The sequence below is a fragment of the Nocardia nova NBRC 15556 genome (assembly GCF_001613005.1).
Lineage (GTDB): Bacteria > Actinomycetota > Actinomycetes > Mycobacteriales > Mycobacteriaceae > Nocardia > Nocardia nova.
In genome coordinates this window covers 1-51,459 of sequence record NZ_BDBN01000028.1, presented here as the reverse complement: position 1 = coordinate 51,459, position 51,459 = coordinate 1, and the positions used below count along the sequence as shown (strand labels likewise).

Genomic DNA, 51,459 nt, shown 5'->3' with positions numbered 1-51,459 from the left:
GTGCTCCGCAAGCTCACCACCGACACCGAGCGTCCGTACGCGGTCGTGCTCGGCGGTTCCAAGGTGTCGGACAAGCTCGCCGTGATCGAGGCGCTGGCCCCCAAGGTCGATACCCTCGTCATCGGTGGCGGTATGTGCTTCACCTTCCTTGCCGCCCAAGGTCTTTCGGTCGGCTCCTCGCTGCTTCAGGAGGAGATGATCGATACCTGCAAGGAGCTGCTGGAGCGTTTCGCCGACGTCATCCACCTGCCGGTGGACATCGTGGCCGCGGACAAGTTCGCCGCGGACGCGGAGTCGAAGACGGTGGCCGCAAACGAAATTCCCGAGGGCTGGATGGGCCTGGACATCGGGCCCGAGTCGGCCAAGCGCTTCGCCGCGCTGCTGACCGAGGCCCGGACGGTGTTCTGGAACGGCCCGATGGGTGTGTTCGAATTCGACGCCTTCGCCGCGGGGACGCGCGCGGTGGCCGAGGCGCTGGTGAGTGCGACCGGTAAGGGCGCGTTCACCGTGGTCGGCGGCGGCGATTCGGCCGCGGCCGTGCGCACGCTCGGCCTGCCGGAGGACGGGTTCTCCCACATCTCCACCGGCGGCGGCGCCTCGCTGGAATACCTGGAGGGCAAACAGCTTCCGGGTATCAGCGTGCTCGAGGACGGGGAGGGCTGATCATGGCACGCAAACCGTTGATCGCCGGCAACTGGAAGATGAACCTCAATCACCTCGAGGCCATCGCCCTGGTGCAGAAGATCGCGTTCGCCCTGCCGGACAAGTACTTCGACAAGGTCGATGTCACGGTCATCCCGCCGTTCACCGACATCCGCAGCATCCAAACCCTCATCGAGGGCGACCGGCTGCGGATCACCTTCGGTGCCCAGGATGTGTCGGTGCACGAATCCGGTGCCTACACCGGTGAGATCAGTGCGGCGATGCTGGCGAAGCTGTCGTGCAGCTACGTCGTGGTCGGCCACTCGGAGCGGCGGCAGTACCACAACGAGGACGACGCCACGGTGCTGGCGAAGGCCAAGAAGGTGCTGCAGTACGACATGACGCCGATCGTCTGCATCGGCGAAGGGCTGGGCGTGCGCGAGGCGCAGACCCATGTGCAGTACAACCTCGAGCAGTTGCGAGGTTCGCTCAAGGGACTGACGCCGGAGCAGATCGCGAAGGTCGTCATCGCCTACGAGCCGGTCTGGGCGATCGGTACCGGTCGCGTCGCCACCCCGGCCGACGCGCAGGAGGTGTGCGGTGCGCTGCGCGCCGAACTGGCGGAGCTGGCCGGCCAGGAGGTCGCGGCGGGTGTGCGCATCCTCTACGGCGGGTCGGTGAACGCCAAGAACGTCGGCGAGCTCATCGCGGCCGCCGATATCGACGGCGCGCTCGTCGGTGGCGCCTCGCTCAAGGGCGACGAATTCGCGACCCTGTCGGCGATCGCCGCGGGCGGTCCGCTGCCCTGATCGCCACGGGCGGGTAATCGCCTGCAGCACAAAATGATTCGGCCCCGGTTTCCGCGTACTGTGGAACCGGGGCCGACGTCGTGGAGTAACCGGATCAGGGTTTGCGCGCCACCGCACCGAGCATCGACACCGCCTCCGGCCGGGGATGGGCACGCCGGGATTCGGTGGGCCAGTGGATGACCGATCCGATCCCGGGTTCGACGAGTTCGAGGCCGGTGAAGAATCGGCTGAACTCGGCTGTCGAGCGCAGCCGGAACGGGATACCGCTGCGCTTGTTGGCTTGTTCGCTGTCGGCGAGGTCTTCTTCGGAGAGGTGATCGCTGGTGGCATGCGACACGACCAGATAGCTGCCCGGCGCCAGCGCGTCGACCCACTGGCGCACCATGTCGTAGGGACGGTCCTCGTCGGTGAAGAAATGCACGACAGCAAGCATCATCAGCGCCACCGGTTGCGACAGATCCAAGGTGGCGAGCAGCTCCGGATGTGTGAGGATGCGCTCGCGGTCGCGCGCGTCGGCTTCCAGATAGGCGGTTGCCCCCTCGGGGGCGCTGTCTAGCAGGCTGCGGGCGTGCAGGGCGACGATCGGATCGTTGTCGACGTAGACGATGCGGGATTCGGGCGCGGCGGCCTGCGCGATCTCGTGCACGTTTCCGGCTGTCGGCAGGCCGGCCCCGAGGTCCAGGAATTGCCGGATACCGACCTCGGCCGAGAGATAACCGACCACTCGGTGCAGGAATGCCCGATTCTCCAGTGCGGAGATCTGCACGCTGGGAAAAGCCTCGGCGACCGCTTCCGCGGAGGCGCGGTCGGCCTCGAAGTTGTCCTTACCGCCGAGCCAGTAGTCGTAACGCCGGGCCGGATGCGGGGTGGTGACATCGATACCGGGTGGCGCCACGGGATCCGTATGCGGGCCGTGTGATCCGGTCACTGGTTCCATGACACCTCTTCCTTCTGTCGGCGGCGACGAACCATTATCGACTACTGTCATCCTGTCAGCTCGGATGGCGAACCGGCGCGGCCCCCGCCGTGCGGTCGGGGAGGTCGAAGATGTCAGTGCAATTCAGTCCGTACGATTTCGGCATTCACGACGATCCGTATCCGCTCTACGCGCGGTTGCGCGAGCAGGCACCGGTGTTCCGCAACTCCGACGACGACTTCTGGGCGCTGTCGCGCTACGCCGATGTGCTTGCCGCACTGCGTGATTCGGACCGCTTCTCGAGCGCCAACGGGCTGCGGATGGAGCCGGCCTTCTGGGGCCCGCAGGCCGAGCAGTTCTTCTCCTTCGTGGCGATGGACCCGCCGAAACACACTCGCATGCGCGGCCTGGTCACGCGCGCGTTCACCGCGCACCGGGTACAGGCGCTGGCGCCGCGGCTGCGCGAGATCGCCACCGGCCTGCTGGAGCCGCTGCTCGAACGCGGCAGTTTCGACCTGATGACCGAGTTCGCGGGCCCGTATCCGACCGAGGTCATCTCCGAACTGGTCGGCGTGCCGAGCGCGGATCGCGATCTGGTGCGCAAACTCGGCATGGAGATCATGTACACCGAGGAGGAGTCGACCGATCTGCGGCCGGAGGCGATGCAGGCGATCGGCGCCCTGGTCGGCTACTACTCCGAGCTGACCATCGAACGCAGTAAGCACCGCACCGACGATCTGCTGTCCGGTCTGCTCGACGCCGCCGACGGGGACGACCGGCTCACCCCGGAGGAAATCGTGGGCGTGCTGATCCTGCTGATCGGCGCGGGGATCGAGACGACCATGCTCACGCTGGGCAATATCTGGTACGCCGGATGGGCGCATCCGGACCAGCGGGCCGCGGCGCTCGGGCGCGTCGACGACTGGATCGCCGAGGGCATGCGCTACGACCCGGCGACCCAGTCGCAGTTGCGCACGACCACCGAGGCCGTCGAACTGCACGGCGTCACGATTCCGGCGGGTGCGCGGATGCTGTTGCTGACCGGTTCGGCGAACCGCGATCCCGAGGTCTTCGACCGGCCCGATGTCTTCGATCTCGATCGCGACACCTCCGATGCGCTGGTCTTCGGCAGCGGCCGCCACCACTGCCTCGGCTCGAATCTGGGCCTGCTGGAGTTGCGGACCGCGCTCGGGGAGATCACCGCCCGCATCGCCGACTACGACATCGACCCGTCCGGGCTGCGCCGCATCCACTCCTCGAACAATCGCGGTTTCGCCGCGCTGCCGACAACGGTCACACTGCGCTGATCATCCGCGGCCGCTAATCCTCGTGGCGCGGGCCGGATTTCAGTAACCGATGCGCCGCGGCCTCGATCGCCGCTTCGCTCAGCAGCACCAGTTCGGCGGCGGGTCCGAGCGGAACGAAACTGTCGGCGCTGGTGACGCGGGCGAGGCGGCCGTCGAAACCGCCGTCGAGCAGTGCGGTGCACACCGATTCCGAGACACCGCCGCTGCGGCGGGTCTCGTCGGCGACGAGAACGGCGCCGGTAGCGCGGGCATGGTGCAGCAGATCGTCGACGGGAAGTGGTGTGAGCCAGCGCAAATCGAGCACCCGCGCGCGAATGCCGTTGTCCGCCAGACGCTGTGCGACACGCAGGCTCATCGGCACACCGTTGGAGAAGGTGATGATCGTGAGATCCGTTCCGTCGCCGTGGATTCGGGCCCGGCCGAGCGATACCGGATCGTCATCGGGGGTGGCGAGCCAGCCCCCGTCGCCGGGGCGGTGCAGGTCGCGGGTGTGGTACAGGGCGATCGGTTCGAGGTAGAGACACACCCGGCCCTCGTTGCGAGCGGCCTCGACGCACCGGCGCAACATCGCGGCGGCGTCGTCGGCCCGGGCTGGCGCCGCGACCACCACGCCGGGGATATCACGCAGCGCCGCAACGGAATTGTCGTTGTGGAAGTGCCCGCCGAAACCGCGCTGATAGGCGAACGAGGCGATCCGCACCACCATCGGGTTGTGGTACTGCCCTGCGGAGAAGTACGGCAGGGTCGCCGCCTCACCCCGGATCTGATCCAGCGCATTGTGCACGTAGGCGAGATACTGGATCTCCGGAATCGGTACGAATCCGGCGAGTCCGGCGCCCAGCGCGGTACCGAGCACGCTCTGCTCGTCCAGCAGGCTGTCGAACACCCGCCGCGCCCCGAACTGCCGCTGCAGCCCCTTGGTCACGCCGTAGACGCCCCCCTTGCGGCCGACGTCCTCCCCGAAAACCAGCACATCGGGGTCGTGGTCGAGCAACGACGCCAGCGTGTGGTTGATCGCCTGCGCCAGCGTCATCGGCCCGGTGCGGTCGGCGGTTTGCTCCGAGGCCCCGGCATGCGAGCGCGGCGCCGGGCTCGTCTCACCGTCCGTCGAGGCGCCGGTGGAATCCGCGGGTACCGCGGGGGAGCCACCGAAGTCGGTGCGGTGTGCCGGTTCGGCGGCCGGCGCGGACTCGGTCCGGGACGCCGGATGCTCGAAAGTATCTGTCCGCGTAGCGCTCTCGGACTGCTGCGGCGAGGCCGTGGTGGCAGCGGCCGGCATGCGGTCTCCGGCGCGGGGGCCCGGCTTCGGATTCGGCGAAGGCTGTCGGGCACGCCCGAATTCCAGGGGCGCCCGGATCGCCTCGGCCGAGTCCAGATGCGGTTCTTCGGCCACCTGCGCCGCCGTCGCCGCCACGCGGGCGCCGATCGCGTCGTAGTGGGCGAGAACTTCTTCGGCGGTGGCGGCACCGATCTCGACGAGCAACCGGGCCGTCGCGGCGACCGGATCGCGGCGGCGGTCGGCCTCGATGTCCTCGGGCCGGCGGTACGCCGACTCCACGTCGGATCCGGCGTGCCCGAGCAGCCGCACCGCGCGCAGCCGCAACAGTGCGGGACGCCGCCGGGCACGCACGGATTCCGCGGCCGCCGACGCCACCGACAGGGCCTGCCGGAGATCGGATCCGTCGGCGTCGAAATACCGCAGCCCCGGTCGCGATCCGAAGGCCGCTTCGATCCAGTCCGGGGGAGTGGGCACGCTGATACCGAGCCCGTTGTCCTCGCAGACGAACAGCAGCGGCATCGGTATACCCTGGTGCGCGGTATGGATCGCGGCGTTGATCGCACCGGTCGCGGTGGAGTGATTGGCCGAGGCGTCGCCGAATGTGCACAGCACCACCGCATCTCGCGGCCACGGCGTGTCCCGGCCCAGCCGGCGGGCCCGATCGAGCGCGAAGGCCAGACCCATCGCGCGGGGGAGATGGGAGGCGATGGTCGAGGTCTGCGGTATCACCGACGCGGGCGCATTGCCGAACACCTTGTGCCGCCCGCCCGAGATCGGATCGGCGGCCGCCGCGACGACTCCCAGCAGCACGTCACGGATCGGGTCCAGTCCCGGGATCTGCCGGCAGCGGTGCACGAAGAACGCACCGGACCGGTAGTGCAACAGCGCCGGATCGGTGCTGCGCAATGCCTGCGCCAGCACCACATTGCCCTCGTGCCCGCTGGACCCGATGCTGTAGTACCCGCGCTTGCTCGCGCCGAGCCGCCGTGCCGCGAAATCCAGATGCCGGCTCGTGGCCTGAGCGTCGAACAAGTCCAGACACGTCCCGACGGTGATCGGACTGCCGCTGCCGATCGGATCGGTGGCGGCGCGTCGCGATCCCGGCCGCACCTCCGCCAGGGATACACGCAACCAGTCGTCGAGAAGCTCTTCCGGGCCCGCAGTCACCCCTCCATCATGTCGCGTGCGACCGCCCGCGCACCGGATTGGGTGTGCGGGCGGTCGAAGCGAACCCGCCGGCCTACCCCGAGCGAGTCGATCGGAGCGTGGGCCGGGCCGGCAGGGGAGAGAAGCGCGGTGTCCTACCGCTGTTCGGCCGGCCGGTGGGGACGTTCGGTGTGTCCCGTGTGGCCCGCGAGCAGCTTGGCGAACGGCGTCACCTCGCCGACGTGGTTACCCGACTGCCGGGTCCGGGCCGGTTCGGGGAGGAACCCGTCCACGCCGGTCGGTACCGCGACCACCAGGGTGGCGAATTCGGCCGCGGCGCGGTGGATCCGCTCACCCAGTCCGGCCGAACCGAAATCCTCGGTCGCGGCGAACACGCCGGTCGGAACGACGACCGCGCGCAGGTAGGTGAACAACGGCCGCATCGCATGCTCGAGCACCAGCGCGTGCCGGGCGGTTCCCGCCGTGGCTGCGATGAGCACCGGCATGGCGTTGAGCGCCTCGGTGTCGAGCACGTCGACGAACATCTTGAACAGCCCGGAGTAGCTCGCGGCGAACACCGGGGTGACGGCGATGAGGCCGTCGGCCGCGGACACCTTCTCCCGCGCCGCCGCCACCGCGGGCGTCGGCAGGCCGCCGGAGACCATCGTGGCGGCGAGATCGCTTGCCAGATCCCGTAATTCGATGACCTCGATGGTCACGGCCTCACCGCGGGCGCCGACGGCCGAGGCCACCGCATCGGCGAGTTGATCGGCGAGCAGGCGGGTGCTCGACGGCTGCGACAACCCGGCGGTGAGTACGACAACGGTGTGCGACATGGGTTTTCGTCCCTCGTTCGATGCGGTCGGATGAATACGCGGTGGAATGAATCAGGCCTGCTCGGCCGCGGCCAGCAGCCGCTCACGCGCCGGCTCCACCAGATGATGCGGCGCCTCCGGACCGGCGGCCACCAGCGACGCGTGGGTCGGCGGATCGCTGGGAACGTGCGCGGGACGGCGCAATTCGAATTCCTTGCGCAGCACCGGCACCACCTCGCGGCCCAGGATCTCGACCTGTTCCAGGGCGACGTCGATGGGCAGGCCGGCGTGGTCGATCAGGAACAGCTGGCGCTGGTAGTCACCGGCGTAGTCGGCGAAACCGAGGGTGCGCTCGATGACCTGCTCGGGAGTGCCGACGGTCAGCGGCGTCATCTCGCTGAAATCCTCCAGCGACGGACCGTGCCCGTAGACCGGCGCGTTGTCGAAGTACGGCCGGAAGAACTTCTTGGCCTCCGCTTCGGTCTCGGCCATGAACACCTGCCCGCCCAGACCGACGATCGCCTGGTCGGCCGAGCCGTGACCGTAGTGCTCGAACCGCTGCCGGTACAGCCGCACCATCTCCTCGGTGTGTTCCTTGTTCCAGAAGATGTTGTTGTGGAAGAAGCCGTCGCCGTAATAGGCGGCCTGCTCGGCGATCTCCGGCGAACGGATCGAGCCGTGCCACACGAACGGCGGCGTGCCGTCCAGCGGTGCGGGAGTCGCGGTGAATCCCTGCAGCGGCGTGCGGAACTGGCCCTGCCAGTCGACCACCGGTTCGCGCCACAGCCGGCGCAGCAGGTGGTAGTTCTCGATCGCGAGCTCGACGCCCTTGCGGATGTCCTTGCCGAACCACGGGTAGACCGGCCCGGTGTTGCCGCGGCCCATCATCAGGTCGACCCGGCCGCCCGACAGATGTTGCAGCATCGCGTAGTCCTCGGCGATCTTCACCGGGTCGTTGGTGGTGATGAGCGTGGTCGAGGTCGACAACTGCAATTTCTCGGTGCGCGCCGCGACCCAGCCGAGCATGGTGGTCGGCGAGGACGGCACGAACGGCGGATTGTGGTGCTCGCCGGTGGCGAACACGTCCAGCCCGACCTCCTCGGCCTTCAGGGCCAGTCGCATCATCGCGTCGATGCGCTCGCCCTCCGTGGGCGCGATGCCGGTGGTCGGATCGACGGTGACGTCGCCGACGGTGAAGATGCCGAACTGCATGGCCGCCTCCTGAGATCTGATCAAAAGTTCAATCACCTGAACGAGGGCAGATGTCCCAGTATTCCTTGACATGTCCACTACTCGAGAAACGTCCGGTGCGCAGCACTTTGTCTCACTGATTCAATCAGTGATTGAAACCTGTTCTGTGTCGTGGTTCACTAACGGCATGGGCGAGAAGGTGTCAGCCGGGACCCGGGCCAAACTGCTGGCGGCAGCGGAGCGGTTACTGCTGACCGAGCGCTACGAGGACGTCTCGGTGCGGTCGATCTGCGTGGCCGCGGGCGCCAACCCGGCCGCGGTGCACTACCACTTCGGCTCCAAGGAGGCGCTGATCGCCGCGCTCATCGAGGATCGGCTCGGACCGCTGTGGGCCGAGGGGCTGGCCGCGGCCACCGCCACCGAGCCGAGCTCGGTCCCGGCGGTGGTCGACGCGGTGCTCGCGCCGTTCGTCGAGCTCGCCGCCGACCCGATGGGCCGGTTGCATCTGCGGCTGCTGGCCGGATTGATCCTGCGCCGGCGGCCGATGTCCTGGCAGCACCAGTGGTTCCGGATGGAGTCGTGGTCACAGCTGCTGCCGGAGCTGACCTCCGGTGAGGCACGCCGCCGCTGGCAGCTGGCCTTCGACCTGATCATCATGCGCTTCGGCAGCACCGAGGACTACGACATCGCGCCGTCCGCGGTGGCGACGCTGCGCGAATTCGTCATCGCCGGGTTGAGCGCACCGCCGCCCGCTACCGATACCCCGCATCCCGCCGTGCCCGCCTCCACCGCTTCGCATACCGCCGTACAGGAGTAGTAGTGAACGATATTTTCGAACCCGTCGATCTGGGCCCGATCACCCTGCGCAACCGGGTGATCAAGGCCGCCACCTTCGAGGGCCGGACCCCCGACGCGCTGGTCACCGACGAACTGATCGAGTTCCATCGGGAGATCGCGGCCGGCGGCGTGGGGATGAGCACCATCGCCTACTGTGCCGTCGCCCCGGGCGGGCGCACCGACCGCCACCAGATCTGGATGCGCCCCGAGGCGCTACCGGGACTGCGGCGGCTCACCGACGCCATCCACGCCGAAGGAGCCAAGGTCAGCGCGCAGATCGGCCATGCGGGCCCGGTCGCCAACGCGGCCTCGAACCGGGCACCGGCGCTGGCGCCGACGCGGTTGTGGTCGCCGTTGAGCATGAAGATGATGCGGTCGCCCTCGGTGGCCGAGATCCAGGATGTGGTGGCCGCGCACGTGCGGGCGGTGTTGCTGGCCGAGGAGGCCGGATTCGATGCCGTGGAACTGCATTTCGGCCACAACTATCTGGTCAGCTCGTTCCTCAGTCCGCTGCTGAACCGCCGGAAGGATGCCTACGGCGGGCCCTTGGAACATCGCGCCCGGATGGCCCGTGAGATCGCGCTCGCGGTGCGCGATGCCGTCGGCGGCCGGCTGGCGATTCTGGCCAAGCTGAATATGGAAGACGGTGTGCGCGGCGGATTTTCGCTGGCCGAGTCACTCCAGGTGGCCTCCTGGCTGGAATCCGACGGCGGACTCGACGCCCTCGAACTGACCGCGGGTAGTTCGCTGCTCAACCCGATGCTGCTGTTCCACGGCGATGCGCCACGGCAGGCTTTCGCCAAGACGCTGCCCGGCCCGACCCGGCTGGGCTTCAAGGTCGTCGGCAAGGCGTTCCTGCGTGAGTACCCATATCACGGCACCTACCTGCTCGAACGGGCCCGCCAGTTCCGCCGCGAGCTGTCGATGCCGCTGGTGCTGCTGGGCGGCATCACCGATATCGACGATATGCGGCGGGCCCGGCGTGAGGGCTTCGAATTCATGGCGATGGGCCGCGCCCTGCTCCGCGAGCCGGATCTGCTGCAGCGCATCGGCTCCGACGCCGAGACGCGTTCGGCCTGCATCCACTGCAACGAATGCATGCCCACCATCTACACCGGCACCCGGTGCGTGCTGCGGCTGGACGGCCCGCCCATTCCCGCATCCTGACCCCCGATAGACGAGAGAAGAGAGACGATGTCATGAGTGGACGTTTGACGGGCCGGGTCGCCCTCATCAGCGGCGGCGCCTCCGGCATGGGCGCCTCGCACGCGCGGGCCTTCGTCGCCGAGGGAGCGCGGGTGATGCTCGGCGACATCGCCGACGACGCGGGCCAGGCGCTGGCCGCGGAACTGGGTGAGCAGGCCGGCTACGTACATCTCGACGTCACCGAAGCCGCCGGCTGGCAGGCCGCGGTCGCCGCCACCGTCGAACGATTCGGGCTGTTGAATGTGCTGGTCAACAATGCGGGCGTGCTGGACGGCGGCCCGCTGGGCAGCTACACCGAGAAGCAGTGGCAGCGGGTCATCGACATCAATCTGACCGGTCCCTTCCTGGGATTGAGCGCCGCGCGCGACGCGCTGGTCGCCGCCCGCCCGGCCGCGGTGATCAATATTTCCTCCGCGGCCGGTATGCAGGGCGTGAGCGGCATGCACGCCTACACGGCCTCGAAGTTCGGCGTGCGGGGGCTCACCAAGTCGGCCGCGCTGGAACTCGCGCCCGAGGGCGTGCGGGTCAACTCGGTGCATCCCGGCGGAATTCTGACGCCGATGATCGGGGTCACCGAGGAGATCGCGGTCGATCGCGGCGAGAATGTGCGTGCGCGGCTCGGCCTGCCCGCCGAGGTGTCGGATCTGGTGGTCTTTCTGGCGAGCACCGAATCCAGCTACTGCACCGGTGCGGAATTCGTCGTCGACGGCGGGATGACGGCCGGTTCGGTGGTGGGCTGAGCATCCCATAAACTGTCGGCATGCAAATGTTCCTGGATATCCTCCTGGTCATCACCAGCGTCCTGCTGGTGTTGCTGGTGTTGCTGCACCGCGCGAAGGGTGGAGGCTTGTCCAGCCTGTTCGGTGGTGGTGTGCAGTCGAGTCTGTCCGGATCCACGGTGGTCGAGAAGAACCTCGACCGCATCACCATCTTCGTCGGCCTGATCTGGTTCATCGCCATCCTCGGTATCGGCTTCGAGATCAAGTTCGCCTGATCGTCGCGGCGGCGTCACGGCGCCGCCGCGAGCAGATCGCGATCGCCGATACCGCGGCCACGGCCAGGATCGCCGCCGCGATCGTGAACGCGGCGGCGTAGCTGTCGCCGAGCACCGGCGCCACCGCCAGAGGTCCGAGCATCTGGCCGAGCCCGTATCCGGCGGTCAACGTCGCCGCCGCACCCGGACCGGCCAGATCGTCGCCGATCTCGAGGGCGAGCAGGGTGATTCCCATGAAGGTCGCGCCGAACAGCGCGGCCGACGCCACCGCCGGCCAGACACCCGCCGACAGCGTCGGCAACAGAGCTGACAGACATTGCAGCACCAGGGCGGCCACCAGGGCGATCACCGGAGTAGCCCGCCGGGCGATCAGGCTCCACACCACGGTCGCGGGGGCGGCCGCCACTCCCACGACGATCCAGATCGCGGTGCCCGCGGTCCGATGACCGGTGGCGTCCACGGCGGCGACCAGGAACGTTCCCAGGACGATGTAGCCCAGCCCCTCCAGGAAATAGGTCAGCTGGAGCAACCGCCAGGAGCGTGGCGACCGCACTGTCGCCGCGCCGGTACGGCTACCGGCGACGACTTCCAGCCGCAGGGCCGGCCACAGCAGCAGCGCGGTCAGCGCGGCCGCGGCGAGCCACAGCGCCTGCCAGGACAGCACCGATTGCGCGATCAGTACCAGCGCACCCGTCGCCGCGATTCCCGTGCCCACTCCGGCGAAGGCGATACCCGCTGCGCGCCTTCGGTTTTCGTGCCGGGCGGCGATCTGCGCGCAGCCGATGAACAGCACCGCGCTCGCGACGCCGGCCACCGTCCGCAGGATGATCGGCAGGATCGCCGGCGCGGGGATCGCCATGGCCGCCTCACTCGCCACCAGCGCGGCGGCCGACAGCCGAAAAGTCGTGCGGCCGTTGTATTCCGGAAACCGCGCCAGCGCGACCGCGCCCAGCAGATAGCCCGCGTAGTTGGCCGCGGCCACGACCGCGCCGGTATGTGCGCCGAAGCGTCCGGCGTCGATCATCACCGGAAGCAGCGGCGTGTAGACGAAGCGACCGATGCCCATGGCGGCGGCCAATCCGGCCGAGGCGCGCAGCGCGGGCGCGAGCGATGCCTGTCGAGGAAGTGCGATGGTCACGCCGACCAACGCTACGGATCCGGCGCGGCCCCGTGAAATGCTTCCTGTGCACGATGTATACGCTGAACGTATGGATCTGGAATTGCGGCATCTGCGCGCGTTCCTGGTGCTGTGCGAGGAAGCCAACTACACCCGCGCCGCGGCGCGGCTGCGCACCACCCAGCCCTCGCTGACTCGCACCGTGCAACAGGCCGAACGGATTCTGGACTGCCGGCTGGTCGAGCGCAGTGCGCGGCGCTTCGTCCTCACCGCGGAAGGGGAGTATCTGCTCGCGGCCGCGACCCGGATCGTCGCCGATATCGATGCCGTCACCGCCGATCTGCGGCTGCGAGCCCGGGTATCGGTGGGGTTTTCCTGGCTGTTGCCCGACGACTGGTTCACCGAGGTCCGCACGCGCTTCGAGGCGCGCGGCGGGCGGGTCGGCATCCATCGCATCGACGATCCGGTGGCCGCCGTCGCGGCGGGAAGTATCGATATCGCGCTGTATCGCAAGGATATTCGGCTGCCTGCCGCCATGACCGGGCGGATCATCGGCACCGAGCGGCGGGTGGCGGCGGTGTCCATCCGCTCGCCGCTGGCCAACGCGGCGGCGCTGCGGTGGCAGGATCTGGCGGCCTATCCGCTGGTGGTCAATACCGTCTCCGGCACCACCGACGAAACCAGTTGGCCCGCAGCCGAACCCGGCCGCGAGATCGTCACCTGCACGAACTTCGACGAGTGGATCGAGTTGATCGCCGCCGACCGGGGGATCGGGGCCGTTCCCGAGCTGGCACGCACCCGAGCGCCGCATCCCGGCGTGGCCTACCTCGATATCCCGGACGCCCCGCCGTCGGCCCTGCGGCTGGCCTGGCGGACCCGGCCCGCGCCGGCCAGGTCGGTGCGGAGCTTCCTCGACCTCGCAGCGAACGGCTGAGGGTCTCGAACGCCGGAGGCCCAGGGGGAGCCTTCAGGCGGGGTGGCCGGGAGTGAGACCGGCGAGGTCGCTGTAGCGCAGCCCGGTGATGCCCTCCGGCGGGGTCGGGCCGCCCAGCGGTTCCAGCAGCAGACCCACGTGGTCGCCGAAATCGTGGCGCTCGAGGATCCGGCCGGAGAACCAGGCCGCCGCCTCGTCGAGCACCACCACTCCGTCGGGCCCGTGATGCCAGCGGCACCAGGTGAACTTGTCGACATCGTCGCCGGTCTCCGCACCGAACAGCTGGGCCAGGGCCCGCGAACCGGAATCGACGAGATGCACCGCGACGTGGGTGGCGCCCGCGGCCACCCGGTAGGTGTAGTTGAGTTCGGACAAGCACACCAGGAATCGGCGCGGTTCGATCCCGACCTGGGACGCGAAGCCCACCACACACCCGGCGCGCTCGGATTCCGTCGCCACCGTCACCACGTAGATCGGAGCGTCCGCCGCCGCCACCAGCGCGTCGAAATTCGCGATCGCGTCCATCCACCCTCCTTCACTGCCGGCGTCGCGGGATGCGAGCCGCCGCCTCAGGCTAAGGGAACAGCGCCTGTCACGTGCGCGGCACGCGACCGTCGATATCGGTGAAGCCGTAGGCCTCGGCCAGATCGGCCACCCGCCACGCCCGGCCGGTGCGTGAGCGCCGGCCCGGATCCGCGGCGAGCGCGACCACCGCGCGCCCGGCGAAATGCGGAGTCTCGGCCTCGTTCAGATCGAAGGTGCCCTCACCGGGCAGCGTGATCAGGCGCCGGCCCTGCGCATCGGCCGGAACCAGCTGCAGCAGTTCGGTATTCACGATCCCCGGCCACAGCGACACCACCGTGACCTCGGTGCCGGCCAGATCGTGCGCCATATCGGCGGTCAGCCGGTCGACGGCGGCCTTGCCCACGCCGTAGACGACGTTGTGGGTGAAATGTTCGGCGCCCGGCGAGGAGATGTCGACGATCAGCCCGCCCGATTCGATCAGCAGCGGCGCCGCGAAATGGGCGGCGGCGTAATGGGAGCGCACGCCGATATCGAAGCCCTCGTCCCAGGCCTTCGGCGGCACCTTCCAGAACGGTTTGCCGAGCCAGCGCGCCGAGGCGGGGGAGTTGTAGACGTTGTTGACCAGCACATCCAACCGGCCGTGATCGGCGCGCACGGTTTCGAACAACCGTGCCACCGCCTCGTCGTCGCGGTGGTCGCAGACGAACGGCACCCCGCGCCCGCCGAGCTCGTCGATCTCACCGGCGGTCGCGGCCACGGTGCCCGGCAGCTGCCCGGGACTTTCGGAGCGCCCGGTCACGTACACCGTCGCGCCGGCCGCACCCAGCTCGAGCGCGATGCCCTTGCCGATACCGCGGCTCGCACCGGTGACGACGGCGACTCGATCGGTCAGTATTCCGTTCACGACTTCGGGACACTACCGTGAAACGAGAACGTGTTCTAGTACCTGGGAGGCGCAGTGGGGCCGACGCATCGGTTCGTGGAGACCAACGGGATTCGGCTGCATATCGCCGAAGCGGGACGCGGGTATCCGGTCATCTTCTGCCACGGATTTCCGCACGGCTGGTACGTGTGGCATCGGCAATTGTCGGCGCTGGCGGCAGCCGGATATCACGCCATCGCCCCGGATCTGCGCGGCTACGGCCGGACCGAGGCGCCCGGCGGGGTGGAGGCGACCACCAATCGGGCCGTGATCGGCGATCTGCTCGGGCTGCTCGACGAGATCGGCGCCGAGCGAGCGGTTTTCGTCGGCCTGGACTTCGGCGCGCAGCTGGTGTGGGAGCTGGCACTGCGGGCGCCGGAACGGGTAGCGGCGATCATGGTGCTGAACAATCCGTACGCGCCCCGGCCGCCGAAGGCGCCGTCGGAGTTCTGGACGCGCGCCGCACAGCGTCATTTCCTGCATCTGTCGTATTTTCAGGAGCCCGGTGTCGCCGACGCCGAACTCGCCGCTCGCCCCCGCGAATTCCTGGCCCGCGTGTACTACGCGCTCAGTGGCGAGTTCCACTACCTCGACACCTGGAAGAATCCGCCCGGTATCGGTTATCTGGACGCACTGCCGCAGGCGCCCGCACTGCCCTGGCCGTGGCTCTCGGAATCCGAATTCGACACCCTGGCAGCCGAATTCGAACGGACCGGCTTCACCGGCGGGCTGACCTGGTACCGGGCGCTGGACCGCAACTGGGAGCTGACCGAGGGCCTGCCGACGACGGTGCCGGTGCCGACCTGCTTCCTCTACGGCGAAAACGACCCGGATATGGAGGGTTTCAGCGGCCGCGACCCACTGGCGGTGCTGCGTGCGCACGTACCGGATCTGCGGGCCGTCGAAAAGGTGCCCGGCGCAGGACATCTCGTCCAACTCGAGCGCACCGATGCGGTGAATGACTTCCTGTTGCGTCACCTCGCCGAACTCGTCGCCGGCGACGCGTCGCGAAATGCGGTGCCGCGGTAGGGATTCGCCCACTCCCCGCGCCGGTAGCGACAGGAGGGCGTCTACGCGCACCGCCGGGCGGGCCGTATTCACGACGAGGTGGCCCGCATCCTGCCCGCGGGCCACCTCGTCGGTGTGTATCTGAGCCTGCCTGTCGCCGCGTGGGCGCAGACGGAGGACGATTAGCCGGGATTCCGTCCCGGCCTCAGGGCAGCTTCGCGGCCGCCGCTTCGTCGACCATCCAGGTGGTGGTTTCGCTGCCGTGCGCCCCGGCCGCCGGGATCTCGAGCGGGGAAGCGCCGCCCACCGCCTGGGCCACCGCCTCGGCCTTGCCCTCGCCGCCGACCACCAGAACCACGTGCCGCGCGCGGGCGACCGCGGGCAGGGTCAGGGTGACACGCACCGGCGGCGGCTTCGGCGAATCGGTTACGGCGAGAACGAGTTCGTGCTCCTCCGCCACGGCCGCGGAATGCGGGAACAGCGAGTTCACATGAGCGTCGCCACCCATGCCGAGCAGATGCAGGTCGAATGCGCCGTGCTCGGCCAGATGCGCGTGCACCGTCGCCGAATACTCGGCGGCGGCCTCGACCGGATCCGGATACTCCCCGTCGGAGGTCGCGACCGGATGCACCCGCGCCGGGTCGACCGCCACGTGATCGAGCAACGCCTCGCGCGCCTGCAATTCGTTGCGTTCGGCATCGCCCGCCGGGACGAACCGCTCGTCGCCCCAGAACACATCCAGGCGACCGAAGTCGATCGCGCCGGGTGCGTGCCGCACCTGCTCCAGCAGGGCGATCCCGGTGCCGCCGCCGGTGAGAACCACCGACGCCGAACCACGCTCGGCCTGAGCCCTGGTCACCACCTGCACGAACCGCACGGCTGCCGCCTTCACCAGTTCGTCGTGATCGGCAAAAACCGCGATTTCCGGCTTACTCATAGATCACCTTCCCGATTCCGGCCAGTGCCTCGGCGTAGACCTCGTCGGCATCGAGCCGCCGCAGTTCCTCCGCCAGGCAGTCCTTGGTCTCACGACGGGCGAGCGCGAACCGCTGATCGGGCTCGCCGGTCCGCGTCAGGGTCGCGGTGCGGCCCGTCTGCGGACGTTCGATGCCGACCGACACCGACGCGCGGTGCAGGACGACCTTCAACTCTCCGGTCCGACGGTGGATCGGGCACGCCAATTTGGCCGCCAGCCATCCCGCCAGAATGTCGAGCGCGGGTTCTTCGGCCAGCCCCGAAACCGTTACCGATTCGATCGGGTCGTACGGCGGCACGTCGAGTGCCGAGGCCAGCAGCGCCCGCCAGAACGTGATCCGGCTCCACGCCAAATCGGTGTCGCCCGGTGCGTAGGAATCCAGCCGCCGGGTGATCGCCGCACGCGGGTCCGGGGCATAGGTCGAATCGGTGATCCGGCGAATGGCCAAGCGTCCCACCGAATCCCGCGACGGAAACTCCGGCGCGCCGCGCGGCCACCACGCCACCACCGGAGTGTCCGGCAGCAGGAACGGGATGACCACGCTGCTCTCGTTGTTGACCAGCTCGCCCTGCAGTCGCAGCACTATCACCTCGGCCGCCCCGGCGTCGCCGCCGACCCGGATCTGGGCGTCGAGTTTGGTCTCGGAGAACCGGTCGCCGCGCGCGAGCACGATCACGCGACAGGGGTGTTCGCGGCTGGCGTCGTTGGCCGCGTCGATGGCGTCCTCGGCCTCCGAGGAATCCAGCGTGCACACCACCAGCGTGAGCACCCGGCCCATGGCGATCACACCGTTGGACTCGCGCAGGCTGACCAGTCGTTTGGTCACCTCGCGGGTGCTGGTGTCGGGCATGTCGACGATCATGGCCGCCGCCATTCGCGCCCGGTGCGGGCGAGCATTTCGTCGGCCGAGGCCGGACCCCAGGTTCCGGACTCGTATAACTCGGGCTTACCGCCCTCGGCCCAATGATCGAGTACGGGATCGAGGATGCGCCACGCCAATTCGACCTCCTCGTTGACCGGGAACAGTGACGGCTCGCCCAGCAGCACGTCCAGGATGAGCCGCTCGTAGGCCTCGGGCGAGGATTCGGTGAACGATTCGCCGTAGCTGAAATCCATGTTGACGTCGCGGACTTCCATACTGGATCCGGGCACCTTCGAACCGAACCGCATGGTGATGCCCTCGTCCGGCTGCACCCGGATGACGAGCGCGTTCTGGCCCAGCTCCTCGGTCATGGTCTGATCGAAGGGCAGATGCGGGGCCCGCTTGAACATGACCGCGATCTCGGTGACCCTGCGCCCCAGGCGTTTTCCGGTGCGCAGATAGAACGGCACGCCCGCCCAGCGGCGCGTGTCGACGTTCAGCGTGATCGCGGCGTAGGTCTCGGTGCGCGAATGCGGATCGAAACCCTCCTCCTCGGCCAGGCCCACCACGCGCTCGCTGCCCTGCCAGCCGGCCGCGTACTGGCCGCGGGCGGTGGTCTCCTCCAGCGGTTCGACCAGCTTCGTTGCCGAGAGCACCTTGATCTTCTCGATCTGCAGCTGTCGCGGCTGGAAGTTGACTGGATCCTCCATCGCCGTCAGCGCCAGCAGCTGCAGCAGATGGTTCTGGATGACGTCGCGGGCGGCGCCGATGCCGTCGTAATAGCCTGCGCGCCCGCCCAATCCGATGTCCTCGGCCATCGTGATCTGCACGTGGTCGACGAAGTTGGCGTTCCAGATCGGCTCGAACAGTTCGTTCGCGAACCGCAGCGCCAGCAGGTTCTGCACCGTCTCCTTGCCGAGGTAGTGGTCGATACGGAAGACCGTCTCCTCGGGGAACACCCGGTTGACCAGGGCGTTGAGCTCCTGGGCGCTCTGCAGGTCGTGACCGAAGGGCTTCTCGATCACCACCCGCCGCCACGGCTGCGGTTTACCCGGCCCCGGATCCGGCGGCTTCGCCAGCCCGGTGCGCGAAAGCTGTTCCAGCACAATCGGAAACGCGTTCGGCGGGATCGACAGATAAAAGGCGTGGTTGCCGCCGGTGCCGCGTTCGGCGTCCAGCTTCTTGAGCGTCTGCGCGAGCGTGCCGAAGGCGGCGTCGTCGTCGAAGGTGCCCTGCACGAAGCGGATACCTTCCGACAGCTGTTCCCACACCTCCTGCCGGAACGGAGTGCGCGCATGCTCCTTGACCGCCTGGAGGACGACCTGAGCGAAATCCTCGTCGGCGTAATCGCGCCGGGCGAACCCGACCAGCGCGAAACCCGGGGGCAGCAGCCCCCGGTTCGCGAGGTCGTAGATGGCCGGCATCAGTTTCTTGCGTGACAGGTCCCCTGTCACCCCGAAGATCACCATGCTGCACGGGCCGGCGATCCGGGGAAGCCGCTTGTCGCGCTCCTCGCGCAGCGGATTCCCCGGGGCGGCCGTCTTCTTCTGGCCGGCCATCGCGGTCAGTTGCTTCCGGTGCTCTTCAACTCGGCGGTGGTCGCCGTGAGCAGCTCGTCCCACGACTTCTCGAACTTCTCGACACCTTCGCGCTCGAGGACGGCGAACACGTCGTCGAGATCGACCCCGACGCCGGTGAGCGCGTCGAACACACCCTGCGCGTCGGCCGCCGTGCCCGACACCGTGTCCCCGCGCAGTTCGCCGTGGTCGGCGAACGCCTCGAGGGTCTTTTCCGGCAGCGTGTTGACCGTATTCGGCGCCACCAGTTCGGTGATGTACATGGTGTCGGGGTAGTCCGGGTTCTTCACGCCCGTCGACGCCCACAGCGGCCGCTGCCGGTTACCCCCGGACGAGGCCAGATGCGAGTAGGTCGAGGTGTGGTCACCCCCGTCGAACACGTCCTGGTAGGCGGCATAGGCCAAGCGCGCGTTGGCGATTCCGGCCTTACCGCGCAAGGCCAGCGCCTCGTCCGAACCGATCTGCTCGAGCCGCTTGTCGATCTCGGTGTCCACGCGGGAGACGAAGAACGACGCGACCGAATGGATGCGGGCCAGGTCGTGGCCGGCGATGCGCGCCTTGCGCAGGCCGTCCAGATAGGCGCCCATCACGCTGAGGTAGCGCTGCACCGAGAAGATCAGCGTGACGTTGACGCTGATCCCTTCGGCGATCACGCGCGTGATCGCGGGCAGGCCCTCCTCGGTGGCCGGAATCTTGATGAACAGATTCGGCCGATCGACGATCTTCCACAGCTCGACCGCCTGCGCGACGGTCTTGTCGGTGTCGAAGGCCAGTCGCGGGTCGACCTCGATCGAGATCCGGCCGTCCACGCCGCCGGTCGCGTCGAAGACCTCGGCCAGCACGTCGCAGGCCGAGCGGACGTCGTCGGTGGTGATCGTGCGGATGGCGGCGTCGGCGTCGGCGCCCTGGGCGGCCAGCTCCTTGACCTGGTCGTCGTAGGCGTGGCCCTCGCTCAGGGCCGCCTGGAAGATGGTCGGGTTGGTGGTCACGCCGACGATGCTGCGGGTGGCGACGAGGTCGGCGAGATTGCCCGAGCGGATCCGGTTGCGTGACAGATCGTCGAGCCACACCGACACGCCTGCGCGAGACAGTGCGGCGAGATTCTCGTTCTGTGCCATTGGTTATCCCTTCACCTTGTCGAGTGAGCGCTTCGCGGCATCGACGACGGCTTCGGCGGTGATGCCGAATTCGCGGAACAGGGTCTTGAAGTCGGCCGAGGCACCGAAGTGCTCGATCGAGACGTTCTCACCGTCGCTGCCGGTGAAGCGGTGCCACGGCATCGCGATACCGGCCTCGACCGTGACGCGGGCGGTGATCTGCGGCGGCAGCACCTCGTCGCGGTAGGACTGTTCCTGCGCGTCGAACCATTCCACGCACGGCATGGACACCACGCGGGTGCCGATGCCCTGCTCCTCCAGCGTAGTGCGCGCGGCGACGGCGAGCTGAAGTTCGGAACCGGTGGCGATCAGGATCACCTGCGGTGTGCCGGTGGAGGATTCGGCCAGGATGTAGCCGCCGCGGGAGACGCCCTCGTAGCTGGTGCCCTCCAGGGTGGGCACGTCCTGGCGGGTCAGCGCCAGCGCCGACGGGCCGTCGGTGTGCGGGTGGTCGGCCGGCACGAAATGCGAATGCTGCTCGGCGCTTTCGAGCTCCAGGATGGTGCGCCACGCGTACACGGTCTCGTTGGCGTCGCCGGGGCGGACCACGTTCAGGCCCGGGATGGCGCGCAGCGCGGCGAGGTGCTCGATCGGCTGGTGGGTCGGGCCGTCCTCACCCAGGCCGATGGAGTCGTGGGTCCAGACGTAGATGGCCGGCACGCGCATGAGCGCGGCCAGCCGGACCGCCGGGCGCATGTAGTCGGAGAACACCAGGAAGGTGCCGCCGTAGGGCCGGGTCGGGCCGTGCAGGGCGATGCCGTTGAGAATCGAACCCATCGCGTGCTCGCGCACACCGAAGTGCAGGGTGCGGCCGTAGGGCTCGGCCTTCCACATCCCCGTGGAGATCGACGCCGGGCCGAAGCTCGGCACGCCCGGCATGGTGGTGTTGTTCGATTCGGCCAGGTCGGCCGAACCGCCCCACAGCTCCGGGAGCACCGGGGCCAGCGCGGCCAGGACCTTGCCCGAGGCCTTACGGGTGGCCATGCCCTTGGCGTCGGGCTCGAACGAGGGGAGGCCCTCGGTCCAGCCCTTCGGCAGCCGGCGCTCGCGCAGCCGGTCGAACAGCTCCTTGTTCTCCGGGTTGGCCTGCGCCCACGCGTCGAACTGCTCCTGCCAGGCGGCGCGGGCCGACTTGGCGCGTTCGGCGGCGTTGCCGCGGGTGTGGGCGATGACCTCGTCGTCGACGACGAAGCTCTGGCCCGGATCGAAGCCCAGGATCTCCTTGGTGGCGGCGACCTCGTCGGCGCCCAGCGCGGCGCCGTGCGCGGCGCCGGTGTTCATCTTGTTCGGCGCGGGATAGCCGATGATCGTGCGCAGCAGGATGAACGACGGCTTGTCGGTGACGGCCTTGGCGGCCTCGATCGCCTCCAGGATGCCGGTGACGTTCTCACCGCCCTCGACGACCTGCACGTGCCAGCCGTAGGCGCGGTAGCGCTCGGCGGTGTCCTCGGTCAGCGCGATGGACGTGTCGTCCTCGATGGAGATCCGGTTGTCGTCGTAGAAGACGATCAGATTGCCCAGCTGCTGCGTGCCGGCCAGCGAGGAGGCCTCCGAGGTGACGCCCTCTTCGATATCGCCGTCGGAGGCGATGACGTAGACGAAGTGGTCGAACGGGCTGGCGCCGGTCGCGGCGGACGGGTCGTAGAGACCGCGCTCGCGCCGGGCCGCCATCGCCATGCCGACCGCCGAGGCCAGGCCCTGGCCGAGCGGGCCGGTGGTGATCTCCACGCCCCTGGTGTGGCGGAACTCCGGGTGGCCCGGGGTCAGCGAACCCCACTTGCGCAGGTGCCTCAGGTCGTCGAGCTCCAGGCCCAGTCCCGACAGGTACAGCTGGATGTACTGGGTCAGGCTGGAATGCCCGCACGACAGGATGAACCGGTCGCGGCCCGTCCAGTCCGGATCGCTCGGGTCGTAGCGCAGGACCCGCTGGTAGAGGGTGTAGGCCAGCGGCGCCAGGCTCATCGCGGTGCCGGGGTGGCCGTTGCCGGCGGCCTGCACCGCGTCGGCGGCCAGGACACGGACGGTGTCGACGGCTCTGGTGTCCAGTTCGGTCCAGTCGGCCGGATGTGCGGGCTGGGTGAGGGCGCGGATGTCGTCTGTGACTGACACGACCGAGGTTCTCCTGACCTTCTCGTGTGTGTACAACGGCTGCTTGCGGGCTGTACCCACCACCCTAGAGGTCGCCTGATCGCCGCGAGTGGGGAACCCTTCGCCCGCACCCCGTGCGGGTGCGCGGGATTACGGTGAATGATGACAGCCGCCGAGGTGCCGAGCCGAAGCGATTCCGCACAGCGGCCGACGGCGGATATGTGACGTGGCACTCGCGTCGGGACCGGCCGGGGCCGATCGCCTGCGGCACGGGCGCTTTCGCGGCGGGTGGGTGCCGGAGCACAACACGCGGGGGTCTACCATCGTCTGTAGTAGAGGCTGCGCCGCCCGCGCCGCGCTCTGCGGTGACAGCGGAAACGGCTGCGCGCGGGAGGCCCGCCACGCCGCCGAAACCGTTGCTTCCCTACCGGATCGATGCACCACCTGCGAGGAGAGACAGTGCGGATTGGGCAACAGCCGGGTGATGCGCATGGCTCCTCCGCGACGGCGCTCGCCGACCGTGTCCAGGGCAGCGGCCCGCTGTCGAAGCTGACCCGCCGGGTACTCGCCTACATCGCGCTGACGAAACCGCGGGTCATCGAACTGCTGCTGGTGGCCACCATCCCGACGATGCTGCTGGCCGACCGTGGCCATGTCGACATCCGGCTGATCGTGGCCACCCTGTTCGGCGGCTGGATGGGTGCGGCCAGTGCCAACACCCTCAACTGTGTCGCCGACGCCGATATCGACAAGGTCATGAAGCGCACGTCGAAGCGTCCGCTGGCGCGCGAGGCGGTGCCGACCCGCAACGCGTTCGTCTTCGGTGTCGCTCTCGGTGCCGGCTCGTTCGCGTGGTTGTGGTGGCAGGCGAATCTGCTCTCGGGCCTGCTCGTGGTCGCGACGATCCTGTTCTACGTCTTCGTCTACACCCTCGGCCTCAAACGCCGGACCTCGCAGAACGTGGTGTGGGGCGGCGCGGCGGGCTGTATGCCCGCACTGGTCGGCTGGTCGGCGGTCACCGGAACCATCGGCTGGCCCGCGGTCGCGCTGTTCGCGGTCATCTTCTTCTGGACGCCGCCGCACACCTGGGCGCTGGCCATGCGCTACAAGGACGACTACCGCGCGGCCGGCGTGCCGATGCTGCCGGTGGTGGCGACCGAACGCGCGGTGACCAAGCAAATCGTCATCTACACCTGGCTGACGGTGCTCGCCACCCTGGCGCTGATTCCGGCGACAGGTGTCGTGTACGCGGCGGTCGCCATCGTCGCCGGTGCCTGGTTCCTGCTGATGGCGCATCAGCTGTACTCCGGCGTGCGCCGGGGGGCGTCGGTCAAGCCGCTGCGGCTGTTCCTGCAGTCCAACAACTACCTCGCCGTGGTGTTCTGCGGTCTGGCCGTGGACTCGGTGCTCGGCTGGCACACCATCGGCTCGACGCTGTTCGGCTGAGATCGCTGCGGGCCCGGCCCTGGGCCCGCAATCCGCCACATCGAATAGACGCGCGCCTCACCGGTAATCCGATCCGGTAGGCGGTCCCGATGCGCCGCGCTTCCGGGGTGGGGAGTCGAGCTGTCGGGCCACCTACGCCCGTAGTGTCCGGCGGCCCGTAGGTTCGCGACTCAGGGGCAGCCGGGCTGGAACGGGTAGCACGCGTGCCCGGGCGTCGAGGGCGGCACGGTGCGCTCCGGCGCCGGGGTGTAATGCGAGGTGGTCGTCGTGGTGGTGCGACCGGAAGCTGGAGCGTGGCTGGGGCCGGACCCGCCGCCCGCGGTACACATGGCCGCCAACGCCAGCACGACGACCAGAACGCCCAGCAGAACCAGTGGCACCAGGCTGCGGTTGCGGTTGCGCCGAGGCGGAGCCGCGGGCGGGCGCGGATCGAAGGGCACCGAATAGGGTTGCTGGTTCTGCCCGTAGGCCGGCGCCGGCCCTGCAGGAACCGGACCGGCCGCGGCGACGGGCTGGGGGACCGGACCGGGCGCGGGCTGCGGCGCCGGATTCGGGCGAGCCATCGATACCGGCGCACCACCCGGCGACATCGGGGCAGCGGCGGCGACCGGGACACCGGCCGGACCCCGCCCGGGAATCGGCGCCCCCGCCGGCGGTGTGGGGCCACGGGACGGGACGGGGTTCGGCGGCGGGGGAGTGCGGTCCAGCCGCGCGGGAAAGCCCTCCGCGGTGAGATCGGAATGGGTTGCGGCCGCGGCGAATCCGATCGCGGCCAATGCCTGGCCGACCTGCGTCGCATCCCAGGTGTCGGGTGCGTCCGCGGTGATCCGGCTGAAGTAGTTGCGCAACGCCGCGGGCCCGTCGCCGAGGACGACATCGATCCCGTCCGGGAGATCACCCTTGTCCAATGCGACCCGGCTGCTCAACTGCGGCATGACCAGCACCATGCCGGTCACCCCGACCCGCTCCCGGCCGGGCGCACCGCGCAGCAGCTCGGCCATCTCACCGGTGCGGGCGCGGATCTCGGTCATCGGTTCGGTGCCGGCCTCGGTTCCGGCCAGCGGCGCGATGCGGTCGTCGATGGTCCAGGGCCGGTAGCCGGAGACGGTGAGCGTGCCGCTCGCCCGTTCGGTGAAGTCCTTGATCACGACGACCACGCAGGTCTTCGGCGTCCAGACGATCGCATCGGCGCCACCGGCCGCGACCACCGCGATACCGGGTAACGCGTGCGCGCCGGTCCAGGTCTTCAGCCAGTTCGCCACCGTCCGTTCGGAATTGGACAGCCGCGACGGGTCGTCGTTGCGAACCTTCACCAACATCTGGATCAACCCCTGACCGATGCCTGTTCTGCCGGCCGCCCCGAGCGACCGCCCGACCACCGTACGACGGTACGGCGAAGCGGGCGAATCGGCTTGGGCGGCAGCACAGATCATCCACCATCGGCGTGGCCGGGTCGTCGGCGGGTCACCCCTGCCGATGCCATGCCAGATATCCGTCCGGTCGCACCTGTACCTGCGTGCCCGCAGTGGCCGCGTACTCGGTGAAGGCGTGGCCGTCGACGGCGATGAGCTGACCCGGGCCGGGCCGGTCGCGAGGATCGAATATGCCCGCACCCCGGGGGGCTTCCGTGGCCGAGGCCGGCGCACCGAAGGTCAGGCGGGTCGCGTGCGGGCCCCGGTACCAAGATTACCGACATCACCGCGGCGGCCGGACGGTCGGCGGGATCGTTCTACAACCACTTCGAGGGAAAGAACAGCTACTCCGGGCGCTGCTGGAAGACTTTGCGGCCGAAGGGGATACGTCGGCCGAGGCGAGTGCGCACGATCCGGATTTCACCAAGCCGGCGGCCGTCGAATTCCATATCGAGCAGTACTGGACCTTCGCTCGCCGCAATTGGCCGGTACTGCGGGCGGTGACGCAGGCGGCGCTGGTCGACGAGGAGTTTGCGCGGCTGGCCAACCGGTTCACAGCCGGTCAACTCGAGGAGGTCGTCGACCACGTCGACGGTTTCGGCGCGGCCGGACTCCGCCTGCCGAGCACCCCGGACGTCAGCGTGGCGATGATGTTCCTCCTGATCCGCGCACTGCTGGAGGCGGTCGAGGAGGGCGTGGTCGCCGTCGACGACGAGCAGGCGGTGGCCGGGCTGACCCGATTCGTCTACCGGGGGCTCACCGGCCGCGACTACTGACCGCTCAGGGCACCAGCACGATCGACCCGGTGGTCTTGCGGGCCTGCAGATCTCGATGTGCCTGCGCGGCCTCGGCAAGGGGATATTGCGCGCCGATCCGCACCCGCAGCGTCCCGTCGGCGACGGCGTCGAGGACATCGCCTGCGCGCCAAGTCAATTCGGCGCGATCGCGGGTGTAGTGGGCCAGTGTCGGGCGCGTGACGAACAGCGAGCCGGCCGGATTGAGCCGCTGCAGATCGAACGGCGGCACCTGACCGCTGGCGGCGCCGAACAGCGCCAGCATGCCGCGGATGCGCAGGGCCGCCAGGCTCGCCTCGAACGTCGCCGCGCCCACCCCGTCGTAGACCGCGGCCACCCCGACCCCGTCGGTGAGGTCGCGTACGCGCTGGGCGAGATCGTCGCCGTAGCGCAGCACATGTGCGGCGCCGGCCTCGCGGGACAACTCTTCCTTCGCGTCGGTGGACACCGTGGTGATCACCCGGATATCGCGGGCGGCGGCCAGCTGGGTCAGCAGGAGCCCGACGCCGCCGGCGCCGGCGTGGACCAGAATCGTCTCGCCCGGCTGCGGCGTGTAGACCGATTCGATCAGGTAGTGCGCGGTCATGCCCTGCAACAGCGCCGAGGCCGCCACCGCCGGCGGCACCCCGTCCGGCACGGCCACCGCCACCGCCGCATTGACCGCGACCTTCTCCGCATAACTTCCGGGGGCGGCGGCCCACGCGACCCGATCACCGACGGTGAATTCGGTCACCTCGGAACCGACTTCGGCGACCACACCCGTGCCCTCGGAACCCGGGATGTAGGGCACCTCCTGCGGATAGGTGCCGATGCGGATATAGGTGTCGATGAAATTGACACCGGCCGCCTCTGTATCGACGAGCAGCTGATTCGGCCCGATGACCGGATCGTCGACCTCGGTCGCGACGAGAACTTCGGGACCGCCGTGTTCGCTGACCTGAATGGCGCGCATGGCTTTCAGTTCTACACCCCCTCGCGCCACGAACACCGGTAGGGCGGTTGGGCCGTCCCTACCGGACGGTAAACTCCACGCCATGAGCGAAACCGCCACCGCGGCCCCGGTCACGCCGTCGTCCGCCGTCATCGAGTCGGTCAAGAAGTTCGTCGCCGCCCACGGTGGTTCGGGTACGGCCGTACTGCAGCCGATCGGGCGCATCGGGGTCCGCATCACCCTCGTCGGCGCCGACGGTGTGCTCGGCGATCGAGTCGTCGCGGATCTGGCCACCGCCAAGGCGGTCGTCGAGGCCGTCGACGGCCTCGCCGAAACCGAGCACTGGGATCGCGATCTGAGTTCGGTCGCCACCCCGGCGAAGGGACACTGGGCGCGGATGGCCGGCTGGGTCGCCCACCAGGCCCGGTTCCCGAAGGCGCGCAACGAGAACTGAGATGGCTCTGCGGCATCGGCTGATCGCCGCCGCGACGGCCGGTGCGGCCGCGGTCCTGACGATGATCGCCCCGGCGCGCGCCGAGGATCCCGCGGCCCTGCGGGTCTGCACCACCGGTGACTACCCGCCCTATTCGGTGACCGACGGCCACGGCGGCTACCGGGGCATCGACGTCGACCTGGTCCGCGATATGGCGCAGCTGCGGGGGCGCCCGCTGCGATTCGTGCCGACCACTTGGGCCTCGATGGGCAGCGATTTCTCGGCGCACGCCTGCGATCTCGGGGTCGGCGGAATATCCGACGCCGCGGCCCGGCGCGCCTACGCCGACTTCTCGCTGAGCTACGGCACCGACGGCAAGACCCCGATCGTGCGTGCGGCCGACGCCGGGAAGTACGCGACGATCGAGCAGGTCGATCAGCCCCAGGTGCGGGTGATCGTCAACCGCGGCGGCACCAACGAACAGTTCGCCCGCGCCCATTTCCCGCATGCGCAGCTGACGGTATGGCCCGACAACGTCACCATTTTCGATCAGATCACCGCCGGTCGCGCGGACGTCTTCGTCACCGATTCGGTGGAGGGCCGCTATCGCGTGCGGCAGCATCCCGACCTGCGGGTCCTGCATCCGGAGACACCGTTCGACTCCTTCGGCAAGGTGTTCCTGCTGCCGAAGAACGATGTGCCGACCGCGCTGACGGTGAACGCCTGGCTGGCGAGTCAGCTGGCCACCGGGGGAGTCGACCGGCGTGTCGCGGAATGGATCGGGCCGCACGCCACCGCCTGAGCGCCGCCCGACCATAATCGACGGGGTGACGGATAAAGCGGCGAGCCGGACCGCGGTGCTGGTCTGTCAGGGCCGGGCAGTGGCCGACGGGCGACTGGCGGTCGGGCGATTCTCGGATCCCATTGCGGCGCAATTACTTCACGACGACGAACTGGCGGCGGTGCGGCGCGCCCGAGCCGAGCATCCCCCCGGCGGCTGGCGGGAGCGGCTCGAATACGAGATGCTCACCGCCACGGCCGCCGTCCTCGCAACCCGCACCGTCGTCATCGACGAGGCGATCCGCGAGGCGTCCGCCGCGCAGTTGGTGCTTCTCGGCGCCGGACTCGACGGGCGGGCCTGGCGGACGGATCACCCCGCGGCCGACGTATTCGAGGTGGATCATCCTGCCTCGCAACGGGATAAGCGCGAGCGGGTGGGCACACTGGTGCCGGTCGCGAAGTCGCTGACCTATGTGCCGGTGCAATTCGGCCGCGACGACCTGGGGGCGCGACTGACCGAGGCGGGCCATCGCGCGGAGGCGACGACCACGTGGGTGTGGGAGGGGGTCCTGCCGTATCTGACGCAGCCGCAGGTCGAATCGACGCTGGCGGTCGTCGCCGCCCGCAGCGCGCCCGGCAGCCGGCTGATCGCGACCTATCCCACCCCGAACCGCCTCGCCGGACTGGGCCGGGCCGGTATGCGCCTGTTCAGCAAGCTGTCCGGTGGCCGGGATCCGCTCGCGGACGAACCGCACGTATCGGCGTGGTCGCCGGCGGATATGGCCGCGCTGACAACGCGTTACGGGCTCACCGTCACCGCCGATGTGGAGCTGATCGAGGCGGCGCGCCGGCTCGGCGTACCGGCCCGCCAGTCCCGTGCCTACGGATTGGGGCGGGCGCTGATCGCCGACCGCGCCTGACCGCGATCAGCCGCAGCAGCCGCCCCCGCAGCAACCGCCGCCGGTCGGCGCGGGCGGTGCGGCGGCCGACCCCGCGGCCTTACCGGTCAAGGCGACCGTGGTGAGCAGTTTGACGGTGTCGCTGTGGCCACCCGGGCAGAGAGCCGGGTCGCCGGATTCGCTCATCGGCCGGGTCAGTTCGAACGATTCCGTACATTCCCGGCAGCGGTAGGCGTAGGTCGGCATGAGGAAATTATGTCGCGTCCGCGGTGGACCGGATCGCCAGGGTTCCGGCCAGCTTCGCTCGATATCCGGCCGTGATCGTCGGTGAGCGCCCGGCCTGGGTGGGCCATGACCGCATCATCTGCCTCCCTCATTCCGGTATCCGAGCCGCCCGGCCGTGTTATTGTCCTGGACACATGTCCGGCATTGTGTCCGGGTGAAGGGAGTCCGCGGATGACGGCAATGGCGGAGGTCGTGGTGGACGCCGAGCGGATCACCCCACAGTGGTTGAGCCGGGCGCTGTCGACGCCGGTGCGCGCGGTCACCGCGACGCCGGTGGGCACCGGGCAGATGGGTTCGGTGTTCCGGCTCGAGATCGACGGCGAATCGGCGCCCGCGCGGTTGATGTCGAAACTGCCCGCCGCCGACCCGGCCGCGCGTGCCATGGTCGCGGGCGCTTATCGGCAGGAGATCCGCTTCTACCGCGAGATCGCACCCACCGTCTCGGTGCGGGTGCCCACCTGCCATTTCGCCGAATTCGCCGGTGACGGAGCGGAATTCACCCTGCTGCTCGACGATCTCGCGCCGGCGCGCCAGGGCGATCAGATCGCGGGATGCACGGTGGCGCAGGCGAACGCGGCGGTCCGGAATCTGGCGGGACTGCACGGTCCCCGCTGGTGCGATCCCGGCCTGTCCGCGATCGAAGGGCTGAACTTCAACGGTGCGGCCGAGGCGCAGGCCCTGTCGGAGTTGTACGGTCCGGCGACGGAGATCTTCCTCGAGCGCCTGGGAGAGCGGCTGTCCCCGGCCGACCGCGACACCTTGCGCGCCTGTGTTCCCGGCATCGCCGACTGGCTGCTGGCGGCGCCCGATCGTTTCGCGCCGGTCCACGGCGACTACCGCTTGGACAATCTGATGTTCTCCGAAGACAGTGGCGAGGTCGAGGTGTGGGCGCTGGACTGGCAGACGCTCGGTCTCGGATTGCCGGCGCGTGATCTGTCGTATTTCGTCGCCACCGGCCTCGAACCGGACCTCCGGCGGGCGCACGAGGACTCCATCATCGAAACCTATTGGCGCGCACTGTGTTCCTACGGCGTCGGCGATTACACACTGGATCAGTGCCGGCGCGACTACGGTTTCGCCCTGGTGCAGGGGCCGCTGGTCGCGGTGTTCGGCGCTGCCTACGGCACGGTCACGCCGCGCGGGGACGAGATGTTCGCCGCGATGGTGCGGCGCAGTTGCGCCGCGATCCGCGATTGGGACGCACTCGATCGGACACCGGCGTAGTGCACTTGCTCAGCGGAGGCAGGAGTTCGCGCGGCCGGGCGTGACGACGGCAGCGCGCGCCCCGGTTCAGGCGGCGCGGGCGGCTGCTTCGGGGGCGGGCGCGGTGACCTGTTCGCGGGTGCGCATCGAGGCCCACAACGCGGCCGTCGCGACGATGCACGCGGTGGCGCCGCCGACGTGCACGACCACCAGCGCCGCGGGAACGTGGGTGAAGTACTGGACGATGCCGACGAGCGCCTGGGCGCAGACCGTCGCGATCACCACGATCAGACGCACCCGGATCGCGCGGGTCATCCCCACCGCGGCCAGTCCGAAGCCGAGGCCGACGAGCAGCGCCAGATACGCCACGAGCAGTTCGGCGTGGGCGTGCACCAGGGTGACGATCTCGATCTGCAGGCGCGCCACCGGCCGTTCGGTGCTCTTGTCCCCGGCGTGCGGTCCGGCGCCGGTGACCAGGGTGCCCGCGATGAGTGTGCCGGTCATCGCGACCGCGCTCAGTGCGGTCAGCCAGCGCAGGGGTGCCGGGACCTGCACGACGTCGACCCCGTCGTCGGGTTCGCCGACCTTGGCGAACAGCAGCGTCGCCAGCCACACCATCAGCATCGAGGCCAGCAGGTGGACCGACACCGTCCACCACAGCAATCCGCTGCGCACGGTGATTCCGCCGATCACGGCCTGCAGCACGGTGCCGCCGGGCATCAGCCAGGCATAGACGACGACCTCGCGCCGCCGCCGGGCGCGTACCACGGCGAGCACGATCAGCGCCGCGCACAGTGTCACCGCGAAGGTGAGCATGCGATTGGAGAATTCGACCGCCTGGTGGAGCGCCGGAACTTCGGCGTGGGCGGTGGGGGTGAAACTGCCGGGGAAGCACTGCGGCCAGGTCGGGCAGCCCAGGCCGGAGGAGGTGACGCGCACGATCGCGCCCGTCACGGAGATGCCCGCTTGGGACAGGATCACCGCCAACGCGAAGATGCGCTGCACCCGCAGGGAGGGCAGCGGCAGAAAGTCGACCAGTCGCACAAACGCGCGTGACAGCACGAAACGATGGTAGACGCAGCCGGATCCGCGCCCGCACCGGGGCTACTACGTTGTGTCGTTGCCGTCACACCCGGGTCGGGTCCGGTGATTCAGTCGAAGCGGAACCAGCGCGTCGCGAGCCAGCCCGTCACCGCGCCCCACACCACGAGCACCGCGATGCCGTACCAGTCCACGCTGGTGTGCAACGCCTGGTCCAGTGCCTCGGCCAGCGCTCCGGAGGGGATCAGTCGCGCGATCAGCGTCACCGCGTGCGGGAGGTTGTCGGAGGCGAAGACCAGGCTCGCCACTCCCAGCATCACGAACCACAGGATGTTGGCGAGCGCGAGCACGATCTCGGCCTTGAGGGTGCCGCCCAGCAGCAGTCCCATCGCGACGAAGGCGGCGGTGCCCAGCATGATGACGAACGCGCCCAGCAGCAGGCCGCCGATCGAGGGCCGCCAGCCCAGTGCGACGCCGATCAGGCCGAGCAGAACCGATTGCAGGACCACCACGATCAGCACCGCCGCGCATTTGCCGCCGACGATGCCCCAGCGCGGTAATGCCGTGGCGCCCAAGCGTTTCAGCGCACCGTAGCGGCGGTCGAAGCCGACCGCGATGGCCTGGCCGGTGAACGCGGTGGACATGATGGCCACCATCATCACCGCCGGCACGATCCGGTCGACCTTGTGGTGTTCGCCGAGGCTCGAGCCCAGCGGCAGCAGAGTCAGCCCGATCAGCAGCGTGATCGGGATGAACATGGTGAGCAGGAGCTGTTCGCCGTTGCGCAGCAACAGGATCAGTTCCATGCGGGTCTGCGCGGTCAGCATCGCCAGGCGCGGGGCCGGCCGCGGTGCGGGGCTGAAGGTGCCGGGGGTGAAACGAGGGGCGGTCCGGGTCATCCGCGCAGCTCCCGTCCGGTCAGTTCGAGGAACACATCCTCCAGGCGGCGCTGGTCGATGCGAATGTCGGTGGGCAGCACGTCGATTCGCGCGCACCAGGCGGTCACGGTGGCCAGCACCTGCGGGGTGATGTCGCCGCACAGCAGATAGGAGCCGGGCGCGGTCTCGCTGGGCGCGAAACCTTCCGGCAGTGCGCTCTCCAGCAGCGACAGGTCGAGTTTCGGCGGCGCGCTGAAACGTAGTTGGCCTTCCGCGCCGGCGGAGGTCACCTCGGCCGGGGTACCGGCGGCGACGATGCGGCCGTGATCGATGATCACCAGCCGGTCGGCCAGCTGTTCGGCCTCGTCCATCATGTGCGTGGTGAGCAGAATGCCGACGCCGTCGCGGCGCAGCGCATCGATCAGCTCCCACACCAGATGCCGGGCCTGCGCGTCCATTCCGGCCGTGGGCTCGTCGAGGAAGACCAGCTCGGGTCGCCCCACCAGCGCGCACGCGAGCGCGAGGCGCTGCTGCTGACCACCGGAGAGTCGCCGATACGGGGTGCGGCGAGCGTCGTGCAGGCCTAGGGTGTCGAGCAGCCATTGCGGATCGAGCGGATCGGCGGCGTAGGAGGCGACCAGATCGAGCATCTCGCCGGCCCGCGAACCCGGATAGGCCCCGCCGCCCTGCAGCATCACACCGATGCGCGGGCGCAGGCGATCCGAATCGGCGACCGGATCCAGCCCGAGCACTCGCACCGAACCGGCGTCGGGGGAGAGGAACCCCTCACACATTTCGACTGTGGTGGTCTTCCCGGCGCCGTTGGGCCCCAGCAGCGCCAGCACCTCCGCACGTCCGACCTCGAAAGCGATCCCGTCCACGGCGGTGGTGTCGCCGTAGCGTTTCACAACACCGTCGATACAGACAGCGGGTTCCGAGGCTGCGCTCACGATGAGACACCGTATGCCGGGCCCGGCTGTGACGGAGCAGACACCCCTGTCCGGTTACGCCAGGGCAGCAGGTTCCGGGTCACCGCGATGAATCCGAGCGCGACGATGACCACGGCGACCGCCGCCTCGATGATCTGGAAGACCCCGAAATCCGCGCCGCGCGGCATCAGGATCACGCTCACGACCGCGGAGAACACCACGGCGGGGACTCGGAACGCGGGAGTGGTCGCCCACGCCGCGAGCGGCATGATCGCCCACAGCAGATACCACGGCTGCACGACCGGGAACAGCAGCACTATCGCCGCGAGCGACACACCCATCGCGCCGACCGGCTGCAACCGCCCGGTCCACGTGGCGATGAGCATGCGCATGGTGATCAGCGCCGCCACGACCGCGGCGATCGGGCGGGTAATGCTCAGCAGCGCGGTGGTGTGGTCGCCCAGTCCCAGCAGCACGCCGCCGAATCCGGTGACGATGCCGACCGCGGTGGGTAGCGACATCCAGCTGCGCACGGTGCTGGCGGCATTGAGGGTGTGTGTCCAGCCGAAACCGAGCCCGGAGGTGTAACTGACGAACAACGTGGTGACCACGGTGATCGCGCCGAGGACCGCCGCGGCGGCCAGCAACGGCCGCCAGCCGCGCCCCCAGCGCCGGGCCAGGGCCATGCCGACGAATCCGAGCGCGATGATCGAGGGGATCTTCACCGCCGACGACAGCGTGATCACCACGGCGCCGAAGGTCAGCAGGAGCCAGCCGCGCTGGTCGAACCCGCCCAGCCCGGATGTGTGCTCGGTAGCCAGCGCGCGCAGGCAGAACTCCACCCCGGCCAGCATCAGGCCCAGCATCAAGGCTTCGTTGTGCACGCCGCCGACCAAATGGAACAGCACCAGCGGATTGGCCGCGCCCAGCCACAGCGCGCTGACCGGCGCGACTCCGCAGCGCCGCGACAGGCGCGGCAGCGCCCAGACGATCAGAGCCACCCCGGCCAATGCCAGCAACCGATGCGCCCATACGCCGACGATGATGTTGTCGCCGGTCACATGGGCGATCCCGCGGCCCATCCAGACGAACAGCGGTCCGTACGGGGCGGGAGTGTCGCGCCAGATGTTGGGCACGTTGTAGGTCAGCACGTTGTGCAGGCCCAGGCCGGTGGCCGGGCCGACGGCGTACGGGTCGAGGCCGCGGGCCGCGATCTCGCCCTGCGCCAGATACGAATAGACGTCGTTGGAGAACAGCGGCGGCGCCACCGACAGCGGGATGATCCACAGCAGCAGCGTGCGATCCAGCTGCGAGCGGCTGAGCCGATGGACGGGGGAGCCGCCGAAACCGCCGACCGCGAAGCGGCCGAGCAGCAGCCACGCCATCACGACGAAGACCGTGCCGATCATGCACAGCGCCAGCGACGAGGTCTGCCAGCGTGCGAAGACGCCGATCACCCGGACACCGGAGACCGGATTCTGCAGTACCGGCTGGGCGGCGACGCCCAGCGCGCTGATCGCCATGAGCACCGAGCCGGTGGCGCCGAGCAGCCGAATTCGCTTGAACTGCGCGGTTTCCCGGCTGTCCAGCCCCGGCGCGTCGGCTTCGACGGTGTGTAGTACCGCGATGGTGTGATCGGCGGGCGGGACGTCCAGGCCCAGGGCCCGGCGTCCGATCTCGATGCTCCTACGCCATGCGCCTTCCACAACCGCCACGGAGGTCAAGCGTAGCCGGGGTGGGAGCCGCGGCCGTCGCAACGTCGCGGCGCGGGCCGTGACATATTGCACCGGCGGTCGATGCCCAGGTCGGAGCCGCATCCGGCTGCGATTCAGGGCACCCTTACTAGAATGCGGGAAATAATTCCGTCACACTGATGTTGTGAAAACCGTGGGTTTGCGGGAGAACGAGGTGAATACCGAGCGTCAGCAGGGCGCCCGGCCTTCCGCCGCGCCCGCGGCCGCCGCCGGTGAGGGGCATACTCGCGCGGCCGTCGTCCAGCTGCTGCTGGAGGAGGGTCCGATTACCGCGACGGCCATCGGGCAGCGGCTGGGTCTGAGCCCGGCCGGCGTGCGTCGTCATCTCGACGCGCTGATCGAATCCGGCGAGGCCCGGGCCATGCGCTCGGCACCGTGGCAACAGCAGGGCCGCGGTCGTCCCGCCAAGCAGTTCCAGCTGACCGCGGCCGGTCGCGGCCGGCTCGGCCACGCCTACGACGATCTGGCGGGAGCCGCGATGCGGCAGCTGCGCGAGATCGGCGGCGAGAACGCGATCATGGATTTCGCTCGCCGTCGCGTCGGTGTGATCGTCGCCGGTATCGATCGCCTGGCTCAGCACACCCCGGCCGCCACCTCGGAGAAGGCGGAGGAGATCGCCGAGGCGTTCAGCGACGCCGGATTCGCCGCCACCACTCGCAAGGTCGGCTCCGGCGTCCAGATATGCCAGCATCACTGCCCGGTCTCGCATGTGGCCGAGGAGTTCCCGGAACTGTGCGCCGCCGAACTCGAGGCGTTTCGCGAGCTGCTCGGAACCCACGTACAGCGGCTCGCGACCATCGCCAACGGTGATTGCGCCTGCACCACCCACGTACCCCTGTCCGTTCCCCCGACGAGCAATCCCCCGACGAGCAATGCTCAGCCCGCCACCCGCGCCGTTGTACAGCCCGCAACGGCAGCTCGAAACGACTCCGGAAGGAGTGCCGAATGACGTCGACCACCGCGGCGAGCCGTGAATCCGATGCGCCCCAGAACCAGCCCCTGACCCAAGAGGAGACCATCGCCTCGCTGGGTACCTACGGCTACGGCTGGGCGGATTCGGATATCGCCGGCGCCAGCGCCAAGCGCGGCCTGTCCGAGGACGTCGTGCGCGACATCTCGGCGAAGAAGAACGAGCCCGAGTGGATGCTCAACGCCCGCCTCAAGGCGTTGCGGATCTTCGACCGCAAGCCGATGCCGAGCTGGGGCTCCAACCTCGAGGGCATCGACTTCGACAACATCAAATACTTCGTGCGCTCGACCGAGAAGCAGGCCGAGAGCTGGGAAGATCTGCCCGAGGACATCAAGAACACCTACGACAAGCTGGGCATCCCGGAGGCCGAGAAGCAGCGCCTGGTCGCCGGTGTGGCCGCCCAGTACGAGTCCGAGGTGGTCTATCACCAGATCCGCGAGGATCTCGAGGCCCAGGGCGTCATCTTCCTCGACACCGACACCGGCCTGCGCGAGCACCCGGAGATCTTCCAGCGGTACTTCGGCTCGGTGATCCCGGCCGGCGACAACAAGTTCTCCGCGCTGAACACCGCCGTGTGGTCGGGTGGCTCCTTCATCTACGTCCCGCCGGGCGTGCACGTCGACATCCCGCTGCAGGCCTACTTCCGGATCAACACCGAGAACATGGGCCAGTTCGAGCGCACCCTGATCATCGTCGACGAGGGCGCCTACGTGCACTACGTCGAGGGTTGTACCGCGCCGATCTACAAGTCCGACTCGCTGCATTCCGCGGTCGTGGAGATCATCGTGAAGAAGGGCGGCCGCTGCCGCTACACCACCATCCAGAACTGGTCGAACAACGTCTACAACCTGGTCACCAAGCGGGCCAAGGCAGAGGCGGGCGCGACCATGGAATGGATCGACGGCAACATCGGCTCCAAGGTCACCATGAAGTACCCGGCGGTCTGGATGACCGGCGAGTACGCCAAGGGTGAGGTGTTGTCGGTGGCGTTCGCGGGCGAGGGCCAGCACCAGGACACCGGCTCGAAGATGCTGCATCTGGCGCCGCACACCTCCTCGACCATCGTGTCGAAGTCGGTGGCGCGCGGTGGCGGCCGGGCGTCCTACCGCGGCCTGGTTCAGGTCAACAAGGGTGCGCACGGCTCCAAGTCGACCGTGAAATGCGATGCGCTGCTGGTGGATACGATCAGCCGCTCCGACACCTACCCCTACGTCGACATCCGCGAGGACGACGTGACGATGGGCCACGAGGCCACCGTCTCCAAGGTGTCCGAGGATCAGCTGTTCTACCTGATGAGCCGCGGCATGACCGAGGACGAGGCGATGGCGATGGTGGTGCGCGGCTTCGTCGAGCCCATCGCCAAGGAACTGCCGATGGAATACGCGTTGGAGCTGAACCGGCTCATCGAGCTGCAGATGGAAGGAGCGGTCGGCTGATGCCGGTCGAGAATGTGGCTGTCGCGGGCGAGGCCCGCATCCCGGCCGTCAACAAGGGTGAGCTGTTCGCCTCGTTCGACGTGGGCGCCTTCGAGGTGCCCTCGGCCCACGACGAGGCCTGGCGGTTCACCCCGCTGCGCCGGCTGCGTGGCCTGCACGACGGCACCGCGGTGCGTGACGGCCGAGCGGGTATCGAGGTCGCTGCCGTCGACGGCTCGGTGATCGACGGTGTGACGGTCGAGACCGTCGGCCGTGACGACGCCCGGCTCGGCGAGGGTGGGGTGCCCACCGATCGTGTTGCCGCCCAAGCCTATTCGGGTTTCGAACAGGCCACCGTGGTGTCGGTCGGCGCCGAGACCGAGGTCGGCCGCCCGGTCGTCGTCCGGGTCACCGGCCCCGGCGCGGACAAGACGGCCTTCGGACATCTGCAGATCCGGCTCGGCAACTTCGCGGTCGCGACGGTGGTCATCGATCAGCGCGGCAGCGGAACCTACGCGGAGAACGTGGAATTCGTGCTCGGCGACAGCGCCAAGCTGACCGTGGTCGCGGTCCAGGACTGGGACGACGACGCCGTGCACGTCACCGCCCATCACGCCAAGCTGGGTCGCGATGCCGTGCTGCGGCACACCGATGTGACCCTCGGCGGCGATCTGGTGCGGCTGACCGCGACCGTGCGCTACGACGGCCCCGGCGGCGACGCCGAACTGCTGGGCCTGTACTTCGCCGACGACGGACAGCATTTCGAGCAGCGCCTGCTGGTCGACCACGCACAGCCGCACTGCAAGTCGAATGTGCTGTACAAGGGTGCGCTGCAGGGCGATCCGAGCTCGGCCAAGCCCGACGCGCACACCGTCTGGGTCGGCGACGTGCTGATCCGCGCGGAGGCCGAGGGCACCGACACCTACGAGGCGAACCGCAATCTGGTCCTCACCGACGGCGCCCGTGCCGATTCGGTGCCGAATCTCGAGATCGAGACCGGTGAGATCCTCGGCGCCGGCCACGCCTCGGCGACCGGCCGATTCGACGACGAGCAGCTGTTCTACCTGCGTGCTCGCGGTATTCCGGAGGAGGCTGCCCGCCGTCTGGTGGTGCGTGGTTTCTTCCACGAGATCATCCAGAAGATCGCGGTCGTCGAGATCCGGGAGCGGCTGGAGTCGGCCATCGAGGCCGAACTCGCCGCCATCGGTGCCTAGCACCGACGCGTCCCGGCAGCCCGAAACCTCCACCAGCCCAGAAGGAATGCAATGACCACCCTCGAAATCAAGGACCTGCACGCCGAAGTCGCCAATCCCGACGAGAACGGCGAGCCCATCAAGATCCTCAAGGGCGTGAACCTCACCGTGAAGTCGGGCGAGACCCACGCCATCATGGGCCCGAACGGCTCCGGCAAGTCCACCCTGTCCTACGCCATCGCCGGACACCCGAAGTACACCGTGACCCAGGGTTCGATCACCCTCGACGGCGAGGACGTGCTGGCCATGTCCGTCGACGAGCGCGCCCGCGCCGGCCTGTTCCTGGCCATGCAGTACCCGGTCGAGGTGCCGGGTGTGTCCATGTCGAACTTCCTGCGCACCGCCGCGACCGCCGTGCGCGGCGAGGCCCCGAAGCTGCGCCACTGGGTCAAGGAAGTCAAGGAGTCGATGGGCGAGCTGGAAATCGACGCCGCCTTCGCCGACCGCAGCGTCAACGAGGGCTTCTCCGGCGGTGAGAAGAAGCGCCACGAAATCCTGCAGCTGGGCCTGCTCAAGCCGAAGATCGCCATCCTCGACGAGACCGACTCCGGTCTGGACGTCGACGCGCTGCGCATCGTCTCCGAGGGCGTCAACCGCTACAAGGAGCGCGAGAACGGCGGCGTCCTGCTGATCACCCACTACACGCGGATCCTGCGCTACATCCAGCCGCAGTTCGTGCACGTGTTCGTGGGCGGCCGCATCGTGGCCGAGGGCGGCTCCGAGCTGGCCGACGAACTCGACGCCAACGGCTACGTCCGCTTCACCCAGACCGCGACCGCGGGAGCCTGATATGACCGCTGTGACACGCACACTCGACGTCGCCAGGATCAGGGCCGATTTCCCGATCCTGAACCGGACGGTGCGTGACGGAAAACCGTTGGTGTACCTGGATTCCGGGGCCACCTCGCAGCGACCGCTGGCCGTCCTGGACGCCGAACGCGAATTCCTCACCCACACCAACGCCGCCGTGCACCGCGGCGCGCATCAGCTCGCCGAGGAGGCGACCGACGCCTACGAGGGCGCCCGGGCCGATATCGCGCGCTTCGTGGGCGTGGAGGCGAACGAGATCGTCTTCACCAAGAACGCCACCGAGTCGCTGAACCTGGTGACGTATTCGTTCTCCGACGACCGCTTCCCGTACCACGTGGGACCGGGCGACGAGATCGTGATCACCGAGCTGGAGCATCACGCGAATCTCGTTCCGTGGCAGGAACTCGCGCGTCGCACCGGCGCCACCCTGAAGTGGTACGGCATCACCGACGACGGGCGCATCGATCTGGATTCGCTGGAATTGTCGCCCGCGACCAAGGTCGTCGCGTTCACCCATCAGTCGAATGTGACCGGTGCGGTCGCCGACGTGCCCGAGATGGTGCGCCGCGCCAAGGCGGTCGGCGCCCTGGTGGTGCTCGACGCCTGCCAGTCGGTCCCGCACATGCCGGTGAACTTCCGTGAGCTCGGCATCGATTTCGCCGCCTTCTCCGGGCACAAGATGCTGGGTCCGTCCGGTGTCGGCGTGCTCTACGGCCGCTACGCCCTGCTCGAGGAGACCCCGCCGTTCATCACCGGCGGATCCATGATCGAGACGGTCACCATGGAAGCCACCACCTACGCGGCGCCGCCGCAGCGGTTCGAGGCCGGCGTACCGATGACCTCGCAGGTGGTCGGATTGGGCGCGGCCGTGCGGTATCTCGAGGCGATCGGGATGGACGCCGTTGCCGCGCACGAACATACGCTGGTCGGCGCCGCCCTGGAGGGACTCGGCGCGATCGACGGCGTGCACATCGTGGGACCGACCGAGAACGTGGATCGCGGTGGCGCGGTGTCGTTCGTGGTCGACGGAATCCACCCGCACGACGTGGGCCAGATCCTGGACGACGAGGGCGTGGCCATCCGCGTCGGGCACCATTGCGCCTGGCCGCTGATGCGCCGGCTCGGCGTACCCGCCACCGCCCGGGCCTCCTTCGCGGTCTACAACACCCTCGACGAGGTGGAGGCGCTGGTGGCCGCGGTCCGTAAGGCACAGAAATTCTTCGGTGTGGCCGACCGTTGAATCCGGTGAGCGCGAGCGACCAGTGAACGGGGCGTGAGATTCGCAATGCGTATGGAACAGATGTACCAGGAAGTGATCCTGGACCACTACAAGCATCCGCACCATCGCGGGCTGCGGGAGCCGTTCGGTGCCGAGGTGCATCACGTCAACCCGACCTGCGGTGACGAGGTGACCCTGCGGGTGCACATCGACGACAACGGTGACGTCGCCGATGTGTCCTACGACGGGCAGGGCTGCTCGATCAGCCAGGCCGCCACCTCGATCCTCACCGATCAGGTCATCGGCCAGCCCGTGCAGCAGGCGCTGAAGGTGGTCGACTCCTACAGCGAGATGATCTCGAGCCGCGGCACGGTCGAGGGCGACGAGGACATGATCGGCGACGGCATCGCGCTGGCCGGTGTGTCGAAATATCCGGCCCGGGTGAAATGTGCCCTGCTGGGCTGGATGGCGTTCAAGGACGCCGTGGTGCGGATAACCTCGGCCGAAGAGACCAAGCGGACCATGGGCAACAGGTCCGCGGGAAATGGGGAACGTCATGACTGAGACGCCGGCAACCGAACAGACGGACACCGGGGCCGAACTGTCCCAGGAGCAGATCGCGCTGCTCGAGGATATGGAAGAGGCGATGCGTGACGTCGTCGACCCCGAACTCGGCATCAACGTGGTCGATCTGGGACTGGTCTACGGGATGCGGGTCGAGGAGGACGTGGCCGTCCTCGACATGACTCTCACCTCCGCGGCCTGCCCGCTCACCGACGTCATCGAGGACCAGTCGCGAAACGCGCTGGTACGCAGCGGTTTGGTGGAGGATCTGAAGATCAACTGGGTATGGATGCCGCCGTGGGGTCCGGACAAGATCACCGACGACGGCCGCGAGCAGCTGCGCGCACTGGGCTTCACGGTCTGATTCTCGTCACCGGGTAGGGGGCGAAGTGGACATCTGGGTTCGCCGTGGAGCAGGATCGCCTGCGTCCAGTACGCAGACTCGAACGGGGTGGATTCACGGATGTCCCATATGTTTACGCGCGTCCGCTCGGCGGCCGTCGCAGTGATGGCCGGTGCGGGTTTCGCGGTGGCCGGTGCCGCCGGTTCGGCTCAGGCCGACGGTGACCTGCACGGTGCGATCGCCTACTCCGACAGCAGCGGAGTGGTCGCCGCGGCCACCAATTTCGCCGACGCGCCCAGCGCGGATGCCGCGGCCCGGGCGCACTGCGGCCGCGGTGATTGCCGCGTCATCTTGGATTTCAGCAACGGCTGCGGTGCTGTCGCCCAGGGAGCGGACGGCCGGATCGCGGTCGGCTGGGGTCCGACCCAGGTCGAGGCGGAGAAGCAGGCGAGGGATTTCCTGGGGCCGAGCGCCCCGCCGTTCCCCGACCTGGGGAGCGCGATCCCGCGCCCGGCGAACATCGCCTTGAGCAGTTGCACCGCGAACGCGCACTGAACGTTTCACACCCGCGGCGGCCGACCTGGTTCCAGGTCGGCCGCCGTTGTTTTCCCCGGGAAGGCCTGCTGCGCGATATCGTGAGGGCCGAATTGCCGGACCGGCCGAAACGGTAGGAGCAGCAGTGGATTTCGACATACCCTCCGAGCTCAGCGACTATCTGGCCGAACTGGATGCCTTCATCGACCGTGAGATCGTGCCGCTCGAACGCGAGAACGACAACATCCGCTTCTTCGACCACCGCCGAGAGGACGCGCGCACCGACTGGTATCACGGCGGGCTGCCCAGCGCCGAGTGGGAGGAGTTGCTCGCCGAGACCCGCCGCCGAGCCGATGCCGCCGGGCACTACCGCTACGCATTCCCACCCGAATACGGCGGCCGCGGCGGCGACAACCTCGATATGGCCGTCATCCGCGAACACCTCGCCCGCCGGGGACTCGGCCTGCACTGCGATCTGCAGAACGAACATGCCGTGGTCGCCAACAACGTGGGCCTGCTGCTGATGCTGGAATACGGTTCGCCACAACAGCAGGCGGAGTGGGTGGAGGGCCTGGCGGCGGGCACGAAATTCTTCGCCTTCGGCATCACCGAACCCGAACACGGTTCCGACGCCACGCATATGGAAACCCGCGCGGTGCGCGACGGCGACGGCTGGGTGATCAACGGCGAAAAGACCTGGAATACCGGCATTCACACCGCCGACGCCGATCTGATCTTCGCGCGCACCGCCGGCGAGGCGGGTGACGGCACCGGTATCACCGCATTCCTGGTGCCACCCGATACCCGTGGATTCACGGTCGAGGAATATCTGTGGACCTTCAACATGCCCACCGATCACGGGCGGGTCACCCTGCGCGATGTGCGCGTCGGCGCCGACGCCGTCTTCGGACCCGAGGGCCGCGGTCTGGCGGTGGTCCAGCACTTCTTCAACGAGAACCGGATTCGCCAGGCGGCGTCGAGTCTCGGAGCGGCGCAATACTGCATCGACCGGGCGGTGGCATATGCCAAGGAGCGCAAGCCCTTCGGCAAAGCGCTCGCCGAGAATCAGGCGATCCAGTTCCCGCTGGTCGAATTGCACACCCAGTGCGAGATGTTGCGCACGCTGATCCACAAGACCGCCTGGACCATGGATCGGCACGGCACCTTCGCCGCGTCCGAACAGGTGTCGATGTGCAATTACTGGGCCAACCGATTGTGTTGTGAGGCAGCCGATCGCGCCATGCAGGTGTTCGGCGGCCTCGGCTATTCCCGCCACCAGCCCTTCGAACACATCTACCGCCACCACCGCCGCTATCGAATCACCGAGGGGGCGGAGGAGATTCAGATGCGGCGAGTAGCGGGCTACCTGTTCGGATTCATGTCCTCCCGGGCGCCCAAGGGCGTGTGAGCAGCGCGAAACGGCCCTGCGTCCGGTGAGGAAACCGCGGGGCCGTGAAGGCGCTGGGTAGCGACGTTACTTCTGAGCCTGCACCACGATGGTGCCGACGATCTTGTCGGCGAAGGTCTGGTTCTTCTCGTCCCACAGCGGCCACAGGTAGCCGAGGCCGCACAGGGCGTTGTCGAGAATGTGGCAGAGCTTGCGCACGAAGGCCATGCCGAAACCGAGCACCTGACCGTCGGCTTCCTTGATCACGCGGATGCCGACGACCTTCTTACCGGGCGTCTGACCGGTCGTGCCCTCCTGATGGATGAGCCACAGTCCGAGGCCCACACCCACGGCGATGGCCAGCAGCAACAGGATGATGCCGACTGCGGTCAGGCCGCCCCCCGTGCACGTGCTGGAGTAGGAATACGACGAGCTGTACGGGTCGTCGTCGAACGAGCAGTCCACTTCCTTGGTGCCGAGCCCGAACGCGAGCCCGTACAGGATGGCCAGCGGGACGCCGACGATCAGCGCGTCGATGAGGTAGCCGCCGACGCGCGCGAACCAGCTGGCGTACGGTGCGGGCGGGCCGAATCCCGGCTGCTGATAGCCGTATCCGGGTCCGGCCGGCGGGTAACCGGGCGCACCGTAATTCGGTTGTGCCGCACCGTATCCCGGAGGGGGAGCGGCATATCCGGGCGGCGGCGCGCCGTAACCCGGCGGGGGTGCGCCGTAGCCCGGCTGCGGGCCGGCGGGCGGATACCCGTAGCCCGGTTGCCCCGGCTGGCCGTACGGGCCGTTCGGGTCCGACGGGTTGGTCATATGTGGTTCCTCCGGAAGCTGGTGGTACGGGGACGATCCGGGCCCCGACCGGGTCGAACTGTGATTGCACCGTACGGTAACCGCCAGGCCCCGCCAAAGTATGGCCGACCCGCGCGCAATGGGCGCGCCGAACAGTCGGATATCTCACGATTGCCTGATTCGGCGAATGTGCGCGGACGGGGCGCTATGCCCCCTTGCGAGTCTGTTTCGTGGCCTTGGGCGCCGCTTTCTTCGCGGTCGACTTGCTCGCCGACTTGCCGGTGGATTTCGACGCGGCCCGCTTCGTGGTCGCCTTCGCGGTCGACTTGGCCGCGGATTTCGAGGCGCGGCCCCGGCTCGACTTCCCGGATTCCCCACCGCGGCCGGTGGCTTCGAGGCTGCGCTGCAGCGCGGCCACCAGATCGACCACCTCGGCATCCATCTGCGCCGGTTCTGCCTCTTCGTGGCGGGTGACGCGGTCGGATCCCGATTCGATGGCCTCGTCGAGCAGCTTCTTCAGCTCGATCTGATAGTCGTCGGTGTACTGATCGGGATCGAAATCCTCCGACATGCTGTCGACCAGCGTCTGCGCCATCGCGACCTCCTGCGAGCGCGGCGCGGCGGCATCGTCGAGCGATTCGAATTCGGCGGCCCGCACCTCGTCCGGCCACAGCAGCGTCTGCAACACCAGCACCCCGTCACGCACCCGCAGCGCCGCCAGCCGCGTCTTCTGCCGCAGCGTGAAATGCACCAGCGCGACCCGGTCCACCTGATCGAGCGTCTTCGCGAGCAACACGTACGCCTTGGGTGTCGTGGAGTCGGGCTCGAGATAGTAACTGCGGTCGAACAGGATCGGATCGATCTGCTCGGAGGGCACGAACTGCAGCACCGGAATCTCGTGCTTCTCGGCCACCGGCAACTTCGCGAAATCCTCGTCGGTGAGAATCACCTTGTCGCCCTCGGGCGACTCGTACGCCTTATCGATATCCGCGAAGGCCACCGACTGCCCGCACACCGTGCAGACACGGTCGTACTTGATCCGTCCGCCGTCCTTGGCGTGGACCTGATGAAACCTGATGTCATGGTCCTCGGTGGCGGTATAAACCTTCACCGGAACATTCACCAGCCCGAACGCGATGGAACCCTTCCAGATCGATCGCATCCTTTGATGCTACTGATGACCGGTTGGTTTTGTCCGGCGAAGCGGCGCGACCTGCGGGTTCGTGGTTGTTGAGGAGTGTTGTCGGTTGGTGTTTGTTGCTGTTCGTGGACCTGCGACGTCCTGTGGACGTCCTGATGCAGACGTCGTTTGCCCACGTGCAGTGCTATTTTCGAGACGTTTCGCGCCGACAGCTGAACCGTCCGTCAGGGTCGATTCGCCGTTTTGACCGCTTTGGCTGGCGCGCAATGTTGTGATACGGATATGCGCATCTAAACATTAGTCGCGACTGTGTCGGCGCGCACGTGGTCAACGTGCGGCGGCGGATCGGATGAGGTGCAAAGCGCGTTGTTCAAACTCGAAAAGCTCGCTGCCGCAGAGAAATCGGCCGACGTTATCCGCCGCGAGGCGACCAAGATCGACAAAACGGTGACCGACTTCGCGACCGAGGTCGAATTGGTGCTCGCCGAAGCGCTCACTGCCCTCACGATCAGCGCCGGGCCGACGTCTCTGACTATGGTCAACACCGACGTCGCCTGAGCATCTCCTTCCCCGATTTCCGCCCGGTCAACGAGCAGCAGCCGCCCCGTTAGGCGAAGTGGACCAACGCGTCAATCGCGACGCGCCGGTCCCGTTCCCATCTTCGGTGTGCCCCCGGCGGGGCACTGTGAACATGGGCCCGGGTCCGAACTGCGATTTCCTAAAGGGCAGTTGGCTATTGACGCTGATTACCAGCTGTGAATCGGGTGTTTCGTCGCTGATGCCCGGCAGGTCGTGACGTGCTCGTGCAGCTGCGCCGTCACCCCGAACGAGCAAACAGCATCCGCCACGCTCGGCCGTTGCTCACCACCCATCGCGGTGAACACTGCCTGCCTCGTCGGTCGGGTCGAACTGGCGCCCGGTGGGCGTGGCGTGAGTGGCCGCAGGACTATCGGCTTGCCCGGGGGACGGCAATGGCGGTCAGCGTGTTCGTGGGTGACGTGTCTGCCATCTGCTCGATCTCCCAGTCAGGCACCGGCCGCGCTTGCCGTAGAGCGAGGCCGGTGCGCTACTCGGCGGTGATGTACCCCGCCTTCACCAGCAGTGCGTCGCGCATCTCGGTGACGAGTTCCTGTAGCGGCTTCGTCTCGCCGGCAACGCTCTTCGCCTCTTCAACGGCTTCGCCGATGAGCTTGGCCTGCTCGATCGAGACGATATGGAATGTGTGGTGCTTCTTGAACTCCTTGCCGACATTGCCGGCCAGCCCGCCTTCGAGGCAGAGCTTGCTCAGCAGGTCGACTTTTGCGACCCCGGAGCCCTCGCTGAAGTCGAGGTCGGCCAGATCCACCCACACGATATTGGGTGCGGTGGTCGACTCGAAGACGTAGCGGAGGTTTGTCAGGTCACAAACCGTTTGCCACAGCGTCTGCGAGGCGTCCGGCTTGCCCGGCTCGGCGAGGCGGAATGGCTGGGCGGCGTTGTGGATGATGCTGTACATCGCCGCGATGGCCTGCAATTGGGTCTTCGGCTGGACCTGATGTTTCACGTAGTACAACGCGCGGGCGAACCGATCGCGAGCATCGCACGTGCCCGGCAAGGGGGCGTCGCCGCCGAGCCCCTCGAAATTTTTCACCAGTTCGAGCTGCTTGTCATAGGTCGGCGAATTCGTCATCACGAGGTAGTCCCGGCTGTGGAAAATATTCAGTTCGCCGCCGATGTACTCGAGGATCACAGAGTCGCCGGACGCATCGTCCAGCGCGAGGTGGATCGCCGGGTGACTACCGCCGGTCGGATCCGTCATCGGGACCACTTGCGGGTCGTTCTGCCGGGTCCAGTCCACGGCCGCAGCGACGGTGGGGAAGTTGTCCAGGTAGTACTGCAGCCACACCGACATCGCCAATTGAGGACGTGAATCATCGGGTTTGCCGTACTCCGACTCGGCCAGCCACAGCACATGTCCAGCCATGCCCTTCTCATTGATGCCGTCCGCCGAGAGGATGTCGTAGACACCGGAGACGACACTGCCGTACTTGGCCATCCAACGGAGCTTGCCTCTGACTCGATCGTCGCGCTCGATACCGCGTGGAAGCTTCCAAATGTTGGTATGCAGCTCCTGGTGGAAGTCCATGTTGCGACCGACGATGACTGCTCCGCCGGCATCCGGCCAGATCACACGAGTGCACATGAAATGGGTCCCACTTTCTTTTCGACATGGGTCCATCGCCTTGGGGATGCGCCGATTTGGCAGGGAGAAGCCGTGACGCCATGCTAGGCCACGCCATCCCGGTAGGCAGGGATCTGCTCGGAATGGCACGAACCCGGGCCGTCCGTGCCGAGATTGGGACCAGCTATGCCGCTGGTCCGGTCACTTTGTGTCCGGGCCCGCGCGGCGGTGTAGATGCGAGGGCGCGCATGCGGTGACCGCAGAGATCGACCTATGGAAACAGTGCCCACTGAGCCCGGATCCACCGGTCGATGAGCTGGTGAAAGTAGGCGGAGATGCCTTGGAGCGGCAATGATCGGGTTGTCGAAGCTCAAATCAGGCTGACCGGTCCCCGATGGCGCGGCCGGTGATCGAGGCCATGGTCGCGTGCGAACAGTCGAATACATCCGCATCGACACCACATGGCCCAGGTTGGGGCGAGAATCGAGCGTGTTGTGACCGTGTCGTGGCGGCGTTTTCCCCGACGATCCTAGTCCGACCAGAGAGGATGCGTCAGCTGTGGCGAAGACGATGAGCCTGCTGAACGTCGACTGGGTTCGGTCACTCGATGTCGCCAACGCGGCGGCGGTCCTTCTGTCCGACGCCGCCCGGTACACATCTCCCGATCGATGCGGGTGGAGCAGTTGAGTAGCCATTGCCCGCGCCTCGCCCCGGATCGATGTCGGCCGGGGTTGTGGCGCGACTGATTTCGAAATCTCTGCGGGTCGGTGGTAGGTGGAGGAGGGGTGGCATCGCGCAAAGATGCCGCCGGAGAAGTCTCACTGAGCCCATATCCCTCGAGGATGACGCAACCGAACGAGGTTCACACACGAGGTCACCTTCACCGATGTCATCGATCATCACCCTCTCTGGCGGCGGCTCGATGTCGGCGCCGACGAACTCTGGCCGCGACGGGTGAACACCGCGCGGAACCGGCGGTGAACCCCGCGCTCCAGCCACCGCGGCCGGGCGCGGTGGTCCTCCGATCACCGAACAGAGGAGGGTCGTCGCGTCCGGGCCAGCGGTCGGGTGGCTCGGTTGGCTGCGGGTGCCGCGATCTACTCGGCATCGGACTCATCCGCCCGATTCGATTCCTGCGGGCCCGCTGCCGGGGCCTCGGTGAGCGCGGCGGCGTGGCTGCGGCCCGCCGATCCCCAGCCGGTGTGGGATTCGGCGCGCATGCGTTCGATCATGTGCGGGTAGTGCAGTTCGAAAGCTGGTCGCTCAGAACGGATTCGGGGCAGCTCGTAAAAGTTGTGCCGCGGCGGCGGGCTGCTGGTCGCCCACTCCAGAGAGTTGCCGTAGCCCCACGGATCGTCGGCGGTGACGACTTGGCCGTAGCGGTAGCTTTTGAACACGTTCCACACGAAGGTGATCATCGAGAACCCGAGGATGAACGACCCGATCGTAGAGATCGTGTTGAGGGTGGTGAACCCGTCGGCGGGAAGGTAATCGGCGTAGCGGCGGGGCATGCCTTCGGCGCCGAGCCAGTGCTGCACCAAGAATGTGGTGTGGAAACCCAGGAACGTGGTCCAAAAGTGCAGCCGGCCCAGGCGTTCGTCGAGGAAGCGGCCGGTGAACTTCGGGAACCAGAAGTAGATGCCGCCGAAGGTCGCGAACACGATCGTGCCGAACAGCACGTAGTGGAAGTGCGCGACGATGAAATAGGTGTCGGTGATGTGGAAATCCAGCGGCGGGCTCGCCAGCAGCACCCCGGACAGGCCGCCGAACAGGAAGGTGGTGACGAATCCCAGCGACCACAGCATCGGGGTTTCGAACGTCAAGTGCCCCTTCCACATGGTGCCGATCCAGTTGAAGAACTTCACCCCCGTAGGTACCGCGATGAAAAACGACATCAGGGAGAAGAACGGCAGCAGCACCGCGCCGGTAGCGAACATGTGGTGCGCCCACACCGCTGATGAAAGTGCGGCGATGGCGATGGTCGCGTACACGAGAGCGGTGTAGCCGAAGACGGGTTTGCGGCTGAACACGGGAAGGATTTCGGTGATGATTCCGAAGAAGGGTATCGCCACGATGTAGACCTCGGGGTGGCCGAAGAACCAGAACAGATGCTGGTAGAGGATCGGGCCGCCGGTAGCCGGGTCGTAGATGTGCCCACCGAGATGTCGATCCACCTCCAGGCCCATCAGGGCGGCGGTCAGGATCGGGAACGCTTCGAGCACCAGAATGCTGGTGACGAGGATGTTCCAGGTGAAGATCGGCATCCGGAACAGGGTCATGCCCGGCGCGCGCAAACACACGACGGTGGTGATCATGTTGACTGCCCCCAGGATTGTGCCGACACCCGAGACCGCCACCCCCATCACCCATAGGTCGGCGCCGACGCCGGGGGAGTGCACGGCCAGGCTCAGCGGCACATACGCCGTCCACCCGAAATCCGCCGCGCCACCGGGGGTTATGAATCCTGCGGTCGCAACGGTGGCGCCGAACAGGTAGAGCCAGTAACTGAGCGCGTTCAACCGCGGGAACGCCACATCGGGAGCGCCGATCTGTAGCGGCAGCACGCAGTTGGCGAACCCGAACACGATCGGTGTCGCATAGAACAGCAACATGAGTGTGCCGTGCATGGTGAACAACTGGTTGTACTGCTCATTCGACAGAAACTGCAGCCCGGGCCGTGCGAGTTCGGCACGCATCAGCAGCGCCATCAACCCGCCGATGAGGAAGAACGAGATCGCGGTGAAGATGTACATGACGCCGAGCAGTTTCGGGTCGGTGGTGGTGACGATCTTCCACATCGCCGCGCCCTTGGGGCCCATCCGCGCCGGGAACGGGCGCTCGGCCTGCGGGACGGGCTGGATTTCGACGGGCGCTGCAGACAACGGTGAATCCCCTCTCGGTCGACATCCTCGGCGGGCGTGGTGGTGCGTACCCCGGCCGTTGAGCGATCGGACCTGTCGGTGCATCGTTGTGGGCGCTGAGCGAGACGCCGGGGTGATGTGAACCGGATCCGCTGTCGACGGCGTGCGCCGGGAGATTCGGTGGGGTGTGTCACCGGTCTTAGTTTATACAAGCTTTGGATGTATAAATAGAGGTATGGCGTATGTGATCGGCGAGCCGTGCGTGGACGTGATGGACCGGGCGTGTGTGGAGGAGTGTCCGGTCGACTGCATCTACGACGGTGCTCGCTCGTTGTACATCCACCCCGACGAGTGCGTGGACTGTGGGGCGTGTGTGCCGGTCTGCCCGGTGGAGGCGATCTATTACCAGGACGACCTGCCGGCCGAACTCGAGCCCTACCTCGACGACAACGCCGCCTTTTTCAGCGAGACCTTGCCCGGTCGCGGCGAACCACTCGGATTTCCCGGTGGCGCAGCCAAACTCGGCCCCGTCGGGGTGGATACGCCGCTGGTTGCCGCGCTGCCGAAACGGAGTGCCCAGCCATGACGCGCGAAACGACGTCCGCTGCCACGCCGTCCAGTTCGCGTGCGACGCCGGCCGGGGCCGGTGGTGGGCGGCGCGGCGAGGTGCTCGCGGTATTGCGCGACTCGCGTGATGCGTTGAGCATCCTCGATATCGCCGCGCACCTGCAGTTGCATCCGAACACGGTGCGTTTTCACCTCGAGGCGCTGGTCGAGGCCGGGCAGGCCGAGCGGGTCGACAGTCCGCGCACCGGCCCGGGCCGGCCTCCGCAAATGTTTCGCGCCCATCGCGGGATGGACCCCGCCGGGCCGCGTAACTACCGGCTGCTCGCCGATATCCTCACCGCCC

The 51,459-nt window shown here is 68.1% G+C and carries 50 protein-coding genes; 27 read left to right on the top strand and 23 right to left on the bottom strand.

The annotated features are described in order from the left end of the window. Together NN2_RS12685 and tpiA are read left to right on the top strand one after the other, a co-directional pair. On the top strand, nucleotides 1–663 hold a 663-nt coding region (locus NN2_RS12685; protein WP_082856948.1), incomplete at its 5' end, for a phosphoglycerate kinase. A gap of 2 nt (nucleotides 664–665) precedes the next feature. Then, nucleotides 666–1,451, top strand: a complete 786-nt coding sequence (gene tpiA / locus NN2_RS12680) for a triose-phosphate isomerase (protein WP_030514034.1) — start codon at nucleotides 666–668, stop codon at nucleotides 1,449–1,451. 94 nt (nucleotides 1,452–1,545) lie between these two features. On the opposite strand, the gene NN2_RS12675 is transcribed toward tpiA, so the two are convergent. Further along, complete coding sequence (locus NN2_RS12675; RefSeq protein WP_063013332.1) at nucleotides 1,546–2,388, bottom strand: SAM-dependent methyltransferase; 843 nt, start codon at nucleotides 2,386–2,388, stop codon at nucleotides 1,546–1,548. A gap of 110 nt (nucleotides 2,389–2,498) precedes the next feature. On the opposite strand from NN2_RS12675, the gene NN2_RS12670 reads away from it, so the two are divergent. After that, on the top strand, nucleotides 2,499–3,674 hold the full coding sequence (locus tag NN2_RS12670; RefSeq protein ID WP_063910740.1) for a cytochrome P450: 1,176 nt from the start codon (nucleotides 2,499–2,501) through the stop codon (nucleotides 3,672–3,674). Between the two features lie 13 nt (nucleotides 3,675–3,687). On the opposite strand, the gene NN2_RS36240 is transcribed toward NN2_RS12670, so the two are convergent. The 3 genes from NN2_RS36240 to NN2_RS12655 form a co-directional block, all read right to left on the bottom strand. Beyond that, entirely contained in the window at nucleotides 3,688–6,120 is a 2,433-nt protein-coding gene (locus NN2_RS36240) for a thiamine pyrophosphate-dependent enzyme (protein ID WP_063013331.1), read from the bottom strand. Between the two features lie 134 nt (nucleotides 6,121–6,254). Then, entirely contained in the window at nucleotides 6,255–6,935 is a 681-nt protein-coding gene (locus NN2_RS12660) for an FMN reductase (protein WP_030514038.1), read from the bottom strand. A gap of 51 nt (nucleotides 6,936–6,986) precedes the next feature. Then, the gene (locus NN2_RS12655; protein ID WP_063013330.1) at nucleotides 6,987–8,126 is read right to left on the bottom strand and encodes an LLM class flavin-dependent oxidoreductase; all 1,140 of its coding nucleotides are present in this window, start codon (nucleotides 8,124–8,126) and stop codon (nucleotides 6,987–6,989) included. A 166-nt stretch (nucleotides 8,127–8,292) separates the two neighbouring features. On the opposite strand from NN2_RS12655, the gene NN2_RS12650 reads away from it, so the two are divergent. Genes NN2_RS12650 through secG form a run of 4 tightly spaced genes read left to right on the top strand, consistent with a single transcriptional unit; the run spans nucleotide 8,293 to nucleotide 11,142 of the window. Then, entirely contained in the window at nucleotides 8,293–8,922 is a 630-nt protein-coding gene (locus NN2_RS12650; protein WP_063910739.1) for a TetR/AcrR family transcriptional regulator, read from the top strand. A 2-nt stretch (nucleotides 8,923–8,924) separates the two neighbouring features. Further along, nucleotides 8,925–10,109, top strand: coding sequence for an NADH:flavin oxidoreductase (locus NN2_RS12645; RefSeq protein ID WP_063013328.1), 1,185 nt, complete (start codon nucleotides 8,925–8,927; stop codon nucleotides 10,107–10,109). Nucleotides 10,110–10,141: 32 nt separating this feature from the next. Beyond that, a complete protein-coding gene (locus tag NN2_RS12640) occupies nucleotides 10,142–10,888 on the top strand; it encodes an SDR family oxidoreductase (protein ID WP_063013326.1) in 747 nt (248 codons plus the stop codon). Between the two features lie 20 nt (nucleotides 10,889–10,908). Continuing rightward, nucleotides 10,909–11,142, top strand: coding sequence for a preprotein translocase subunit SecG (gene secG, locus NN2_RS12635; protein ID WP_030518417.1), 234 nt, complete (start codon nucleotides 10,909–10,911; stop codon nucleotides 11,140–11,142). On the opposite strand, the gene NN2_RS12630 is transcribed toward secG, so the two are convergent. Next, on the bottom strand, nucleotides 11,129–12,280 hold the full coding sequence (locus NN2_RS12630; RefSeq protein ID WP_231983181.1) for a YbfB/YjiJ family MFS transporter: 1,152 nt from the start codon (nucleotides 12,278–12,280) through the stop codon (nucleotides 11,129–11,131). The genes secG and NN2_RS12630 overlap by 14 nt on opposite strands. A gap of 70 nt (nucleotides 12,281–12,350) precedes the next feature. Here NN2_RS12630 and NN2_RS12625 point away from each other — a divergent pair, with 70 nt between their 5' ends. Further along, on the top strand, nucleotides 12,351–13,193 hold the full coding sequence (locus tag NN2_RS12625; RefSeq protein ID WP_063013322.1) for a LysR family transcriptional regulator: 843 nt from the start codon (nucleotides 12,351–12,353) through the stop codon (nucleotides 13,191–13,193). A gap of 33 nt (nucleotides 13,194–13,226) precedes the next feature. On the opposite strand, the gene NN2_RS12620 is transcribed toward NN2_RS12625, so the two are convergent. Then, on the bottom strand, nucleotides 13,227–13,718 hold the full coding sequence (locus NN2_RS12620) for a flavin reductase family protein (protein WP_063013320.1): 492 nt from the start codon (nucleotides 13,716–13,718) through the stop codon (nucleotides 13,227–13,229). 67 nt (nucleotides 13,719–13,785) lie between these two features. Next, nucleotides 13,786–14,622 (bottom strand): SDR family NAD(P)-dependent oxidoreductase, encoded by an 837-nt coding sequence (locus tag NN2_RS12615; protein ID WP_063013318.1) that lies wholly within the window; start codon nucleotides 14,620–14,622, stop codon nucleotides 13,786–13,788. A 54-nt stretch (nucleotides 14,623–14,676) separates the two neighbouring features. Here NN2_RS12615 and NN2_RS12610 point away from each other — a divergent pair, with 54 nt between their 5' ends. Then, on the top strand, nucleotides 14,677–15,669 hold the full coding sequence (locus NN2_RS12610; protein WP_063013316.1) for an alpha/beta fold hydrolase: 993 nt from the start codon (nucleotides 14,677–14,679) through the stop codon (nucleotides 15,667–15,669). 184 nt (nucleotides 15,670–15,853) lie between these two features. On the opposite strand, the gene pgl is transcribed toward NN2_RS12610, so the two are convergent. Genes pgl through tkt form a run of 5 tightly spaced genes read right to left on the bottom strand, consistent with a single transcriptional unit; the run spans nucleotide 15,854 to nucleotide 22,329 of the window. Next, on the bottom strand, nucleotides 15,854–16,585 hold the full coding sequence (gene pgl, locus NN2_RS12605) for a 6-phosphogluconolactonase (protein WP_063013314.1): 732 nt from the start codon (nucleotides 16,583–16,585) through the stop codon (nucleotides 15,854–15,856). Beyond that, complete coding sequence (opcA, locus tag NN2_RS12600; RefSeq protein ID WP_174554966.1) at nucleotides 16,578–17,486, bottom strand: glucose-6-phosphate dehydrogenase assembly protein OpcA; 909 nt, start codon at nucleotides 17,484–17,486, stop codon at nucleotides 16,578–16,580. The genes pgl and opcA overlap by 8 nt, the downstream gene beginning before the upstream one ends. Next, complete coding sequence (zwf, locus tag NN2_RS12595; RefSeq protein ID WP_063013310.1) at nucleotides 17,483–19,045, bottom strand: glucose-6-phosphate dehydrogenase; 1,563 nt, start codon at nucleotides 19,043–19,045, stop codon at nucleotides 17,483–17,485. The genes opcA and zwf overlap by 4 nt, the downstream gene beginning before the upstream one ends. A gap of 5 nt (nucleotides 19,046–19,050) precedes the next feature. Then, on the bottom strand, nucleotides 19,051–20,181 hold the full coding sequence (gene tal / locus NN2_RS12590; RefSeq protein ID WP_063013308.1) for a transaldolase: 1,131 nt from the start codon (nucleotides 20,179–20,181) through the stop codon (nucleotides 19,051–19,053). A gap of 3 nt (nucleotides 20,182–20,184) precedes the next feature. Then, nucleotides 20,185–22,329 carry a transketolase gene (gene tkt / locus NN2_RS12585; RefSeq protein ID WP_063013306.1) on the bottom strand — a complete coding sequence of 715 codons (2,145 nt, stop codon included), beginning with the start codon at nucleotides 22,327–22,329 and terminating at the stop codon, nucleotides 20,185–20,187. A gap of 438 nt (nucleotides 22,330–22,767) precedes the next feature. Here tkt and NN2_RS12580 point away from each other — a divergent pair, with 438 nt between their 5' ends. Beyond that, nucleotides 22,768–23,754: a heme o synthase gene (locus NN2_RS12580; protein ID WP_030518428.1), complete on the top strand. Its 987-nt coding sequence runs from the start codon at nucleotides 22,768–22,770 to the stop codon at nucleotides 23,752–23,754. Nucleotides 23,755–23,924: 170 nt separating this feature from the next. Here NN2_RS12580 and NN2_RS12575 read toward each other — a convergent pair whose 3' ends face one another. Then, nucleotides 23,925–25,073 (bottom strand): hypothetical protein, encoded by a 1,149-nt coding sequence (locus tag NN2_RS12575; protein ID WP_063013304.1) that lies wholly within the window; start codon nucleotides 25,071–25,073, stop codon nucleotides 23,925–23,927. A 284-nt stretch (nucleotides 25,074–25,357) separates the two neighbouring features. Between NN2_RS12575 and NN2_RS12570 the strand changes: the two genes are divergently transcribed. Further along, nucleotides 25,358–25,942 carry a TetR/AcrR family transcriptional regulator gene (locus NN2_RS12570; protein ID WP_156511320.1) on the top strand — a complete coding sequence of 195 codons (585 nt, stop codon included), beginning with the start codon at nucleotides 25,358–25,360 and terminating at the stop codon, nucleotides 25,940–25,942. A 4-nt stretch (nucleotides 25,943–25,946) separates the two neighbouring features. Here NN2_RS12570 and NN2_RS12565 read toward each other — a convergent pair whose 3' ends face one another. Further along, complete coding sequence (locus tag NN2_RS12565) at nucleotides 25,947–26,912, bottom strand: quinone oxidoreductase family protein (RefSeq protein ID WP_063013302.1); 966 nt, start codon at nucleotides 26,910–26,912, stop codon at nucleotides 25,947–25,949. Nucleotides 26,913–26,994: 82 nt separating this feature from the next. Between NN2_RS12565 and NN2_RS12560 the strand changes: the two genes are divergently transcribed. From NN2_RS12560 to NN2_RS12550, 3 genes are read left to right on the top strand one after another with little or no spacing between them, the layout of a single operon-like run. Then, nucleotides 26,995–27,345 (top strand): hypothetical protein, encoded by a 351-nt coding sequence (locus tag NN2_RS12560; RefSeq protein WP_063013300.1) that lies wholly within the window; start codon nucleotides 26,995–26,997, stop codon nucleotides 27,343–27,345. A gap of 1 nt (nucleotide 27,346) precedes the next feature. Then, complete coding sequence (locus NN2_RS12555; protein WP_063013298.1) at nucleotides 27,347–28,126, top strand: transporter substrate-binding domain-containing protein; 780 nt, start codon at nucleotides 27,347–27,349, stop codon at nucleotides 28,124–28,126. Between the two features lie 25 nt (nucleotides 28,127–28,151). Then, a complete protein-coding gene (locus tag NN2_RS12550) occupies nucleotides 28,152–29,024 on the top strand; it encodes a class I SAM-dependent methyltransferase (protein WP_063910738.1) in 873 nt (290 codons plus the stop codon). Between the two features lie 6 nt (nucleotides 29,025–29,030). Here the strand turns inward: NN2_RS12550 and NN2_RS12545 are convergent, their stop codons facing one another. Beyond that, on the bottom strand, nucleotides 29,031–29,249 hold the full coding sequence (locus NN2_RS12545; protein ID WP_030518435.1) for an FmdB family zinc ribbon protein: 219 nt from the start codon (nucleotides 29,247–29,249) through the stop codon (nucleotides 29,031–29,033). Nucleotides 29,250–29,459: 210 nt separating this feature from the next. Between NN2_RS12545 and NN2_RS12540 the strand changes: the two genes are divergently transcribed. Further along, the gene (locus NN2_RS12540) at nucleotides 29,460–30,512 is read left to right on the top strand and encodes a phosphotransferase (RefSeq protein WP_245658676.1); all 1,053 of its coding nucleotides are present in this window, start codon (nucleotides 29,460–29,462) and stop codon (nucleotides 30,510–30,512) included. Between the two features lie 66 nt (nucleotides 30,513–30,578). On the opposite strand, the gene NN2_RS12535 is transcribed toward NN2_RS12540, so the two are convergent. From NN2_RS12535 to mptB, 4 genes are all read right to left on the bottom strand, one after another. Further along, nucleotides 30,579–31,553: a COX15/CtaA family protein gene (locus NN2_RS12535; RefSeq protein ID WP_063013294.1), complete on the bottom strand. Its 975-nt coding sequence runs from the start codon at nucleotides 31,551–31,553 to the stop codon at nucleotides 30,579–30,581. Nucleotides 31,554–31,642: 89 nt separating this feature from the next. Continuing rightward, the gene (locus NN2_RS12530) at nucleotides 31,643–32,431 is read right to left on the bottom strand and encodes an ABC transporter permease (RefSeq protein WP_063013293.1); all 789 of its coding nucleotides are present in this window, start codon (nucleotides 32,429–32,431) and stop codon (nucleotides 31,643–31,645) included. Further along, nucleotides 32,428–33,360: an ABC transporter ATP-binding protein gene (locus tag NN2_RS12525; RefSeq protein WP_063013291.1), complete on the bottom strand. Its 933-nt coding sequence runs from the start codon at nucleotides 33,358–33,360 to the stop codon at nucleotides 32,428–32,430. Before NN2_RS12525 ends, NN2_RS12530 begins: the two co-directional genes overlap by 4 nt. Continuing rightward, nucleotides 33,357–35,054: a polyprenol phosphomannose-dependent alpha 1,6 mannosyltransferase MptB gene (mptB, locus tag NN2_RS12520; RefSeq protein WP_063013336.1), complete on the bottom strand. Its 1,698-nt coding sequence runs from the start codon at nucleotides 35,052–35,054 to the stop codon at nucleotides 33,357–33,359. Before mptB ends, NN2_RS12525 begins: the two co-directional genes overlap by 4 nt. 163 nt (nucleotides 35,055–35,217) lie before the next feature. On the opposite strand from mptB, the gene NN2_RS12515 reads away from it, so the two are divergent. The 9 genes from NN2_RS12515 to NN2_RS12475 all read left to right on the top strand — a co-directional run bounded on the left by NN2_RS12515 (nucleotide 35,218) and on the right by NN2_RS12475 (nucleotide 43,609). Then, the gene (locus tag NN2_RS12515; RefSeq protein WP_082856946.1) at nucleotides 35,218–36,042 is read left to right on the top strand and encodes a helix-turn-helix transcriptional regulator; all 825 of its coding nucleotides are present in this window, start codon (nucleotides 35,218–35,220) and stop codon (nucleotides 36,040–36,042) included. Continuing rightward, nucleotides 36,039–37,499, top strand: a complete 1,461-nt coding sequence (gene sufB, locus NN2_RS12510) for a Fe-S cluster assembly protein SufB (RefSeq protein ID WP_063013289.1) — start codon at nucleotides 36,039–36,041, stop codon at nucleotides 37,497–37,499. Before NN2_RS12515 ends, sufB begins: the two co-directional genes overlap by 4 nt. After that, a complete protein-coding gene (gene sufD / locus NN2_RS12505; RefSeq protein ID WP_063013288.1) occupies nucleotides 37,499–38,692 on the top strand; it encodes a Fe-S cluster assembly protein SufD in 1,194 nt (397 codons plus the stop codon). The genes sufB and sufD overlap by 1 nt, the downstream gene beginning before the upstream one ends. A 51-nt stretch (nucleotides 38,693–38,743) precedes the next feature. Then, on the top strand, nucleotides 38,744–39,520 hold the full coding sequence (gene sufC, locus NN2_RS12500; RefSeq protein ID WP_036502483.1) for a Fe-S cluster assembly ATPase SufC: 777 nt from the start codon (nucleotides 38,744–38,746) through the stop codon (nucleotides 39,518–39,520). 1 nt (nucleotide 39,521) lies between these two features. Then, the gene (locus tag NN2_RS12495) at nucleotides 39,522–40,781 is read left to right on the top strand and encodes a cysteine desulfurase (RefSeq protein ID WP_063013286.1); all 1,260 of its coding nucleotides are present in this window, start codon (nucleotides 39,522–39,524) and stop codon (nucleotides 40,779–40,781) included. Nucleotides 40,782–40,826: 45 nt separating this feature from the next. After that, nucleotides 40,827–41,324: a Fe-S cluster assembly sulfur transfer protein SufU gene (sufU, locus tag NN2_RS12490; RefSeq protein WP_063013284.1), complete on the top strand. Its 498-nt coding sequence runs from the start codon at nucleotides 40,827–40,829 to the stop codon at nucleotides 41,322–41,324. Further along, nucleotides 41,317–41,688 (top strand): metal-sulfur cluster assembly factor, encoded by a 372-nt coding sequence (locus NN2_RS12485; protein ID WP_063013282.1) that lies wholly within the window; start codon nucleotides 41,317–41,319, stop codon nucleotides 41,686–41,688. The genes sufU and NN2_RS12485 overlap by 8 nt, the downstream gene beginning before the upstream one ends. Before the next feature lie 108 nt (nucleotides 41,689–41,796). Further along, on the top strand, nucleotides 41,797–42,222 hold the full coding sequence (locus NN2_RS12480) for a DUF4189 domain-containing protein (protein ID WP_063013279.1): 426 nt from the start codon (nucleotides 41,797–41,799) through the stop codon (nucleotides 42,220–42,222). A gap of 124 nt (nucleotides 42,223–42,346) precedes the next feature. Further along, nucleotides 42,347–43,609 (top strand): acyl-CoA dehydrogenase family protein, encoded by a 1,263-nt coding sequence (locus tag NN2_RS12475; RefSeq protein WP_063013277.1) that lies wholly within the window; start codon nucleotides 42,347–42,349, stop codon nucleotides 43,607–43,609. Between the two features lie 66 nt (nucleotides 43,610–43,675). Here the strand turns inward: NN2_RS12475 and NN2_RS12470 are convergent, their stop codons facing one another. Together NN2_RS12470 and ku are read right to left on the bottom strand one after the other, a co-directional pair. Then, the gene (locus tag NN2_RS12470) at nucleotides 43,676–44,407 is read right to left on the bottom strand and encodes an RDD family protein (RefSeq protein WP_063013275.1); all 732 of its coding nucleotides are present in this window, start codon (nucleotides 44,405–44,407) and stop codon (nucleotides 43,676–43,678) included. A 184-nt stretch (nucleotides 44,408–44,591) separates the two neighbouring features. Beyond that, entirely contained in the window at nucleotides 44,592–45,548 is a 957-nt protein-coding gene (gene ku, locus NN2_RS12465) for a non-homologous end joining protein Ku (RefSeq protein ID WP_063013274.1), read from the bottom strand. 288 nt (nucleotides 45,549–45,836) lie between these two features. Here ku and NN2_RS12460 point away from each other — a divergent pair, with 288 nt between their 5' ends. Next, nucleotides 45,837–46,085 carry a hypothetical protein gene (locus tag NN2_RS12460; protein WP_156511319.1) on the top strand — a complete coding sequence of 83 codons (249 nt, stop codon included), beginning with the start codon at nucleotides 45,837–45,839 and terminating at the stop codon, nucleotides 46,083–46,085. Nucleotides 46,086–46,593: 508 nt separating this feature from the next. On the opposite strand, the gene NN2_RS12455 is transcribed toward NN2_RS12460, so the two are convergent. Continuing rightward, nucleotides 46,594–47,709 carry a linear amide C-N hydrolase gene (locus tag NN2_RS12455; RefSeq protein ID WP_063013272.1) on the bottom strand — a complete coding sequence of 372 codons (1,116 nt, stop codon included), beginning with the start codon at nucleotides 47,707–47,709 and terminating at the stop codon, nucleotides 46,594–46,596. Nucleotides 47,710–48,785: 1,076 nt separating this feature from the next. Continuing rightward, entirely contained in the window at nucleotides 48,786–50,507 is a 1,722-nt protein-coding gene (ctaD, locus tag NN2_RS12450) for an aa3-type cytochrome oxidase subunit I (RefSeq protein WP_063013271.1), read from the bottom strand. 277 nt (nucleotides 50,508–50,784) lie between these two features. On the opposite strand from ctaD, the gene fdxA reads away from it, so the two are divergent. Both fdxA and NN2_RS12440 read left to right on the top strand, forming a co-directional pair. Continuing rightward, entirely contained in the window at nucleotides 50,785–51,135 is a 351-nt protein-coding gene (gene fdxA, locus NN2_RS12445; RefSeq protein WP_063013270.1) for a ferredoxin, read from the top strand. Then, nucleotides 51,132–51,459, top strand: a 328-nt coding sequence (locus tag NN2_RS12440; RefSeq protein ID WP_156511318.1) for a helix-turn-helix domain-containing protein, incomplete at its 3' end; no start/stop codon positions are given. The genes fdxA and NN2_RS12440, both read left to right, overlap by 4 nt.

Coding starts and splice junctions, on each gene's coding strand:
- tpiA (WP_030514034.1), top strand. CDS start 666: ATGGCACGCAAACCGTTGATCGCCGGCAACTGGAAGATGAACCTCAAT.
- NN2_RS12675 (WP_063013332.1), bottom strand. CDS start 2,388: ATGGAACCAGTGACCGGATCACACGGCCCGCATACGGATCCCGTGGCG.
- NN2_RS12670 (WP_063910740.1), top strand. CDS start 2,499: ATGTCAGTGCAATTCAGTCCGTACGATTTCGGCATTCACGACGATCCG.
- NN2_RS12660 (WP_030514038.1), bottom strand. CDS start 6,935: ATGTCGCACACCGTTGTCGTACTCACCGCCGGGTTGTCGCAGCCGTCG.
- NN2_RS12655 (WP_063013330.1), bottom strand. CDS start 8,126: ATGCAGTTCGGCATCTTCACCGTCGGCGACGTCACCGTCGATCCGACC.
- NN2_RS12650 (WP_063910739.1), top strand. CDS start 8,293: ATGGGCGAGAAGGTGTCAGCCGGGACCCGGGCCAAACTGCTGGCGGCA.
- NN2_RS12640 (WP_063013326.1), top strand. CDS start 10,142: ATGAGTGGACGTTTGACGGGCCGGGTCGCCCTCATCAGCGGCGGCGCC.
- secG (WP_030518417.1), top strand. CDS start 10,909: ATGCAAATGTTCCTGGATATCCTCCTGGTCATCACCAGCGTCCTGCTG.
- NN2_RS12625 (WP_063013322.1), top strand. CDS start 12,351: ATGGATCTGGAATTGCGGCATCTGCGCGCGTTCCTGGTGCTGTGCGAG.
- NN2_RS12620 (WP_063013320.1), bottom strand. CDS start 13,718: ATGGACGCGATCGCGAATTTCGACGCGCTGGTGGCGGCGGCGGACGCT.
- pgl (WP_063013314.1), bottom strand. CDS start 16,585: ATGAGTAAGCCGGAAATCGCGGTTTTTGCCGATCACGACGAACTGGTG.
- opcA (WP_174554966.1), bottom strand. CDS start 17,486: ATGATCGTCGACATGCCCGACACCAGCACCCGCGAGGTGACCAAACGA.
- zwf (WP_063013310.1), bottom strand. CDS start 19,045: ATGGCCGGCCAGAAGAAGACGGCCGCCCCGGGGAATCCGCTGCGCGAG.
- tal (WP_063013308.1), bottom strand. CDS start 20,181: ATGGCACAGAACGAGAATCTCGCCGCACTGTCTCGCGCAGGCGTGTCG.
- NN2_RS12575 (WP_063013304.1), bottom strand. CDS start 25,073: ATGTTGGTGAAGGTTCGCAACGACGACCCGTCGCGGCTGTCCAATTCC.
- NN2_RS12570 (WP_156511320.1), top strand. CDS start 25,358: ATGCCCGCACCCCGGGGGGCTTCCGTGGCCGAGGCCGGCGCACCGAAG.
- NN2_RS12565 (WP_063013302.1), bottom strand. CDS start 26,912: ATGCGCGCCATTCAGGTCAGCGAACACGGCGGTCCCGAAGTTCTCGTC.
- NN2_RS12560 (WP_063013300.1), top strand. CDS start 26,995: ATGAGCGAAACCGCCACCGCGGCCCCGGTCACGCCGTCGTCCGCCGTC.
- NN2_RS12555 (WP_063013298.1), top strand. CDS start 27,347: ATGGCTCTGCGGCATCGGCTGATCGCCGCCGCGACGGCCGGTGCGGCC.
- NN2_RS12545 (WP_030518435.1), bottom strand. CDS start 29,249: ATGCCGACCTACGCCTACCGCTGCCGGGAATGTACGGAATCGTTCGAA.
- NN2_RS12540 (WP_245658676.1), top strand. CDS start 29,460: ATGACGGCAATGGCGGAGGTCGTGGTGGACGCCGAGCGGATCACCCCA.
- NN2_RS12530 (WP_063013293.1), bottom strand. CDS start 32,431: ATGACCCGGACCGCCCCTCGTTTCACCCCCGGCACCTTCAGCCCCGCA.
- sufB (WP_063013289.1), top strand. CDS start 36,039: ATGACGTCGACCACCGCGGCGAGCCGTGAATCCGATGCGCCCCAGAAC.
- sufD (WP_063013288.1), top strand. CDS start 37,499: ATGCCGGTCGAGAATGTGGCTGTCGCGGGCGAGGCCCGCATCCCGGCC.
- sufC (WP_036502483.1), top strand. CDS start 38,744: ATGACCACCCTCGAAATCAAGGACCTGCACGCCGAAGTCGCCAATCCC.
- NN2_RS12495 (WP_063013286.1), top strand. CDS start 39,522: ATGACCGCTGTGACACGCACACTCGACGTCGCCAGGATCAGGGCCGAT.
- sufU (WP_063013284.1), top strand. CDS start 40,827: ATGCGTATGGAACAGATGTACCAGGAAGTGATCCTGGACCACTACAAG.
- NN2_RS12485 (WP_063013282.1), top strand. CDS start 41,317: ATGACTGAGACGCCGGCAACCGAACAGACGGACACCGGGGCCGAACTG.
- NN2_RS12480 (WP_063013279.1), top strand. CDS start 41,797: ATGTTTACGCGCGTCCGCTCGGCGGCCGTCGCAGTGATGGCCGGTGCG.
- NN2_RS12470 (WP_063013275.1), bottom strand. CDS start 44,407: ATGACCAACCCGTCGGACCCGAACGGCCCGTACGGCCAGCCGGGGCAA.
- ku (WP_063013274.1), bottom strand. CDS start 45,548: ATGCGATCGATCTGGAAGGGTTCCATCGCGTTCGGGCTGGTGAATGTT.
- NN2_RS12455 (WP_063013272.1), bottom strand. CDS start 47,709: ATGTGCACTCGTGTGATCTGGCCGGATGCCGGCGGAGCAGTCATCGTC.
- ctaD (WP_063013271.1), bottom strand. CDS start 50,507: ATGGGCCCCAAGGGCGCGGCGATGTGGAAGATCGTCACCACCACCGAC.
- fdxA (WP_063013270.1), top strand. CDS start 50,785: ATGGCGTATGTGATCGGCGAGCCGTGCGTGGACGTGATGGACCGGGCG.